At 41.9% G+C, this 57,237-nt stretch carries 58 protein-coding genes; 37 read left to right on the top strand and 21 right to left on the bottom strand.

What is annotated here, in order from left to right:
- Positions 1 to 114: 114 nt before the first annotated feature.
- The 7 genes from rlmF to rbsD all read right to left on the bottom strand — a co-directional run bounded on the left by rlmF (position 115) and on the right by rbsD (position 7,258).
- On the bottom strand, positions 115 to 1,215 hold the full coding sequence (rlmF, locus tag Vgang_RS14680) for a 23S rRNA (adenine(1618)-N(6))-methyltransferase RlmF (protein WP_105901584.1): 1,101 nt from the start codon (positions 1,213 to 1,215) through the stop codon (positions 115 to 117).
- Positions 1,216 to 1,264: 49 nt separating this feature from the next.
- The gene (locus Vgang_RS14675; protein ID WP_105901583.1) at positions 1,265 to 2,284 is read right to left on the bottom strand and encodes a substrate-binding domain-containing protein; all 1,020 of its coding nucleotides are present in this window, start codon (positions 2,282 to 2,284) and stop codon (positions 1,265 to 1,267) included.
- A gap of 26 nt (positions 2,285 to 2,310) precedes the next feature.
- The gene (gene rbsK, locus Vgang_RS14670; protein WP_105901582.1) at positions 2,311 to 3,231 is read right to left on the bottom strand and encodes a ribokinase; all 921 of its coding nucleotides are present in this window, start codon (positions 3,229 to 3,231) and stop codon (positions 2,311 to 2,313) included.
- A 137-nt stretch (positions 3,232 to 3,368) separates the two neighbouring features.
- The gene (rbsB, locus tag Vgang_RS14665) at positions 3,369 to 4,247 is read right to left on the bottom strand and encodes a ribose ABC transporter substrate-binding protein RbsB (RefSeq protein WP_105901809.1); all 879 of its coding nucleotides are present in this window, start codon (positions 4,245 to 4,247) and stop codon (positions 3,369 to 3,371) included.
- Positions 4,248 to 4,322: 75 nt separating this feature from the next.
- On the bottom strand, positions 4,323 to 5,309 hold the full coding sequence (rbsC, locus tag Vgang_RS14660) for a ribose ABC transporter permease (protein ID WP_245879878.1): 987 nt from the start codon (positions 5,307 to 5,309) through the stop codon (positions 4,323 to 4,325).
- Positions 5,306 to 6,811, bottom strand: a complete 1,506-nt coding sequence (gene rbsA, locus Vgang_RS14655) for a ribose ABC transporter ATP-binding protein RbsA (RefSeq protein WP_105901581.1) — start codon at positions 6,809 to 6,811, stop codon at positions 5,306 to 5,308. Before rbsA ends, rbsC begins: the two co-directional genes overlap by 4 nt.
- Positions 6,812 to 6,838: 27 nt before the next feature.
- Positions 6,839 to 7,258 carry a D-ribose pyranase gene (gene rbsD, locus Vgang_RS14650; RefSeq protein ID WP_105901580.1) on the bottom strand — a complete coding sequence of 140 codons (420 nt, stop codon included), beginning with the start codon at positions 7,256 to 7,258 and terminating at the stop codon, positions 6,839 to 6,841.
- 235 nt (positions 7,259 to 7,493) lie between these two features.
- Here rbsD and Vgang_RS14645 point away from each other — a divergent pair, with 235 nt between their 5' ends.
- Together Vgang_RS14645 and Vgang_RS14640 are read left to right on the top strand one after the other, a co-directional pair.
- Positions 7,494 to 8,000, top strand: coding sequence for an NUDIX domain-containing protein (locus tag Vgang_RS14645; protein WP_105901579.1), 507 nt, complete (start codon positions 7,494 to 7,496; stop codon positions 7,998 to 8,000).
- A 99-nt stretch (positions 8,001 to 8,099) separates the two neighbouring features.
- A complete protein-coding gene (locus tag Vgang_RS14640) occupies positions 8,100 to 9,263 on the top strand; it encodes a BamA/TamA family outer membrane protein (protein ID WP_170066820.1) in 1,164 nt (387 codons plus the stop codon).
- 24 nt (positions 9,264 to 9,287) lie between these two features.
- On the opposite strand, the gene Vgang_RS14635 is transcribed toward Vgang_RS14640, so the two are convergent.
- The 4 genes from Vgang_RS14635 to tesA form a co-directional block, all read right to left on the bottom strand.
- Complete coding sequence (locus Vgang_RS14635; protein ID WP_105901577.1) at positions 9,288 to 9,791, bottom strand: M48 metallopeptidase family protein; 504 nt, start codon at positions 9,789 to 9,791, stop codon at positions 9,288 to 9,290.
- A 110-nt stretch (positions 9,792 to 9,901) separates the two neighbouring features.
- Complete coding sequence (locus Vgang_RS14630; protein ID WP_105901576.1) at positions 9,902 to 11,551, bottom strand: ABC-ATPase domain-containing protein; 1,650 nt, start codon at positions 11,549 to 11,551, stop codon at positions 9,902 to 9,904.
- 232 nt (positions 11,552 to 11,783) lie between these two features.
- Positions 11,784 to 12,983 (bottom strand): enoyl-ACP reductase FabV, encoded by a 1,200-nt coding sequence (gene fabV / locus Vgang_RS14625; protein WP_105901575.1) that lies wholly within the window; start codon positions 12,981 to 12,983, stop codon positions 11,784 to 11,786.
- A 229-nt stretch (positions 12,984 to 13,212) separates the two neighbouring features.
- A complete protein-coding gene (tesA, locus tag Vgang_RS14620) occupies positions 13,213 to 13,851 on the bottom strand; it encodes a multifunctional acyl-CoA thioesterase I/protease I/lysophospholipase L1 (protein WP_105901574.1) in 639 nt (212 codons plus the stop codon).
- Between tesA and Vgang_RS14615 the strand changes: the two genes are divergently transcribed.
- The 3 genes from Vgang_RS14615 (at position 13,850) to Vgang_RS14605 (ending at position 18,932) form a co-directional block, all read left to right on the top strand.
- On the top strand, positions 13,850 to 14,572 hold the full coding sequence (locus tag Vgang_RS14615; protein ID WP_105901573.1) for an ABC transporter ATP-binding protein: 723 nt from the start codon (positions 13,850 to 13,852) through the stop codon (positions 14,570 to 14,572). The two genes, tesA and Vgang_RS14615, sit on opposite strands and share 2 nt — an antisense overlap.
- Positions 14,569 to 17,052: an ABC transporter permease gene (locus tag Vgang_RS14610; protein WP_105901572.1), complete on the top strand. Its 2,484-nt coding sequence runs from the start codon at positions 14,569 to 14,571 to the stop codon at positions 17,050 to 17,052. The genes Vgang_RS14615 and Vgang_RS14610 overlap by 4 nt, the downstream gene beginning before the upstream one ends.
- Positions 17,053 to 17,468: 416 nt before the next feature.
- On the top strand, positions 17,469 to 18,932 hold the full coding sequence (locus tag Vgang_RS14605) for an NAD(P)-binding protein (RefSeq protein ID WP_105901571.1): 1,464 nt from the start codon (positions 17,469 to 17,471) through the stop codon (positions 18,930 to 18,932).
- 95 nt (positions 18,933 to 19,027) lie between these two features.
- Here Vgang_RS14605 and Vgang_RS14600 read toward each other — a convergent pair whose 3' ends face one another.
- On the bottom strand, positions 19,028 to 19,924 hold the full coding sequence (locus Vgang_RS14600; protein ID WP_105901570.1) for an endonuclease/exonuclease/phosphatase family protein: 897 nt from the start codon (positions 19,922 to 19,924) through the stop codon (positions 19,028 to 19,030).
- 268 nt (positions 19,925 to 20,192) lie between these two features.
- On the opposite strand from Vgang_RS14600, the gene nrdD reads away from it, so the two are divergent.
- From nrdD to Vgang_RS14530, 14 genes are all read left to right on the top strand, one after another.
- Entirely contained in the window at positions 20,193 to 22,331 is a 2,139-nt protein-coding gene (gene nrdD, locus Vgang_RS14595; RefSeq protein ID WP_105901569.1) for an anaerobic ribonucleoside-triphosphate reductase, read from the top strand.
- 167 nt (positions 22,332 to 22,498) lie between these two features.
- On the top strand, positions 22,499 to 22,969 hold the full coding sequence (nrdG, locus tag Vgang_RS14590; protein WP_105901568.1) for an anaerobic ribonucleoside-triphosphate reductase-activating protein: 471 nt from the start codon (positions 22,499 to 22,501) through the stop codon (positions 22,967 to 22,969).
- Between the two features lie 205 nt (positions 22,970 to 23,174).
- A complete protein-coding gene (locus Vgang_RS14585; protein ID WP_105901567.1) occupies positions 23,175 to 24,362 on the top strand; it encodes an amino acid aminotransferase in 1,188 nt (395 codons plus the stop codon).
- Between the two features lie 65 nt (positions 24,363 to 24,427).
- On the top strand, positions 24,428 to 25,138 hold the full coding sequence (locus Vgang_RS14580; RefSeq protein ID WP_105901566.1) for an ATP-dependent zinc protease family protein: 711 nt from the start codon (positions 24,428 to 24,430) through the stop codon (positions 25,136 to 25,138).
- 96 nt (positions 25,139 to 25,234) lie between these two features.
- Positions 25,235 to 25,618 (top strand): SMU1112c/YaeR family gloxylase I-like metalloprotein, encoded by a 384-nt coding sequence (gloA2, locus tag Vgang_RS14575; protein WP_105901565.1) that lies wholly within the window; start codon positions 25,235 to 25,237, stop codon positions 25,616 to 25,618.
- Positions 25,619 to 25,663: 45 nt separating this feature from the next.
- Positions 25,664 to 27,190 (top strand): cobyric acid synthase, encoded by a 1,527-nt coding sequence (locus Vgang_RS14570; RefSeq protein ID WP_170066819.1) that lies wholly within the window; start codon positions 25,664 to 25,666, stop codon positions 27,188 to 27,190.
- Between the two features lie 7 nt (positions 27,191 to 27,197).
- The gene (locus Vgang_RS14565) at positions 27,198 to 27,980 is read left to right on the top strand and encodes a TOBE domain-containing protein (protein ID WP_105901564.1); all 783 of its coding nucleotides are present in this window, start codon (positions 27,198 to 27,200) and stop codon (positions 27,978 to 27,980) included.
- A gap of 110 nt (positions 27,981 to 28,090) precedes the next feature.
- Positions 28,091 to 28,855: a molybdate ABC transporter substrate-binding protein gene (gene modA / locus Vgang_RS14560; RefSeq protein ID WP_105901563.1), complete on the top strand. Its 765-nt coding sequence runs from the start codon at positions 28,091 to 28,093 to the stop codon at positions 28,853 to 28,855.
- 60 nt (positions 28,856 to 28,915) lie between these two features.
- Positions 28,916 to 29,608 carry a molybdate ABC transporter permease subunit gene (gene modB, locus Vgang_RS14555; RefSeq protein WP_245879897.1) on the top strand — a complete coding sequence of 231 codons (693 nt, stop codon included), beginning with the start codon at positions 28,916 to 28,918 and terminating at the stop codon, positions 29,606 to 29,608.
- Positions 29,605 to 30,711 (top strand): molybdenum ABC transporter ATP-binding protein ModC, encoded by a 1,107-nt coding sequence (modC, locus tag Vgang_RS14550; protein ID WP_245879877.1) that lies wholly within the window; start codon positions 29,605 to 29,607, stop codon positions 30,709 to 30,711. The genes modB and modC overlap by 4 nt, the downstream gene beginning before the upstream one ends.
- 423 nt (positions 30,712 to 31,134) lie before the next feature.
- Positions 31,135 to 31,293 carry a hypothetical protein gene (locus Vgang_RS14545; RefSeq protein WP_157946006.1) on the top strand — a complete coding sequence of 53 codons (159 nt, stop codon included), beginning with the start codon at positions 31,135 to 31,137 and terminating at the stop codon, positions 31,291 to 31,293.
- Positions 31,286 to 32,140, top strand: coding sequence for an HAD-IIB family hydrolase (locus Vgang_RS14540; protein WP_157946005.1), 855 nt, complete (start codon positions 31,286 to 31,288; stop codon positions 32,138 to 32,140). The genes Vgang_RS14545 and Vgang_RS14540 overlap by 8 nt, the downstream gene beginning before the upstream one ends.
- Before the next feature lie 57 nt (positions 32,141 to 32,197).
- Positions 32,198 to 33,421, top strand: a complete 1,224-nt coding sequence (locus Vgang_RS14535; protein WP_105901560.1) for a glycosyltransferase family protein — start codon at positions 32,198 to 32,200, stop codon at positions 33,419 to 33,421.
- A gap of 3 nt (positions 33,422 to 33,424) precedes the next feature.
- Positions 33,425 to 35,176 (top strand): sugar phosphorylase, encoded by a 1,752-nt coding sequence (locus Vgang_RS14530; RefSeq protein ID WP_105901559.1) that lies wholly within the window; start codon positions 33,425 to 33,427, stop codon positions 35,174 to 35,176.
- 74 nt (positions 35,177 to 35,250) lie between these two features.
- Here the strand turns inward: Vgang_RS14530 and Vgang_RS14525 are convergent, their stop codons facing one another.
- Together Vgang_RS14525 and Vgang_RS14520 are read right to left on the bottom strand one after the other, a co-directional pair.
- Entirely contained in the window at positions 35,251 to 35,550 is a 300-nt protein-coding gene (locus Vgang_RS14525) for a monooxygenase (protein WP_105901558.1), read from the bottom strand.
- Between the two features lie 66 nt (positions 35,551 to 35,616).
- Entirely contained in the window at positions 35,617 to 36,669 is a 1,053-nt protein-coding gene (locus tag Vgang_RS14520) for a helix-turn-helix transcriptional regulator (RefSeq protein ID WP_105901557.1), read from the bottom strand.
- A gap of 237 nt (positions 36,670 to 36,906) precedes the next feature.
- Here Vgang_RS14520 and Vgang_RS14515 point away from each other — a divergent pair, with 237 nt between their 5' ends.
- From Vgang_RS14515 to Vgang_RS14485, 7 genes are all read left to right on the top strand, one after another.
- Complete coding sequence (locus Vgang_RS14515; protein WP_105901805.1) at positions 36,907 to 38,844, top strand: TonB-dependent siderophore receptor; 1,938 nt, start codon at positions 36,907 to 36,909, stop codon at positions 38,842 to 38,844.
- A 144-nt stretch (positions 38,845 to 38,988) separates the two neighbouring features.
- The gene (locus Vgang_RS14510) at positions 38,989 to 39,273 is read left to right on the top strand and encodes a DUF2218 domain-containing protein (protein WP_105901556.1); all 285 of its coding nucleotides are present in this window, start codon (positions 38,989 to 38,991) and stop codon (positions 39,271 to 39,273) included.
- Between the two features lie 99 nt (positions 39,274 to 39,372).
- On the top strand, positions 39,373 to 39,906 hold the full coding sequence (gene mog, locus Vgang_RS14505; RefSeq protein WP_105901555.1) for a molybdopterin adenylyltransferase: 534 nt from the start codon (positions 39,373 to 39,375) through the stop codon (positions 39,904 to 39,906).
- 142 nt (positions 39,907 to 40,048) lie between these two features.
- A complete protein-coding gene (locus Vgang_RS14500; protein ID WP_105901554.1) occupies positions 40,049 to 40,345 on the top strand; it encodes a hypothetical protein in 297 nt (98 codons plus the stop codon).
- A 38-nt stretch (positions 40,346 to 40,383) separates the two neighbouring features.
- The gene (locus Vgang_RS14495) at positions 40,384 to 41,112 is read left to right on the top strand and encodes a class I SAM-dependent methyltransferase (RefSeq protein ID WP_105901553.1); all 729 of its coding nucleotides are present in this window, start codon (positions 40,384 to 40,386) and stop codon (positions 41,110 to 41,112) included.
- A gap of 92 nt (positions 41,113 to 41,204) precedes the next feature.
- Positions 41,205 to 41,801 carry a glutathione S-transferase family protein gene (locus Vgang_RS14490; RefSeq protein WP_105901552.1) on the top strand — a complete coding sequence of 199 codons (597 nt, stop codon included), beginning with the start codon at positions 41,205 to 41,207 and terminating at the stop codon, positions 41,799 to 41,801.
- Positions 41,802 to 41,821: 20 nt separating this feature from the next.
- Positions 41,822 to 42,517 (top strand): aspartate/glutamate racemase family protein, encoded by a 696-nt coding sequence (locus Vgang_RS14485; protein WP_105901551.1) that lies wholly within the window; start codon positions 41,822 to 41,824, stop codon positions 42,515 to 42,517.
- A gap of 303 nt (positions 42,518 to 42,820) precedes the next feature.
- Here Vgang_RS14485 and Vgang_RS14480 read toward each other — a convergent pair whose 3' ends face one another.
- Both Vgang_RS14480 and Vgang_RS14475 read right to left on the bottom strand, forming a co-directional pair.
- Complete coding sequence (locus Vgang_RS14480) at positions 42,821 to 43,132, bottom strand: LysR substrate-binding domain-containing protein (protein ID WP_105901550.1); 312 nt, start codon at positions 43,130 to 43,132, stop codon at positions 42,821 to 42,823.
- Positions 43,133 to 43,149: 17 nt separating this feature from the next.
- The gene (locus tag Vgang_RS14475) at positions 43,150 to 43,389 is read right to left on the bottom strand and encodes a LysR substrate-binding domain-containing protein (protein ID WP_157946004.1); all 240 of its coding nucleotides are present in this window, start codon (positions 43,387 to 43,389) and stop codon (positions 43,150 to 43,152) included.
- 71 nt (positions 43,390 to 43,460) lie between these two features.
- Here Vgang_RS14475 and Vgang_RS14470 point away from each other — a divergent pair, with 71 nt between their 5' ends.
- A complete protein-coding gene (locus Vgang_RS14470; protein ID WP_264923566.1) occupies positions 43,461 to 43,652 on the top strand; it encodes an aldo/keto reductase in 192 nt (63 codons plus the stop codon).
- Between the two features lie 32 nt (positions 43,653 to 43,684).
- Positions 43,685 to 44,080, top strand: a complete 396-nt coding sequence (locus tag Vgang_RS14465) for an aldo/keto reductase (protein ID WP_264923565.1) — start codon at positions 43,685 to 43,687, stop codon at positions 44,078 to 44,080.
- Between the two features lie 88 nt (positions 44,081 to 44,168).
- Here the strand turns inward: Vgang_RS14465 and Vgang_RS14460 are convergent, their stop codons facing one another.
- Together Vgang_RS14460 and Vgang_RS14455 are read right to left on the bottom strand one after the other, a co-directional pair.
- Positions 44,169 to 44,627 carry a DUF3069 domain-containing protein gene (locus tag Vgang_RS14460; protein ID WP_105901548.1) on the bottom strand — a complete coding sequence of 153 codons (459 nt, stop codon included), beginning with the start codon at positions 44,625 to 44,627 and terminating at the stop codon, positions 44,169 to 44,171.
- 118 nt (positions 44,628 to 44,745) lie between these two features.
- On the bottom strand, positions 44,746 to 46,197 hold the full coding sequence (locus Vgang_RS14455) for a protein adenylyltransferase SelO (RefSeq protein ID WP_105901547.1): 1,452 nt from the start codon (positions 46,195 to 46,197) through the stop codon (positions 44,746 to 44,748).
- 116 nt (positions 46,198 to 46,313) lie between these two features.
- Between Vgang_RS14455 and Vgang_RS14450 the strand changes: the two genes are divergently transcribed.
- The 8 genes from Vgang_RS14450 (at position 46,314) to Vgang_RS14415 (ending at position 54,296) form a co-directional block, all read left to right on the top strand.
- Positions 46,314 to 47,297, top strand: a complete 984-nt coding sequence (locus Vgang_RS14450; RefSeq protein ID WP_105901546.1) for a Solitary outer membrane autotransporter beta-barrel domain — start codon at positions 46,314 to 46,316, stop codon at positions 47,295 to 47,297.
- Between the two features lie 101 nt (positions 47,298 to 47,398).
- On the top strand, positions 47,399 to 47,674 hold the full coding sequence (locus Vgang_RS14445) for an HlyU family transcriptional regulator (protein WP_105901545.1): 276 nt from the start codon (positions 47,399 to 47,401) through the stop codon (positions 47,672 to 47,674).
- Positions 47,675 to 48,001: 327 nt separating this feature from the next.
- The gene (gene pntA / locus Vgang_RS14440) at positions 48,002 to 49,555 is read left to right on the top strand and encodes a Re/Si-specific NAD(P)(+) transhydrogenase subunit alpha (RefSeq protein ID WP_105901544.1); all 1,554 of its coding nucleotides are present in this window, start codon (positions 48,002 to 48,004) and stop codon (positions 49,553 to 49,555) included.
- Positions 49,556 to 49,564: 9 nt separating this feature from the next.
- A complete protein-coding gene (gene pntB, locus Vgang_RS14435; protein WP_105901543.1) occupies positions 49,565 to 50,950 on the top strand; it encodes a Re/Si-specific NAD(P)(+) transhydrogenase subunit beta in 1,386 nt (461 codons plus the stop codon).
- 244 nt (positions 50,951 to 51,194) lie between these two features.
- Positions 51,195 to 52,610, top strand: coding sequence for a sensor histidine kinase VxrA (vxrA, locus tag Vgang_RS14430; protein ID WP_105901542.1), 1,416 nt, complete (start codon positions 51,195 to 51,197; stop codon positions 52,608 to 52,610).
- Complete coding sequence (locus Vgang_RS14425; protein ID WP_105901541.1) at positions 52,585 to 53,241, top strand: response regulator transcription factor; 657 nt, start codon at positions 52,585 to 52,587, stop codon at positions 53,239 to 53,241. Before vxrA ends, Vgang_RS14425 begins: the two co-directional genes overlap by 26 nt.
- Positions 53,242 to 53,265: 24 nt before the next feature.
- A complete protein-coding gene (locus Vgang_RS14420) occupies positions 53,266 to 54,126 on the top strand; it encodes a DUF2861 family protein (protein WP_105901540.1) in 861 nt (286 codons plus the stop codon).
- Positions 54,127 to 54,140: 14 nt separating this feature from the next.
- Positions 54,141 to 54,296 carry a YoaH family protein gene (locus Vgang_RS14415; protein WP_105901539.1) on the top strand — a complete coding sequence of 52 codons (156 nt, stop codon included), beginning with the start codon at positions 54,141 to 54,143 and terminating at the stop codon, positions 54,294 to 54,296.
- Positions 54,297 to 54,379: 83 nt separating this feature from the next.
- Here Vgang_RS14415 and Vgang_RS14410 read toward each other — a convergent pair whose 3' ends face one another.
- Positions 54,380 to 54,556, bottom strand: a complete 177-nt coding sequence (locus tag Vgang_RS14410; protein WP_157946003.1) for a hypothetical protein — start codon at positions 54,554 to 54,556, stop codon at positions 54,380 to 54,382.
- Positions 54,557 to 54,657: 101 nt separating this feature from the next.
- Entirely contained in the window at positions 54,658 to 55,521 is an 864-nt protein-coding gene (gene hdfR, locus Vgang_RS14405) for an HTH-type transcriptional regulator HdfR (RefSeq protein ID WP_105901538.1), read from the bottom strand.
- A 173-nt stretch (positions 55,522 to 55,694) separates the two neighbouring features.
- Between hdfR and maoP the strand changes: the two genes are divergently transcribed.
- Positions 55,695 to 56,042 carry a DUF413 domain-containing protein gene (gene maoP / locus Vgang_RS14400; protein ID WP_105901537.1) on the top strand — a complete coding sequence of 116 codons (348 nt, stop codon included), beginning with the start codon at positions 55,695 to 55,697 and terminating at the stop codon, positions 56,040 to 56,042.
- Positions 56,043 to 56,428: 386 nt separating this feature from the next.
- On the opposite strand, the gene Vgang_RS14395 is transcribed toward maoP, so the two are convergent.
- Positions 56,429 to 57,190, bottom strand: a complete 762-nt coding sequence (locus Vgang_RS14395) for a DsbA family protein (protein WP_105901536.1) — start codon at positions 57,188 to 57,190, stop codon at positions 56,429 to 56,431.
- Positions 57,191 to 57,237: the final 47 nt, after the last annotated feature.

Here is a 57,237-nt window from a genome sequence, read left to right as displayed (position 1 = left end):
ATAAATTAAAACTTATTGAGTGAACAACGCCACTTAACCTTAGCTGCTTGAAAGCTAAAGATTAAGTGGCGTTTTTGTTGAAATCGGTTGCTATTTAAGCTGAATTCAGGTTATTTAATTAAAAAATACGCTTTGTTGCGCTGGCGTTAAAAATGTCCATGCCACAAATCGGCTGATTTTTTGGCCTTGCGCCATCGTAAATACCTGACACTCTTTCACTCCAAGTTTCTTCAGCAGTTGCTGCAGTAAAGGCACATTTTCTTTCTTTGACACTAAACTTGTAAACCAACACACCTGCTGAGAATAATCATTACTCTCGCTCGCCATCTGCTTCAAAAAGGCGATTTCACCACCTTTACAGCAAAGCTCATTGGCGGTGCCTGCAAAATTAAGAACCGGCTGGCTACGTTTGCTCAGTTGCGCTGTTTTCCCTTTGTTCAAGTTATTCACTTTCCTCAGGCTACCTTGGCGTGCTTTTTCAAGTGATTCATGAAAAGGGGGATTACACACAGTCGCAATAAACAGGTCATCGCTTTGAATGATGCTATGCAATATGTGGTTGGAGTGAGTCTGGTGTCGGACTTTGATTTTGCCTTTGAGTTTTTTGTTTGACTGAACCAATAATTGAGCGGTTTTGATCGAAACAGGATCGATATCTGAAGCGACAAAATTCCAATCGTAACTTGTGCTACCAAGGATCGGGTAGATGCAATTCGCGCCTGTACCGATATCCAGCAGCGAATGTTTATGATTTGACGAGCTATTGTTTTCTTGAACGGTATCTAATGCTTTCACTTTTCTTTCAGTGGAAGCGATTAAATCGGCTAAGTGGTGGATATAGTCCGCACGTCCGGGAATCGGTGGACATAAATAACCTTGCGGGATCTGCCAAAACTCTAACCCATAATAGGCTTTTAACAAGGCTTCATTTAAAGCCAGCACCGCTTGTGGATCGCTAAAATTAACCGACTTTTCACCGCGTGGATTGCGAATCACATACTGAGTCAGTTTTGGGCTAGCTTGTTCTAATTTAGCAAAATCATACCGCCCTTGATGCAGATTACGTGGGTGCAAGCCTGTTGGTTTAGACGTCGACTTTTTCGTTGTATTTGTTTTAGATTTACCGCGAGGCCCAACCGGTGGTTTAGCGTGTTGTCTTGACGTTTTGCCCGTTGAGCGAGAAGAAGATGATTTGGTTTTTGGCCCAACAGGCATAAATGGCTCCAGGATGATAAAGAAAACAAACGGGAGAATGATAGCGTATTTAATGGATTTTATATACTGACTGGCGCTCAACCAACGTTGGCTCTAATTGAATTATTTGTTGAGGCGAGTCCGGTTGCCGTAGTCGGTTTAGCAATGTATCTACGGCTACTTTACCGAGTTGATGCTTAGGTTGATGTATGGTGGTTAAAGAAGGGGTAATATATTTAGTCAAATGAATATCATCATATCCAATGATAGAAAGATCATTAGGAATAGTTAATCCATCTTGAATAGCAGCATTAATGAGACCCATAGCCATCATGTCATTACACACGAATAAGGCTGTAGGCAATTTAGTATGCTGTTTTAATGTGTTCTGCTTTAATGTTTGATAAGCGTGAAAACCGCCATCACATTCAAAATTTCCCTGCGTTATCCAGTTTTCATTCAGGGAAAGGTTGTTGTCTAGTAAAGCTTGTTTAAAACCTTCGAAACGTAATGAGGCTTGGCTACGATGCAATGGGCCGGTGATGCACCCTATGTTACGGTGTCCATTGTCGATTAAATATTGTGTGGCAAGATAGCCACCTTTAAAGGAGTTGTCTTGAATCTTGTCGCTGGCGTACTCCATTGGTCCCCAATCCATAACAACGACAGGTAATTCTGGGTAGCGTTCAAAAATTTCTATTTTCTCTCCTTCTAAGGTTGAACACATCAGCAATAAGCCATCGACACGTTTTTGTAGCAATGTCTCAATAGAAGCTTTCATGCGCTCACTGTCGCCTTCGGTATTGCATAAAATTAAGTTGTAACCTTTCTCATAGCAGCGTCGCTCAACCCCTTTCAACACTTCACCAAAAAAAGGGTTAGTCGAGGTAGTCACTAGCATGCCTAGCGTTTTGGTGCACTTCATTTTTAAGCTACGTGCCAAGGCAGAAGGGGCATAGTTTAATTCTTTAGCAGCTTGTTTGACGCGTTTCTCTATGTCATCGCTTACGAAACGCGTTTTGTTTAGCACATGGCTGACGGTAGAAGTTGAGACTTGAGCCAGTCGTGCAATGTCTTTCATTGTTGCCATGAGGGAAATCCTTTATTTTGATCTCGTTAGTGAGCCTGAAGAAATGACTCCACTTCTTGTCGAGTCGGTATGGAAGTTTGTGCACCAAAGCGAGTGACAGAAATCGCGGCAGCGGCATGAGCAAACCGAATAGCTTCTTGAATTTTCATGCCTTCGATTAATGCTGTGACTAATGCGCCATTAAATGTATCTCCAGCTGCGGTTGTGTCAATAGCTTGCACTTTAAAGCCTTGAATATTTGAACCTTTACCGCATTCACTTAGCCATACACCTTTAGATCCTAGAGTGATCATAACGGTCGAAACTCCTTTAGCATGTAGCGCATCAGCAGCTTGTTTTGCAGAGAGATTGTCAGTAACACAAATGCCAGTCAGGAGTTCAGCTTCGGTTTCGTTCGGTGTAATAATATCAATTTGTTTAAGTAGTGAGTCAGGCAGAGCTTTAGCAGGGGCAGGGTTGAGCACAACCTTTGTATTATTTTCTTTTTTAGCATGTTTCACTGCAGATTCGATGCCATCTAAAGGTGTTTCTAATTGTAATAATAAATATTCGGCTTGTTGAATAGCCGCTTCATAAAGTGACGTACAGGTTTGATTTAATGCGTTATTTGCTTCTGGTGATAGGCAAATACAGTTCTCACCATCATCAGATACTTGGATCATGGCGATCCCTGTTGGTATATTTGGCACAATGGTAATGAAATCAGTATTAATACCATCTTTTTTAAATGATTCGATTATATTCAAGCCGAATGGGTCATTGCCAACACAAGCAATAAAACCAATATCTGCACCGAGCCTAGCTGCTGCTACTGCTTGGTTCGCACCTTTTCCTCCTGCAATCACTTGGTAATTTCTACCAATTAAAGTTTCACCTGGGCGTGGAAATGTAGGAACTTGCAAAACATGATCGGCATTGACACTGCCTAAAACGACTAACTTATTCATGTGATATCCTATGCTTGGATCTTGAAGTACATATTGGTATTCGTGGGCTAAATTAGCATTGATACCAATGCGCACTTTAGGTTTTTAAAAAGATATATAAAAAAGGGATGAGAGCAGGTGCTCTCATCCAAGCCGGTTTATTGGTTAATAACTTTTAAAGGAACAGGAATATTCTTTTCGACGGATTCGCCTTTTAAAATTTTATCCGCAGTTTCTACACCCAATTCACCAATCAAAGCTGGTTGCTGTGCGATGGTTGCGCCTAACATTCCGCGCTTAACTGCGGCAATCCCATCATCTGTACCATCAAATCCAACAATTAATACCTCTTTACCTGAGGCCTGAACCGCACGTAAAGCGCCAAGGGCCATTTCATCATTTTGAGCAAATACGGCTTGAACATCTGGGTTAGCCGCTAAAAGATTTTCCATTACATTCAGCCCTTTGGTACGGTCAAAATCCGCAGGTTGGCTTGCTAGTAACTCAAGTCCAGAGCCTTTCACGGCATTCATGAAGCCTTCACCACGTTCACGTGCCGCAGAAGTACCTGCAATCCCTTCAAGTTGAATGACTTTTGCTTTTTCGCCTACTTTTTCAATGATGTATTTACCTGCCATTTCACCACCAGCAACGTTATCAGAAGCAATATGGCTAACTACGTCACCTCGGCTTGCTCCACGGTCAAGAGTTAATACTGGGATATTCGCACGATTAGCAATACGAATCGCATTAGAAACCGCATCTGAATCGGTTGGGTTAATCAATAATGCTTTCACTCCACGAACTGAGAGATCCTCTACGTTCGAGAGTTCTTTGCTCGGGTCATTTTGTGAATCAAGCACAATCAAATTATACCCAAGCGCTTCGGCTTTCGCTTCTGCACCATCTTTCATACTGACAAAAAATGGGTTATTTAAAGTAGAAAGTACAATAGCCATCGTGTCTTTTGCTTGAGCCGAGACAGACATAGTACTTGCTAATACAGCAGCAGAAATCAGTGTGGTGAGTTTGTTCATTTTCATGTTGTTATTCCTTTGTTGTAGGGAAGCCTATCATTGGCTTTTTCTTTGGTTATTATTTCGTTTTAAAGGTTATTTGTTTTTGTTATCGACCATGACTGCTAATAAAATCACAACTGCTTTGGCAATCATCTGGTAGTAAGAAGAGACATCGAGTAGGTTTAAGGCATTGTTCAAGAAGCCAATGATCAGCGCACCAATTAACGTACCCATAATGCGACCACGCCCACCCATCAAGCTAGTGCCACCAACAACAACAGCTGCAATAGCATCTAATTCGTAGCCAACACCGGCAGTAGGCTGCGCAGAAGAAAGACGAGAGGTGACGATAATGCCTGCTAACGCGGCTAATAAGCCACAAATGGAGTAAACACCTATTTTCACACGGTCAACATTAATTCCAGATAAGCGAGTTGCTGACTCATTACCACCTAGCGCGTAAATGTAGCGTCCGAAACGAGTGTGATTGAGCATGTACCAAGCGGCTGCAAATACTACGACCATGATCCAAACAGGGACCGGAATGCCAAGGGTGTAGCCAGTACCAAACCAAGCAAAGCTATCTGCCACATCAGTAAAGCCTGTTGAAATAGGGCGGCCATCGGTATAAACCATAGTGACACCACGTAATAACGTCATGGTTACTAAAGTAGCGATAAAGGCTTGTACTTTACCTTTGGCGATAATTAACCCGCTGATCCCACCAAGAATGGCACCTGCAAGTAAGGCTGTTGGAACGGCGACAATGACAGGAACTTCTAATGCAATTAAACTCGCAGCGAAAGCACCACATAACGCTAATACTGAGCCTACACTTAAATCAATACCTGCCGTTAGAATAACTAATGTCATACCCACCGCAATGATCGCGCTCACGGAGGTTTGTCGTAGGATGTTTAAAATATTATCAATGGTAAAAAAGTTCGGGTTTAAAAACGACACCACAACGATTAAGAAAATCAATGCAATGAGCGATTTTTGCTCGATCAACCATTCTTTACTTATTAATGCTTTTTTAGGTTTATCCGGTAAATTTGATTGGTTCATGGTTCTGCTCATGCTTCGTCCTTACTTACATTTTTACCGACTGCACAAGCCAGTAATAATTCTTGATTTGCATCTTTTGCGTTAAATTCGCCACTGATTTTGCCCTCATGCATAACCAAAATTCGGTCACTCATGCCCAATACTTCCGGCATTTCTGATGACACCAGAATGATGCTCATGCCTTCGGCTTTAAATTGGTTGATCAATTGGTAGATTTCTTTTTTAGCACCAACATCAACGCCACGAGTAGGCTCATCCAAAATCAACACATTAGGACGTGTCATTAGGCCTTTCGCAATGGCCACTTTCTGTTGGTTACCACCCGATAAATTTCCGATGATTTGATCGCGTGTAGGGGTTTTGATATTGAATAGTTCAATAAAGTCATCAACTGACATTACTTCACTTTTATGCTGAATTTGTATGCCTTTGCTAAAGTGTTTTAAAGCGGATAAGGTCATATTGTCTTTAACTGACAAGCCAAGGACTAAACCATCACCTTTCCGGTCTTCCGAGATATAAGCTATCCCACAAGCAAGCCCTTCTTGGGGAGATTTAGGTGCAATGGTGCTGCCCTCAAGTTGAATCGAACCTGTATGATAAGGGAGGGCACCGTAAATCATTTTCATTAGCTCAGTTCGTCCAGCGCCCATCAAACCTGAAATACCAAGGATTTCGCCGCGTTTAAGCTCAAAGCTGACGTTGTTAATACCTTTACCGTTTAAATCACTGACTTTAAGGCGAGTGCTACCTGACTTAACGGCAATGCGAGGGTATTGCTCCTCAAGTTTGCGGCCAACCATCATTTCAATAAGTGCATCTTCATTGGTGCTGTGAACGGTGCATTCGCCGATAAATTTGCCATCACGTAATACCGTAATGTCATCACAAATCTCAAAAATCTCTTTTAAGCGGTGAGAAATATAAACAATCCCACAGCCTTGCTCTCTGAGTTCGTTAATCACCTTAAAAAGGAATTCGGTTTCTTTATCTGTGAGCGCATCAGTCGGTTCATCCATAATGATGACTTTAGATTCAAACGACAGAGCTTTGGCGATTTCAACCATTTGTTGCTCACCAAGACTTAAATCACCTAGCAAGGTTTTTGGATCTCGTTTGACATTAAGGCGAGCCAGTAACTGTGCTGCTTTATCATGCATTTGATTCCATAAAATACGTCCAAAAGCATTGGTGATCTCACGGCCTAAGAAGATGTTTTCCGCAATACTAATTTCTGGAATTAAATTTAGCTCTTGGTGAATGATACTGATCCCAGCAAGTTGAGAATCCCTCGGGCCTTTAAAGGCAACCTGTTCACCTTGGTAATTAATGCTGCCACTATCTAAAGAATAAATGCCGGTAAGTACTTTCATTAGTGTGGATTTACCAGCGCCGTTTTCTCCCATTAATGCCATGACACGACCGGGGTACACGTTTAGGCTCGCCTTGTCGAGAGCTTTAACACCAGGAAAGGCTTTTTCAATTTGATTCAGTTCTAAAATGGCTTGTGACATAAGGTGCCTCGTTTAGAGCGTCGACAGTTAAAAAGTGACACCGGATTGGAAAATAACATTAGCGTATGGTGTGCATTCTCCTGTACGCACAACAGCACGGCTTTGATTCGCTCGAATCTTAAAAGCGTCATGGCTGATGTACTGAATGGAAATGTCTTTACCGGTTAACTCTCTTTCTTCTTCAATACGACGTAATAGGGATGCATGGTATTCAGGGCTGATAGTCTTAAATTCTTCTGCTAGGATGACGCCTTGAATTTGTGTTTCTTTGAGATAAACATCTACAGTTTGAGAAAAAGTAGGAATACCCAGTGTTAAAGCCAGATCAATGCGTGTTGTCTCATCTGAAATAGGCAAACCTGCATCGCAAATGGTGACTTCATCTGTGTGCCCTAAAGTCGCAATCAGATAAGACAATTCTGAGTTCAGGAGGGGGCTCTTTTTCATACTATTAACCTTTTACATTTTGTTTTAGACGGCTTGGCTAATATGTTTTTCATGTTTAGCGAAACGTTTCGATAGTGTTTAAGCTGAGAGATCTGGATCACGAAGTAAAGATTGCACAGAATTATGTGTCCACCTTGCGTACAATGAGTTGGTCAAATTGATAGGCTGAATGATTAAAGCAATAGTGCTGAGCACAAGGCATTACGAAAAAGTGAAGATAAGGAAATACGTCAATATGAATCGCGAAACACAGCACCGCATTCGTGCTGCTGGGATAATCATTGAAAATGAGCAGATTTTGCTGATTAAGGTGAAAGATGACTCAGGTGAATACTGGATCCCGCCGGGTGGTGGGTTAGAAGCGCAAGATCGGCATACGAAAGATTGTGTGAAACGAGAATGTTTAGAAGAAGCGGGGATTCATGTTCGGGTGGGTAAGTTGATTTGTGTGCGTGAATTCTTAGAAACAGCGGCTAATCGTTATAATGCAGAATTTTTCTATCATATTGAATATTTTGATGGGCAACCGCATACCAATAATTTAGCTGGTTTGAATGATGAAGAATTGATCCAAGCTGTGGAGTGGGTTCCGATCGCTAAATTAAGTCAGATTCGCACTTTTCCGACAGACTTATTTGCATTAGCTCAGACGGCGAACTCGGATAATGAAAGTCTTCATCTTGGTAGCTACGTGCAAGGTGAATATGAAACGCAAGATCAATTAAACCTACCGAAAATATAATTTGAGCGGTTTTGTGGAGATGATGGCGTATTTTTGTGTTTATAATTCACAAAATTACCCTCACTCAATTGCTTGAGATCACTTCATAAAGGATCTGTGATGTTGAAAATTAAATCGTGGCTGCTGGCTTCCGTTGTATTGCCGTCTCCTTTACTGGCCGCCTCGTTAACGGATCCTCTCGATGGTCAATTTGATATGAGTGAGGTGATCGCAGAAAATCCGTATGCCTTTTTGCCTGTGCCGATTATTTTGACTGAGCCAGCCATTGGTTATGGTGGTGGTTTCTTCGGTATGTTTTTGCATGAATCGAAGGAAGCACGTGATAAGCGAAAAAAATTGGCACTAGAGTCTGCAGAGGGTGGCGTAAGTTTGATCCCGCCAAACTTTACGATTGTTGGTGGTGCGGCGACGGAAAATGGCACTTGGTTTGCGGGGGCTGCACATCGCCACACATGGCTTAATGATCGTATTCGTTATTTTGGTGCAGCGGGTTATGCCAACATTAATATCGATATTTATCATGATTTTGCTAACTTGCCGATTGATAAAGACATCGGTTTTCAGAGTCAAACTGAAGGGTATGGAGGCATTCAAAAATTGCAGTTTAAGGTTGCAGATACCCATTTATATTTAGGGCTATCTCAAGTCTGGTTCCACTCTGAAATTGGAGCAAAAGAGCCTATGGTTGATGGTGTACTTAAGCGAATTCTTGGAGATTCGAGCACATCTTCTGGTTTAGGTGTCATCGCTCAATATGACTCTCGCAATAATTTATTTTATCCAACCAGTGGCGGCAGCGCGAAAATGGAATACCTTTGGTATCGTGATGGCATTGGTAGTGACTATGATTTCAATACACTTACGTTGGACGGTAAATACTTCTTCCCGATCGCAAAAAAATGGACACTGGGTGTTGCTGGTAACTATCAAACCTTAACCCATGCAGATCAAAATCTTCCACCATTGGCTCGTCCGTATATCAATATGCGCGGTATTTCTCGTTACCGTTATCAAGGCGATTATGTGCTAACAGCGCAAACTCAGTTAATGTGGCAAGTGAGTCCGCGTTGGTCTTTGCAAACATTTGTGGGGGCTGGCAGCGTGGCAGAAGAAGCGAATGATTTATACAACGATACCCAAGTGGCGTATGGGGCGGGTTTTCGTTATTTGATTGCACGTCGTTTTGGCTTAAATACCGGGATAGATCTTGCCTTTAGTGATGAAGATACCGCATTTTATTTTAATGTAGGCTCGGGGTTCTAGTTTCTATTTTGTCGATTGCGACTCTTAACTCGCCAGTTCTTTATAGGTAAGAAATAGTCGAGCATCAAATTCGAGTTGATGGTAATCCGGTTCCATGTGGCAACACAGCGCATAAAAGGCTTTGTTATGCTCTTTTTCTTTGATGTGCGCTAATTCATGAACCACTAGCATGCGAAGCAATGGCTCTGGCGCATCTTTAAAAATGGATGCGATGCGGATTTCATTTTTTGCTTTTAACTTGCCACCGTGATTACGTGAAACAAAACTGTGCAATCCTAAAGCATGGTTGACGACATGAATTTTGGGATCGTAAATCACTTTAGAAAGTGGCGATGATTTTTTTAGATAACGATTTTTAAGCGCTATGGTGTAGTCATATAGCGCCTTTTCAGTCTTGATGTTATGCATCTGTGGATACTTATTGTGTACCCATTTTTCCAGCTTTCCTTGTTGGATCAAATTCTCAACTTGAGTGAGTACAGATTCAGGGTAGCCTTGAAGATATTTCAATGTGTCAGAAGATTTCATTCTTACTTATCGCTGCTAAATTGCTGTATCTGAGCCTTTAAAAGAAGGAAGTGGATAAAAGTATGGCTCATCAAACAAAGAAAATTTGATGAACCATAAACATACTCCGTTTAGGCTTTGAACTGAGCTTTACGTAAACGATTTAATACTGCCATGACATCTAGTGTGCGGGGCTTTGCGAGATCACCGTTATTTGGCATGGTTTTGTGCCAATCTGAATGTAGTGCTTGTTCAAAGATCTTAGCGGGATCTTTAGTCCAACCCGGTTGTTGAGATAACTGGAACCATAACCAACCAATGGCATTGAGTTCGCTGGTGGATTCAATTTGTTCTAATGCCGATACATCCACATGCTCTTTACCAAAACGTAGAGTATGCGTGCCTTTGCCTTGGATGCGGAATTTGCCTTCCGCTAGAATCTTTTGCAAACACATAGTATTGAATGAGCGAGCCGGGTGAATGGCAAGCGTTGTCTCTGATTCTAGCTTACGTTGGCTTGGGTGCTGTTTGACCACTTGTTTTGCTTTTTCTGTCACATCAAGCACTTGATAATCATGCATTTGAATAACGGTATCGGCTACATCGAAATAATCACCTGATCCACCCATCACTATAATCGACGAAATATCTTGTTCATCACGTAATTGACCAATGCGATCAACGAGTGGTGTGATCGGTTCATCACCTTTACTGACTAATGCCTGCATACGTTCATCGCGAATCATAAAGTTGGTCGCCGAGGTATCTTCATCAATCAAGAGTGTGGTTGCGCCCGCTTCCAAAGATTCTTGTAACCACGCGGCTTGTGACGTTGAACCGGATGCATCTTGAGTTGAGAAATCGTGCGTATCTTTCCCCATAGGCAGATGATTGATGTAGTTAGATAAATTCAAATGATGCACGCTACGGCCATCTTCAGCACGAATTTTCATCGCCTGTGGATCGGTCACAATGTATTCACGCCCATCGCCAGGGATATGATCGTAAATAGAACGCTCAATAGCCGTTAATAGCGTAGATTTACCGTGGAAACCGCCACCGACAATAAGAGTGATACCTTTAGGAATGCCGAGACCACGAACTTGGCCTTTATGTGGGGTAGTTAAGGTCACCGCCAGTGATTCAGGAGCTGTCACCGTAATGGCATCTTTCATCGGTAAATCGCAATCACCGGAAACACGCGGTAATACGCTGCCATCAGCCACAAAGGCAACCAAATTGTTTTCTGCTAGCTGACTGCGTAACGCCACTTGATCTTCGACAGTTTCGCAGTGGCGCTTTAAAGCATCCAAATCCATCTCACGCGCGATGGTGGCTCGGCGAATAAATTTAGGCAGATGGAAGGTTAAAATATTAATCGCTTTCTTAGCGAGAATTTGACGTCCATCAGCCGGTAAGTTGACACGAAAACGCAGTTCAATCCCATCTTGGTCGAAAATCACTGCGGTATGATCGAGCACGCTTTGCCCGTTAAATGCCATATCGACAGTGGCTTCTGGCTGAGCGAGCACGGAAAAATAACGTGCAATGTAATCACGAGCAGCGCGTTGGTAATCTTCAGATTGTTCAAGCAACCATTGTAAATCGGTTAATGGCCACGCGCGGCGTGCACGTAAACGTGAAGCGGTAGCATGAAGATCGGCTTGAACGGTATCAATGAAAAGGTCGAAATCAGTAAAATCATACTGTCCTTTGATCTGTTGGTAAGCACGATAGTTTTGTTTTTCGATATTTTTCAGTTTGAAGATCAGCGTTTCCATAGAGTTCCAGGGTTGCTTATGATGAAGAATTAACAGCTTGGCATTATATACTGAATTGAAGGCTATAGGGGAAATGAGTTGAAATGAATAATAGGTAACCTGAGTTCAGGATCGCTAGAATGAAAAAACCTCCTTTGCACTGTTTATATTGCTCGTGCTAAGACGAAATAAAGTCGTGCGGCAAAGGAGGCTGAATTTCAAAGTTCGACTACAGACCGAATCGAGAGTAAATTTATGGCTCTAAAGTCGTAAGTTGTTCTAAAGTAATGTCTTGCTGATAGTCTACGCCATCGACATCAAATCCATTCAATTGCATGAACTCTTGCTTATAACCTTGGAAGTCGCCAATGTCTTTAAAATTGGTCGCATTCATTTGAGACATAAGTTCAGTAACACGTTGTTGGACATTTGGTTTCATTTCCCAATCATCCATGCGGATCAAGCGTTCTGCGTCGACAGGAATTGGTTCATGGTTATACAGTTTATCGCTGAATAAGCGCTGCATTTGTTCAATACAACCTTCATGTGTACCATCTTCTTTCATCGCACGGTAGAGCGCCATAATATAAGGCGTGAAAGTAGGAATGAAGACACTTGCTTTAGTTACTAAGGCTTTACACACAGTGGCGTGAGCAGAACCATTGAAGTTAGCCAATTTTAAGTTCAAAGAGTGGCTTGCTTGGTGTAAATCAACTTTTGCCCAACCTAGAGTACCGTTACGGTAAATCGGGTAATTAGCTTCTGACCCAATGTATGAGAATGCAATGGTTTTACAGCCTTCAGCAATGGATTCACTGTTGATTAAGGTATCTACCCAAGATTCCCAATCTGAACCACCCATTACTTTAATGGTTGCTTCAATCTCATCTTCCGTTGCTGCTTCAATGGTGGTTTCTTGCCATTCATCCGTATCCAGCATGACGGTAGCACCTGTGACGTTGTCACCAATTGGTTTGATGCTAGATACCCATTTTTCACCAGTCTCTGGATTAGGGCGAACACCAGTGGCTAGGCTGTAGATGATCAGATCCACTTCACCTTCAAAGTAGGTTTCAATCGCTTCAATTACTTGGTCGCGAGTATCTTGTGAAAAGGCATCACCAATGATGTTGATGGCTTTTCTACCTTCTTTTTCTGCTTCTTGTTTGAAGAAAATATTGTTGTACCAACCCGCTGTGCCAACGCCTTTATCTGAAGGGCCACGTTCGAACGACACACCGATGGTGTCTGCTTGGCTACCGCCAAAAGTGAGTGCAATACGTGCCGCTAAACCAAAACCAGACGATGCACCTAAGATTAATACACGTTTAGGTCCATTTTTTATTTGCGTCGCTTTCTTAGCGAATTGAATTTGGTTTTGGATTGATGCTTCACATCCGTATGGATGGGCACTACGGGCAACCACGCCCTTAATGATAGGTTCAATGACCATACGATATCCTTTATGAATTATTTTTAAGTAATGAATCATATTAGGATAAGTGCAGCTTTAATGAAAAATATTGAGCGAAAAGGGTATAAAGCGTGTTTTTATTGGGTAATCTGAGAAAAAATTGTTTCAGATCATGAATGATTGTAGGAAGAATAAACGATTTCAAGTCGGTGAAATCCAGCTAGACCGTATAAGCATTCAGCCACTGAAACAATAATGAGTAAAATATTTATAAGATAGATTCGAGCTCAGACGCCATAAACTGAGCGATCCACGGTTGAGCTTCTGGTTTAGGATGGAGTCCATCTTTCATCATCCATTCAGGTTTTACGATGACTTGTGCTAAGAAAAATGGCACAAGGGGAATGTCTTGCTGCTTGGCAACCTCTGGGTATACATTAGCAAAGGCTTGGGTGTAACGTTTACCGTAGTTAGGCGGCACCATGATTTGCATCAATGCCACTTGGCTACCCGCAGCCTGACTTTGTTGAATTAATTGCAGCAGGTTTTTCTTGATGGTCGCTGGTGGGAAACCGCGTAATCCATCATTAGCGCCAAGTTCAATCAGTACCCAATCTGGCTGATGTTGTTTCAATAATGCCGGAAGACGCTGTAAACCATTACCAGTGGTATCGCCAGAGATGCTGCCATTAATGACATTGGCTTCTATACCTTTTTGTTCAAGCTCTTTCGGCAGTAATGATGGCCAACTTTGCTCAATTGACATCTGATAGCCTGCACTTAGGCTGTCACCTAAAATTAAAATCGTCGTTTTTATTGCTGTTTGTGGAATCGTTGCCTGTGAAGTTGCAGCGTGTGAAATGGAAGAAAAGCACAAAATAAAGAATAAGGATAACAGTCTCATCATGTCTCAATTACCTAATCAAAGTTCATCCGCCGACAATATTGTTATTCAAGCACAATCTGTCACAAAATCAGTTTCTACTGAGAAAGAACATTTAACCATATTAAAACAGGTGAACCTAGCCATTTACGCCGGGGAAAGTGTAGCCATTGTTGGAACATCCGGTGCGGGTAAATCGACCTTGATGACCTTATTAGCGGGCTTAGATATTCCAACCGAAGGTGAAATTAGTTTGTTGGGTAAGCCATTATCAAGCCTTGATGATGAACAACGTGCCGCTTTACGCAGTGATTCAATTGGCTTTGTATTTCAAAGTTTCTTACTTATTCCAACCCTCACGGCGCTAGAAAATGTCACTTTGCCTTGTTTGCTTAAAGGTGAAAAAGAAGATGTTGAAAGGGCAATTCAACTGTTGACGGAGGTTGGGCTAAAAGAGCGTTTAAACCACACGCCTAGCCAACTTTCTGGTGGTGAACAGCAGCGTGTTGCTTTAGCGCGTGCCTTTATGATTAAGCCCACGATTTTGTTTGCTGATGAACCCACCGGTAATCTCGATCAAGTCACTGCAGGGAAAATCGTTGAGCAATTATTTGAATTGAATCGTGCTCACAAAACCACACTTTTCTTAGTGACGCATGATAATGATCTTGCCAAGCGTTGTGACCGTATTGTGCATATGCAAGCGGGTGAGTTAAAAGAACAGGTATTGGAGGAGCAAGTATGAGCGATGTGCTTGCCGCTTCAAGTGATAGGTTAAACGCGAATCAAGTTTTACCTAACAGAGCGTTATTGAAATGGAGTTGGCGCGAAATTCGTCATGGCCAGCTGTGGCCGATTGCGATTGCGTTAACGTTGATTATTGCTTGTGTGTTTGGCCTTGCTGCGCTAGCCGATCGAATGGATCAGGTCATTGATACACAGGGAAAGAATGCATTAACGGCGGATACCGTATTTCGTTCATCTAACCCGTTACCTGAGCAACTACTTGATCTAGCAACGCAGCAAAATGTAGAAACAGCAACGTTAACGCGTTTTGCTACGATGGCGTTTAGTGATGACAGTATGCAACTTGTCACTGTGAAAGCAGTAGACAGTGCTTATCCTTTGCGTGGGGAAATGCTGTTGCAATCTGGTAATACTCAGTCTTCCCATGTGAAAGACGGTGAGTTATGGCTGGAACCAAGAGTCATGCAACAGTTACAAGTTTCTATAGGTGACAATGTCACAATTGGTGATGCAGATTTCAAGGTCACAGGCGAAGTATTACAAGAGCCGGGCTTATCTTTTAATCCATTTCAACAAATGCCTAGTGTTTTTATCAATCAGTCGGATGTCGAGAAAACTGGTGCGGTTCAACTCGGTAGTCGAGTGAGCTTTCGTCTGTTCATTAATGGTGATGACGCACAAATAGAAACATTGAAACAAGCGGTTGAACTAACGCCAAGTGATCGCTGGGTGGATGAGGACTCGCAAAGTCGCACTGCGGAAGTGTTCAATAAAACCAAGCAATATTTGTCCTTAACGGTGGCGATTGTGGTTGTCATGGCTGCCATAACCTTGGTTCTGACTTGTCAGCATTATGTGTCAAGCCGCCGTCAGACCATTGCGATGCTAAAAAGCTTAGGGGCTCAACGAGCTTGGTTATCACGTTGGTTGAGCTTACAAATTGGCAGTTTGTTTGTGATTGGTATTGTATTTGGCTCCATTATTGGTGTGATTCTGGAAATCTTGCTGCGTATTCCATTAACTGATGTCTTGCCAGAACCATTACCTGGCTATGGCAGCACGCCATTTTTGTTATCGGTTGGTACGTGTTTGGCGATTGGTCTACCGGCATTAGGGATTCCATTAATCGGTCTTCTTAATACCTCAGCAGCATCGGTTATGCAGCCAAGCCAAGCGAATATTCCTCGAAAAGCATGGTTATTGATCTTATTACCATTTGGATTATTACTCGCCATGTATGGCAGTAATATGCTGGTGTGGATTGTACTGGCGAGCATTGTTGTTTTGTTCTTAGTGTTAGCAGGAGTGAGCTTAGGTTTAGTGCGTGCTATGCAATGGTTGCCGGCATCGCCTGCATTAAAATTAGCATTGAGCCGCATTAATCGTTCCTCGATTGCCAGCGGTATTCAATTTGGGTCATTAGCATTGTCACTGATGTTGATTGCCATTATTTGGTTAGTTCGCAGCGACCTATTGAGTGATTGGCAACAAACATTGCCGCCAGATGCGCCGAATGTCTTTGCCATTAATATCGCTCCGTATGAAAAAGATCAGTACATAGAGCGCATTGATGGGCAAAACTTGATTCGGTCTGAAGCCTATCCGATTATTCGTGGTCGATTAACGGAAATTAATGGGGTTGAAGCGAAAGACTACGCAGAGAATGGCGAAGAGAGCAGTGACTCTTTACGACGCGAGTTGAACTTCACATGGTCTGATCATTTACCTGAAACCAATGATCTTCTACAAGGTACGTGGGGAGAAGCGGGCAGTGTCTCTGTTGAATCAGATGTCGCAAATGATCTAGGGCTAAAAATTGGTGATGAACTGACCTTTGTGATCAGCAGTCAATCGGTTAAAGCCAAAATTAACACTATTCGTAAAGTACATTGGCGCGAAATGAAGCCAAATTTTTACTTCATCTTTACGCCAGATGTACTGCAAGATATTCCAGGAACTTGGCTCGTGAGTTTTAAAGCGCCGACGGGTGATGAACAGCAAGCCGATGCCTTTTTAAATCAGATGGCGAGAGATTTTCCTACTGTTAGTCTTATGGATTTAAGAACCATGGCAGGTAAAGTTCAAGTGTTATTGACTCAAATTGTATGGTCGATAACGTTACTGGCAGGGTTAGCGGTGATTGCCGGCATGTTGCTGATATTCACATTATTACGTTTAAGTTTATCCCAACGACAAGATGAAATTCGCTTGTACCGTACCTTAGGCGCGAGTAAAAAGCGCATTAGCAAAACGGTTTGGTATGAATATGGCATTATGGCTCTGATTGCTGGCCTTGTGGCGAGCTTCGGTGCTGAAGCCAGTGTGGCTAGCCTGATGAAATGGGGGTTCGAGCTTGATCCAACGCTGCATTATACCTTGTGGATTGCTTTGCCATTGCTGGCATTTGTGACTCTGGCACTGGTGTTAAAGACATTGATTAAGCAGTTACTTATCCCTGTGAATAAAGTGAATGGCTGACTTTTTCCAAGTTATCCACAAAATCAGTGGATAAATATCGGGATAACTTAATTGTAAAAACAGCTTGATTCGCTTGTAGGCCGCAACAGTATTTAGATAGCGAAATTTGTTTATTCACAACCGCTTTTTAGCGTGAAAGTGAATAGATTGAGTCAAGAATTTTTTGTCATTTTTTTTCGCTAAATTTGATTGAAAAATGCTCGAAACTTGAGTAGCGACCAAATTCTGATTGAGTTTAATTTTGACCGTACAATTGAGTGAATTTTTAGACACTTGAACCAAAAGGTTTCATTTTTTGCTCGAAATATTTGAGTAAAATGGTAGGGTATTAAGGTAAGACTTTAGTCGTAAGTCGTACTTTTAGGTATAACGATTACCTGTTTTGTTTATTTTGCAGTAGGAAATAGTAAGCACACATGAGTTCTCCCCATATTGGTATTATTGGCGGTGGTATTGCAGGCTCAACAGCAGCGCTGCATTTTGCTGAACTTGGTTTCCATGTATCCATCTTTGAACGTGGGCAAAGCCTGGTTGATGGTCCACCAATCTGTCATTTACATGCGGGTGGGAACTTGTACCGTGAGATTTCTCAGCAGCAGTGTGTGCAATTACTGAAAGAATCGATAGAAACGGTTAAGTTATACAAACACACCATGAATGTGCGTCCCACGGTGATAGCGGTACCGATTCAAGACAAGGGACAACCAGAAGAGTTATTGCCTCGTTTGCAAGTGATTCGCCAAACCTATTCTGATTTGGTTAAAGAAGATGCATCGAACCAAGTATTAGGGGAGCCTTCTCACTATTACAAGCTTTATTCTAAGTCAGATTTAGAGGCGCTAGCTTTACTTAATGAGCCAGAACCAAATACGTTAACAGAGCAAAGCCTCGATGAGTGGATGATCCCCTTTGCTCGTAATGTAGATTTGAACACCTTGAAGTTTCCCGTTGTTCTCGTGCAAGAATATGGGCTCAGTGTATTCCGCTTATCGGCTACGGTGAAATTAGCGCTGCAACAATTACCCAATTGTCAGGTTTACACACAAACTCAAGTTACCGGTGTGAATAAGAAAGGCCCGCAGTGGCAAATCGATTTCCAACCGTATGACGCTTCGAGCCTATCTGAAAACCAATCCAATTCATCAAGTATTGATGTTGACTATTTGATTAATGCCTCTGGTTATCAAACTGGAGTCGTTGATGATTGGGTTAATGCACCTCGTTCACGTTTAGTTGAATTTAAAGCGGCTTATGTAACTCATTGGTCACAAGGCAGTGCGTTGTGGCCAGAAGTAATTTTTCATGGTGAACGCGGAACGCCGCAGGGTATGGCGCAACTGACACCTTATCCAGATGGCTATTTTCAACTGCATGGCATGACAGAAGACATCACCTTATTTGAAGATGGCGTAGCAACGTCGACAGCAGAAAGCTCACAGCCCAAGCTACCTGATTATCTCGTCAATAAAATCATTCACGGGTGGACAGAGCAGCAGCAAGCAGACCGGACTCAGAAAGCCATTCAACACATGGCACAATTTATCCCAAGTTTTGCCTCTGCCTCTTTAGGTGGAAAACCATTATTTGGAGCGCAACAGATCCCAGGTACCGATATCACGTTACGTGCAGCTAGTGTTTCGTTTGCTGGTGATAATTATGCGCGTATGGAAATTGTTAAAGCCTCTTCAGCATTAGAAGCCGCAATACAAATTGAATCTGATTTGCGTGAAAAAGGCTGGCTTGAAGGTAGCAATGTCGAACCAAAATTTGTATCGGGTAATTTGGACTCCGAACAAATTGTACAAACGGCCTGTGAACTTGCTGAGCAAAGACAATACCCAATAGCTTTGGCGAAAGTAGGGGGCGTGAGCCGAGGTTAATTTTGTTAATCTTTGTCGGGTAACGAAATCAGGGTAACAAAAAGCATAGCGTACGAGATTCGAATCCGTTTATCGAAATGAATCTCGCCTGCGGATCACAATCTCACTTCTACCTGACTCACCACTGGACAATGATCGCTTAAGTGGTGATAAAGGGCTTCTTCACGCGTAAACAACACTTGTTTTGCTTCTTGGCCGCGGCTAGGTTTACTGATAATGATGTGATCAATCAGTTGCGGGTAACGGTATAAGCGATTTGGATCTCGATTCGATTTAACTTGGCAAAGTGCGGGCGTCGTTTCCGTGATCAGTTCTATCTTGTTTTCTATCCCTTGTTGTATCCGTCGCCATAGCCAATCATTATGGAATGATAAGTTATGATTAAAATCCCCCATCACAATAAAAGCCTGTTCATCAGCCACTCTTTGCTTCATCCACTGATTTAAAGCTTGACCTTGTTGTTCCAATTGGCGGCAAGAGCGTGAGCTTTTCTTCGCTGCAGCACATCCGTGTTTAAGGTGAACGGATAGTAAGTGGACATCGGGTTCGCCTGTTTTTTGCAAAATAATATAGCTAGCAAAACGCAACTTGGAATTCGGTGACAATTCAATATCACGAGGATCTTTAACTTGCCAGTCAGTCGATACCGCAAAACCTGTGTATTGATTAAGATCGTCAAATTGATGATCTCGGTTAGAAGCCTTAGAACGGTCAGATAAGTAAACGCGGTAAAATGGGCCTACGACTTTTTCTATCGCATCTTTAGAGCCGACTTCCTGAAACGCTAAGACATCAGGTGCGATTTGATGAAATTTGGCATTGAGTAAGCTGAAATCTTGGTTGCTGCGTTTACTTTCTTTAATAGAGTGAATTGGTGACGTGGTGAGCCATTCGATATTCCAGGTCGCAACTTTGATCGAATCAGCAAAAACAGGGGCGGATAATAAGCCTAAAAGGCACAAATAATGCCATATTTTCGAAGTCCTTTTCATTTGTGATACGTCCTCACAATTACGTAAATAATGTTTTTAAAGTCTACGCAAAATTTAACATAGCTAGATGATTGTGCGGTTTTATTTCACACATAACTTGCAAAATTGTGAGCGAAAATGCTTGCAAAAAAAGATCTTTTTACTCCTCTGGGATCTCTTGATTTAGATCAATATTGCATGGTGAAGAAAACCGATAATGGCACAATATGTAGTGTTAGTTACGTGTTTTTTGTCTATATCATGGATATTTTTTGGAGGCAAGGTTAGGATGAGTCAATTAATTGTTATGAAAAGGGATGGCTCAAAAGCCTTGTTTCAGCAAGATCGTATTGTTGCTGCGGTACTGAGTGCGGCGGAAACGGTTGATGAAAAGTTGAAAGAATATGCCCAACAATTAGCCGACTGTGTTGAACAACGTTTGACAGAGACTCAAACTGATTTTCCTGATGGTATTCATATCCAAGATATTCAGACGATGGTGGAAAACTATTTGATGCAAGGTGAGTACAAATCACTCGCTCGTCACTATATTGAATACCGCCATGATCGTGATATTGCTCGTGAGAAATCGAGCGCATTAACACGTGAAATTGAAGGCTTAATTGAACAAAACAACACGGATCTTCTTAATGAAAATGCCAATAAAGATGGCAAAGTGATCCCAACTCAGCGTGACTTACTTGCGGGTATCGTGGCTAAACATTATGCGAAACAACACATTTTGCCACGTGATATCGTACACGCTCATGAATCGGGTGATCTCCACTACCATGATTTAGATTACGCGCCATTTTTCCCAATGTTTAACTGCATGCTGATTGATTTAAAAGGCATGCTGACTCGTGGCTTTAAAATGGGCAATGCGGAAATCGACACCCCTAAGTCAATTTCAACGGCGACAGCGGTAACCGCACAAATCATTGCCCAAGTCGCGAGCCACATCTACGGCGGAACCACCATCAACCGCATTGATGAAATCCTAGAACCTTATGTACTTGCTAGCCACCAAAAGCAATTGAAATTGGCACAAGAGTGGGACATTCCCAACCCACAAGAATTTGCGCGTAAGCAAACTGAAAAAGAGTGTTATGACGCATTTCAGTCACTTGAATATGAAGTGAACACACTGCATACAGCGAATGGTCAAACCCCATTTGTGACCTTTGGTTTTGGTCTAGGTGAGTCTTGGGCGTGTAAGTTAATTCAAGAGTCTATCTTACGTAACCGTATTGCTGGTTTAGGTAAAAATCGTAAAACGGCGGTTTTCCCCAAATTGGTCTTCGCGATTCGTGATGGCTTAAACCATAAACCAAGCGATCCACATTACGACATTAAGCAGTTAGCACTTGAGTGTGCTTCAAAACGTATGTACCCAGATATTTTGAACTACGACAAGGTTGTGGAAGTGACGGGTTCATTCAAAACCCCAATGGGGTGCCGTAGCTTCTTGAATCCGTATGAAGAAAATGGTGAGCTGATCCACGATGGCCGTAACAACCTGGGTGTGGTGAGTCTGAATTTACCACGTGTGGCGATTGAAGCGCAGGGTGATGAAAACCGTTTCTACGAGATTTTAAAAGAGAAGCTGCATTTAGCTCGTCGTGCACTGGATACGCGTATTAACCGTTTAGAGAACGTGAAAGCGCGTGTTGCTCCAATTTTATATATGGAAGGTGCGTGTGGCGTTCGCTTAAAAGCAGATGACAATATTGCTGACATATTCAAACATGGCCGTGCTTCAATTTCGCTGGGTTACATTGGCATTCATGAGACCGTATGCGCATTATTCGGTACTGAAAAACATGTCTACGATGATGAAACCTTGCGTTTAAAAGCCATTAAGATCATTGATTTCATGAAAAAGCACGTTGAAGACTGGATGAAAGAAACAGGTTATGCGTTTAGTTTATACGGCACACCAAGTGAAAACCTATGTAATCGATTCTGCCGTTTAGATGCAAAACAATTTGGTGTGATTGAAGGCGTGACTGACAAAGGTTACTACACCAACAGTTTCCACCTTGATGTGCAAAAGAAAGTCACGCCATACGATAAAATCGACTTTGAAATGCCATATCCCGAAATTTCAAGCGGCGGCTTCATTTGTTACGGCGAGTTCCCGAACATGCAGCATAATATCGAAGCATTAGAAAACGTATGGGACTACAGTTACAGTCGCGTGCCATATTACGGTACCAATACCCCGATTGATGAATGTTACGAATGTGGTTACAACGGCGAGTTTGAATGTACCAGTAAAGGTTTTACATGCCCGAAATGTGGAAATCACGATTCAAGTAAAGTCTCGGTAACGCGCCGCGTATGTGGTTATTTAGGTAGCCCTGATGCGCGTCCATTTAATGATGGTAAGCAGGAAGAAGTGAAGCGTCGCGTAAAGCATTTATAACTATACCCGTCATACTTGAAGTTGTAGCTTCGTTGACTTCATTCACCCCTATTTCTTTTCAAAAAGAAGTTGTAGGCAAACTACACTCATGGGGTCTCATGAACTTGTCGCCTTGCTACAACTCCAATTATTTAGGGTATAGAAGTGTTATTTGGATTTGGAAGTAGATGAACATTTCTCAATATTATTCTGTTGATGTGATTAATGGTCCAGGCACACGTTGTACCTTGTTTGTGTCCGGTTGTGTGCATCAATGTAAAGGGTGCTATAACCAAAGCACTTGGTCTCCGAGTTCGGGCGTACTGTTTACCCAAGAACATGAAGACGCCATTATTCGAGATTTGCAAGACAGCAGAATTTTTCGACGTGGTTTGAGCTTATCTGGTGGCGATCCGCTTCATCCGCAAAATATTGAAGCGGTATTGAAGTTGGTAAAACGAGTGCGGCATGAATGCCCAACCAAAGATATCTGGATGTGGACGGGCTACAGGTTGGCCGAGCTCAATGCTGAGCAGCAAGAACTGGTGAGTTATATTGATGTACTCGTTGATGGAAAATTTGAAAAAGATCTAGCGGACCCAAGCCTCGAATGGCGAGGTAGTCGTAATCAAGTTGTGCATTATTTAAACGCACGCTGACGTTTTATTTAAATACAGGCTAAGGCTTTGTCGGATAGAGCAAACAAAATCGACATGATCCGGAGATCATGTCGATTTTTTTATGGAGCTTATTTAAGGATAATGATAATTTGAGTTTTTATTCACTCACGTCATGTTTCCTTACCACTCTTGTTTTTAAGTCGTAGTATCAACATGAAGTGACATCTCACAGGGTTGTGTATTCATGCTTTCTCATCTTTCTCCGCCAGTACAAGATCCTATCTTGTCTTTATCCGTTGCTTACCGAAATGATCCTCGTCCAGAAAAAGTCGATTTAGGCATTGGGGTTTATAAGAATAGCCAAGGTCAAACACCGATCATGGCAGCAATTAAACAAGCGCAACAGCAGCAAGCACAAGAACAAAGCACCAAAGCCTACGTTGGTTTAGCCGGTTGTGAAGAATTTAATCAGTGCATGGTGGATTTGCTACTAGAAGATACCTCTGCTTATTCACGTGTATCGGCTATCCAAACGCCGGGCGCGAGCGGTGCTTTAAGAATGTTGGGAGATTTGCTCAAGATTGCTGAGCCGGAAACAACGGTTTGGATCAGTAATCCTAGCTATGTTAATCACCGTCCAGTGATGGAAGCGGCAGGATTGAAAGTGAAATACTATCATTATTTTAATCCCGAAACTCGCCAAGTGGATTCAGGCAAAATGTTGGCTGATCTTTCGCAAGCTGGCCCTAAAGATGTGGTACTTCTGCATGGTTGTTGTCATAACCCAACTGGTGCGGATATTAGCTTTGATGATTGGAAAGCCATCACAGACTTGTCTCAACAAAAGGGCTTTATTCCATTTGTTGATATTGCCTACCAAGGGTTTGGTGATGGCTTAGAGAAAGATGTACTGGGCCTGAAACACATGGCCAATAATGTGGAAGAAATGTTGATCACCACATCTTGCTCAAAGAATTTTGGTTTATACCGTGAACGTACCGGTGCTGCGATTGTGGTGGGTAAGAATCAGCAAGAAGCGAACAATGCCAAAGGTAAATTGCTAACACTTGCTCGTTCCACTTACACCATGCCGCCAGATCATGGTGCAGCATTGGTGAAAACTGTACTGCAAAGCGAGTCTTTGACTCAGCAATGGAAGGCTGAATTGGTTGACATGCAGCAACGTTTAGTGGGTTTACGTCAATCTTTATGTCAAGAATTGGTCAATAGCTATAATAATGACCAATTTGAATTCATAAAGTCGCACAAAGGCATGTTCACTGTGTTAGGATTTTCTAGCGAAAAAATGACGCAATTACGTGAAGAATATGGCATTTATGGCGTTGGTGATGGTCGTATCAATATTGCAGGCTTGCAAGAAACAGACATACAATATGTCGCCAATGCCATTGATACTCTGTCAAGAGCATAAGATATTCAAGCATTAAGTCGACAATTACGTTGAGTACACAGATTCGAATGAAAAGGTTAGTTAACATGAAAAAATGGGGCTTTTTTCTTCCTGCTTTGATGTCCGTTGCCATTGTTGGTTGTTCTACCACACCAGAACAAACAGACAATAGTGGTGCGAGTCAGGCAGAAACAACGTCTTCGGCTACAAAAACAGAGCAGCCTAAGACTGAGACCAAACCAGATTCTGGTTTATCTCCAATGGAAAAACACCCAAATGTGAAGCCAAAGCCAATGCCTACGGTGAAGCCTGTTGCTAAACCAACAGACAATAGTGTGACCTCTGGACGTAAAAGCGCTGATGGTAAATTGATTTTAGGCCAAAAAGAATGGGTTCACATTGAAAGTTTGGATGTTAACGTCGTCGCTCGTATCGATACTGGTGCGACAACCTCGTCGGTGAGTGCCATCGATGTTGTGGCATTTGAACGTGATGGTAAAAAGTGGGTTAAATTCAAACTCGCTCATGGTGACCGTGAATCGAGAGAGCTTGAACTTCCGGTTGTTTCAACCAAATTTATTCGTCAGTCTAATTCAGATGAAACCTATGAGCGTTACGTCGTCGAAGGTTGGATTAAAGTTGGCGACTTGAAAGTGAAAACACCGTTTACTTTAGCAGACCGTACCCACATGGATTATGGCTTACTGTTAGGGCGCAGCTTCTTCCGTGATGTCGCCATTGTGGACGTGAGCCGCGAATTTGTTCAACCTAAAGTGGCACTGGATGCAACTAAGTAACCTCAGCTGAGGTTAAGTAAAGTTTGACAAATCAATTCAAGAATTAGCCTCCAATTTTGGGGGCTTTTTTCTATCAGAGCTGCAAAGGAAAGGTCAATGTTCAACCAAATTAACCATGTTGCCATTATCTGTTCAGATTATGCTGTTTCTAAACGATTTTATTGTGAGGTGCTGCAACTGAAAGTAATTAAAGAAACCTACCGTGAGCAAAGGGATTCTTATAAGCTCGACTTAGAAATTTCTCCTACCAGCCAAATAGAGCTGTTTTCATTTCCTAGCCCGCCCAAACGTGTTGACCGCCCAGAAGCATGTGGATTAAGACACTTAGCCTTTACAGTTGCTGACATAGATAAAGCTGTGCATTATTTAGCGCAGTATGGGGTGGAATGTGAAGCCATTCGTGTTGATGACATTACAGGGAAGCGATTTACTTTCTTTAAAGATCCAGATGGATTGCCATTGGAATTGTATCAGTCTTAAATTATCCCGAGTTTAAGTTAACGCAACAAATGAGAGACAAACTTCATGTTGAAACCCATTCAAGCACTTATGGTGCAAGGCACAACATCCGATGCTGGGAAAAGTGTCTTAGTGGCCGGTTTATGCAAAGTGCTGAGTCGCCGCGGGGTCAACGTTGCCCCGTTTAAGTCACAAAATATGGCACTGAATAGCGCGGTAACGAAAGACGGTGGAGAAATTGGGCGAGCGCAAGCACTGCAAGCTTTTGCCTGTGGTATTGAGCCAAGCGTGCATATGAACCCCATTTTGCTCAAGCCTAATACGGATATGAAAGCTCAAGTCATTGTGCAGGGCAAAGCGTTACCGCAACAAGCCACTTTGGGAAATTCGACATATAAAGAATATACCATGCCGTATGTACTGGATTCCTTTGCTCAGTTACAAGCGCAGTATGATTGCATCATGATTGAAGGTGCAGGCAGCCCTGCAGAAATTAATCTGCGTGAAAACGATATTGCTAATATGGGGTTTGCAGAAGAGGCAAACGTACCGGTGATCATCGTTGCTGATATTGACCGAGGCGGTGTCTTTGCACATTTATATGGCACGCTGGCTTTGCTTTCTCAATCAGAGCAAGACCGCGTAATTGGCTTTGTGATCAATCGCTTCCGTGGTGATATTGAATTACTTAAACCTGGTTTAACATGGCTTGAAGCGAAAACAGGTAAGCCAGTTATTGGCGTGTTGCCTTACTTGCATGATTTGCAACTGGATGCTGAAGATGCCGTGGATGGCCAGCAAAATAGAAATGAACAGGTTAAATTTACGGTGTTCGTTCCTGTGCTACCACGCATGAGCAATCACACTGATTTCGATGCTTTACGTGCTCACCCAGAAATCGACTTTCAATATCGTTACCAAGGGCAAAGTCTTGCCGGTGCTGATTTGATTATTGTACCGGGTAGTAAATCCGTACGTGCGGATTTGGACTTTTTACGCCAGCAACATTGGGAGCAAGATATTCAACGTCATCTGCGTTATGGCGGTAAGGTGATGGGGATATGCGGTGGATATCAAATGCTCGGCTATTCGATTTCCGATCCAAATGGCATTGAAAGCGAAGCGGGCCATTCGCCAGGTTTGGGGCTACTGAATATTCAAACCGAAATCACCACGCAAAAGGCGCTCACACAAGTGATTGGGCGTATGTCGTTAATCCCAGATCAAAGCGTGGATATAAAAGGCTACGAAATACATGCTGGGGTATCGCTGGTGGAAGAACTTCAACCTATTCAATTGCAGACTCAAGTGGCACCACATAGAGAAGATAGTGCTCCTATTCATGCTGGTGAGCTTTTGGCTGAAGGGGCTTTGTCATCCGATGGTCAAGTATTTGGCACGTATTGCCATGGTATTTTTGATCAACCAGCGGCATTTGAGCATATTCTGCACTGGGCGGGTTTGGAGGAGATAGCTCCTACGCAAAGTCGTGAGCAGCAACAAAACCAGTCATTAGAACGTTTGGCCGATGTCATAGAAAGTGAACTGAATTTACAACTATTATGGCCACAACTTTATTCTTCTAAATCGTAGGTTATCAATGGAATTTGAAGCATTACTGACGCTAAACACGAATCAGAAGCTATTTGCTAACCCTAAACGCATCGCTTTACTTGAGCAGATTGGAGCGTCAGGTTCGATTTCGCAAGGAGCGAAACTAGCAGGGTTGAGCTATCGCGCGGCATGGAATGCGATTAATGATATGAATCAGGTGTCACCGTATCCTGTTATCGCCAGCGAAACTGGTGGCAAAGGTGGTGGTGGAGCCAAGTTAACCGAATTCGGTACCCGCTTGATTAAAGTTTACAGCCTGATGAACCAAATGCAGACCATGGTCATGCAAGCGCTGATGGATACCAATGTCACCACGGAAAGTTTGTTGGATGTCATGAGCCATTTCACCTTGAAAACCAGTGCTCGCAACCAACTGAAAGGCAAAGTCATTCGAATTGAATCGCAAGATGTAAAAGATAAAGTTGTCGTACAACTAGAAAGTGGCAGTGAGATCTCTGCTGTGATCACCCATGTCAGTACGTTGCAATTAAACTTAGCCATTGAGAAAGAGGTTTTACTGCTATTTAAAGCGCCATCGGTGATGATTTCGGAAACGGCTAAGCCAACAACGGACTACAACCAGCTTCAGGGGCAACTGGTGCATTTGACTCAAGGTGTAGAAAGCAGTGAAGTCTTTTTAGATATTGGCGCGGGTACATTGTTGTATGCTTCGGTGATTCACGATTCTCTACAAAACGTTAATTTACAATTAGATAAGTTTTATTTCGCTAGTTTCGATCCCAACCAAATTTTAGTGACCTGTATTTGATCATTGAATTTATGATGAGTTCGCGTATTATCACGTAAAACGTTATGCACTCATGTATATAGCGATGTATCTGGCTACTGCCTAAACGCTTATTAACCTTTGAGGATGTTATGAAAAAATTGCTACTTTCTACACTCGGCCTTGCTGCACTTTGTTCGACATTTACCGTTTTTGCAGAAGACATCAATGTATATGCGGCTTCATCAATGACGGATGTGATGAAAGAGCTAGGCGATAAATATAAAGCGGAAACAGGAGATAGCATCGTGCCTGTTTATGCTGGTTCTTCTACTTTGGCTCGTCAAATTGAGCAAGGCGCACCTGCCGATATTTTCATCTCAGCCAACCCTAATTGGATGACGTACCTTGTCAATAAAGGCATGACAACACAAGATCAAGTGAGCGATCTTGTTGGTAATAGCTTGGTATTAATTGGCTCGGATGAGCAAAAAGAGGCCGATATTGACCCTGGTACGTTCAAGCAATTGCCGACATTGCTAGGTGAGCACAGACTCGCGATTGGTGAACCGCAAAGCGTTCCAGCGGGTATGTATGCGAAAGAAAGCCTCACTAACCTTGGTTTGTGGGAGGTGTTATCAAGTAAAACCGCGCCAAGTAATAATGTGCGTTTAACTTTATCGTTAGTGGAGCGCGGTGAAGCACCATTTGGCATCGTATATAAAACCGATGCATTAATGAGCAAGAAAGTGTCGATTGTGCAAACGTTCCCTGAAAGTACGCACTCTCCAATTGTCTACCCAGCTGTCGCGTTAAATTCAAAGCCAACTAGCCAACAGTTTTTTGAATTTTTAAAAGGCAAAGAGGCAAGCGATACTTTCGTTAAATACGGTTTTACGCCGCTTATTGCTCAATAACGGTTATTTCATACATCAACCTGTAGCAAGGAAAAGCGTGTGATCTTATCCGATTACGAAATGAGTGCCTTATTACTCAGTTTAACAGTTTCCTCTACCGCAGTGCTTTGGCTCCTGCCGGTAGGGGTTTTCTTGTCTTGGCTTCTGGTCAAAAAAGAGTTTTGGGGTAAAAAAGTTTTAGACAGCATTATTCATTTACCCTTGGTGTTGCCACCGGTGGTGATTGGTTATTTATTGTTACTCACGATGGGTCGTAAAGGTGTTATTGGTGAGTGGCTTTTTAATCACTTTGGATTAGTGTTTAGCTTTAACTGGAAAGGTGCGGCTCTGGCTTCTGCGGTCGTGGCGCTGCCATTAATGGTGCGATCGATTCGACTCAGCTTGATGAATGTGGATCCAAAACTTGAACAAGCGGCACGAACGCTTGGTGCTTCACCATTGAAAGTGTTTATGACCATCACGTTGCCTTTAGTTTTGCCGGGCGTGATCACCGGAGCCATGTTGTCCTTTGCGCGTAGTCTTGGCGAATTTGGCGCTACGATAAGCTTTGTGGCGAACATTCCTAATCAAACTCAAACCTTACCTTTGGCTATGTATAACTTCATTCAAACTCCCGGTGCAGAAATGCAAGCAGGGCGTTTATGTGTTATTTCGATCGTTGTGGCTTTGCTGTCTTTACTGGCCTCTGAATGGCTGACTCAAAAGACTCAAAAACGCTTAGGTGTCAGCACAGAGAGTGGAGTGCGAAAATGATTGAATTGCATTTTAAGCAGCACTTTTCAGCCTTTGAATTGGATATCAATGCTACCTTGCCTGCGAGTGGGATCACCGCCATATTTGGTCGTTCAGGCGCAGGAAAAACCAGCATTATCAATGCCATCAGTGGGCTAAAAAATCCAGACAGTGGCAATATTTCTATCAATGAACAAGTTCTATTTAATTCAGAGCGTGGCGTGAATTTAGCGATAGAAAAGCGTGATATCGGCTATGTATTTCAAGAGTCGAGATTATTTCCCCACTATAAAGTAAAAGGCAATTTACTGTATGGCTATACTGGTGTAGGGTTACCGGGTAACTTTTATCAAGTCGTTGAATTGTTAGGATTAGATCATCTTCTCAATCGTTATCCTGCTGACTTGTCAGGGGGAGAAAAACAACGTTGTGCCATTGCTCGTGCTTTATTATCAGAGCCCAAAATATTACTGATGGATGAGCCTTTGGCTTCACTGGATTTACCAAGAAAACAAGAAGTGATGCCGTTCTTAGAAAAGCTGGCTAAAGAAATCCAGATCCCGATTTTATACGTTACACATAGCCTCGACGAAGTCCTTCATTTAGCCGATCACATGCTGTTAATGGAAGAAGGTCGGATTATTGAATCGGGTGACATTGAAACGGTCTGGAGTAGCGAAGCGTTTCAACCTTGGCACCGTCACAGTGAATTAAGCAGTCTATTCAAAGCTACCATTAAGCAGCATCACCCTAAATACGCCTTAACCTATGCAGAAATTGCGCCTGATATAGGGGTTTGGATGAGTAATATTGATGCGCAAACCAACGAACAAATTCGAATTCGTGTCCATGCTGTTGATGTTTCGATTACCTTGTCCAAGGCCAATGATACATCGATCAGAAATATTTTCCCTGTTACGATCAGCGATGTTGCGCCGATCAAAGACATTACTCAGCCTGTTGCGCTGCGCTTACGTATTGGGGAAAAAGACTCTGAGCTGTATTTATGGGCCAGTATCACGGCTTGGGCGTACGAAGATCTTAATCTTGAAATCGGCCAGCATGTTTTTGCTCAAATAAAAGGGGTTAAGATGACTAACCAAGATATGGGGCGTATGGGTTAACCTGAATTCTGATTAAATTAGAATTTATCGATTTATTAAAGGCTTAAGTTTTATTTCTTAAGTCTTTTTTATGTTTGTGAGATTACTAGGGCCTGTTGTTCTTTTGTGATTGTTTTTGCAGCGAATTGTTGGGCATTTGAACAAGGCAGAGGCTCCGTGGTGTAGCTAGTCTACACAAGGAGCTGATAACGCAGTACAAATGACCAACAAACGCTGCCCGAAGGGGTCGGCTAAAAGCGTTTTATGCTGCGTTAAGTCTCATTTACTTAGAATAACTAGGCTACAATCGACTTGCCTTGCCTTGCCTAAAACGCTTTTATCTCGAACAAAATTTAATCACAAAAGAACAACAGGCCCTACTAAACACATGGCATGTTTTTTGTATTCTATTTGTAAAGAAATCCAGCAAAAGGAGTGATTGCTATGTGGTTATCTATATTTTTCCCATCATTGAATGAAATCAGCGACAACAAAACGGCATTTTTTAGTGCAAGCCCATACGGAATGCCGATCATATTGCACCAAGTTGATGCAAGCAAGGCTGAGCAAGCGGGGCCACAAACTGAGCAGTTTTATGCTTAAACCTTGGTCAAAACCGCTTATCTTTACCGACTTTGACGGCACACTATTGGATCATGATGATTACAACTTTGATGCCGTCACCCCTTTGCTGCAGCAGCTTACGCAGCGGAACATCCCCGTGATTCCCAATACCAGCAAAACTTTCGCTGAACTGAAAGATTTGATGGCGAAATTATCCCTGCTATCGCCATTCATTGTTGAAAATGGTGCTGCGGTCTATTTGCCCAAATCCATTTTTTTACAGCAGCCTGAGCATACTGAAAGCGTACAGGAATATTGGTGTCGAACCTTTGCTTTGCCCAGATCTCATTGGCAATCAGCGCTTATGAAGGCTAAACAAGAGTTTGCTGATTTGTTCGTTCCAATGAGTGAAATGACGGATGCGTATTTGGCGGATATGACAGGGCTAACCTTAAATGAGGCGAAATTGGCCAATCAGCGTGAATTTGGTGAACCTATTCAATGGCTTGGAAGTGAATCAAAGCAAGCTGACTTTATCGACTACATGGTTAAGCAAGGGGCAACGGTTGTGAAAGGCGGTCGTTTTATTCATATCGGCAGTGACGCAAACAAAGGTCATGCTATGCAATGGGTTGTGAATATGTCTCAACAGACTTTTCTTTCAAATCATGATGAATGTAAGAATTGGTATAGCATCGCATTAGGTGACAGCGATAACGATATCAGCATGCTGGAAAAAGCCGATGTTGCGGTGCGTATTCGCTCTAAACATCATCCTTTCCCAGCTCTCGACCGCGATAACGATATAGTGGACAGTCAACAATATGGCCCAAGTGGTTGGGTGGAATGTATAGAACACATCTTAGAAGGGCACTTAGCGCAATAGCGATGATCAGTAAAAACCGAACAATAAAATAAAAACGCATGACATGCAGGAGGCATCATGGCTGACTTTTATCAAAATGGCATCGTAACAACATTACATAATTTATCGGAAAGACCAATTGAAGAGCTTGAAGCCGACTTAGTTTCTTTTTCCAATAAACGTTCTATGGGGTTAATTTTACCATCGTTATTTTCTGAACTGGAAGGTGAGGCACTTCCCAATATTGTTCAAGAGCTTAAAAGTGTCCCTTATCTTTCTCAAATTGTGATTGGCTTAGATAGAGCCGATCAAGCTCAATATCAACACGCCATTTCCTTTTTTAAAGAACTGCCACAGCACCATAGAATTTTATGGAATGACGGCCCACGTTTACAGGCTTTAGATAAAGAACTGGCAGAGCTCGGACTTGCACCGAAAGAACTTGGGAAAGGGCGCAACGTCTGGTACTGCATGGGATATGTTTTAGCAACAGGAAAAGCGGAGTCTGTAGCGCTACATGACTGTGACATTGTCACTTATGAGCGTGATTTACTCGCACGTTTGATTTACCCCGTCGCCAACCCACGTTTTAATTATGAATTTTGCAAAGGTTATTATGCACGGGTGGCAAACGGCAAGATGAATGGTCGAGTTGCGCGTTTACTGGTGACGCCACTACTTAAAGCCTTGAAACGAGTTACTGGGCCAAGTGTGTATTTAGACTATATGGACAGTTTTAAATATTCGCTGGCCGGAGAGTTTTCATTCCGTCGTGATGTCCTCAGCGATATTCGTATCCCAAGCGATTGGGGTTTAGAAATTGGCGTACTATCCGAAATGCACCGTAACTATGCCAGCAATCGCTTATGTCAGGTGGATATTGCAAAGACGTATGATCATAAACATCAGGATTTATCTCTCGATTCAACCGATGGCGGTTTATCTAAAATGTCGATTGATATTACTAAGTCCTTGTTTAGAAAACTGGCTACACAAGGTGAAACCTTCAATACCGAGCGTTTTCGTTCATTGAAAGCCACTTACTACCGCATTGCCCTCGATTTTGTCGAAGCCTATCACAATGATGCCTTAATGAATGGTTTGACACTGGATGTGCACATGGAAGAAAAAGCGGTGGAAATGTTTGCTCAGAATATCATGAAAGCAGGTCAAAGTTTCTTAGATAACCCGATGGAAACGCCATTCATTCCAAGTTGGAACCGTGTGGTGAGTGCGATGCCTGATGTTATGGAGCGCTTGAAAGAAGCCGTAGAATTAGACTACCAAGAATTTGGAGGGTAATAGATGACGACATCAAATTTACTCAGCGAGAAGGTTTGTCATCACCTTGATGTCATCTACAAAGGCATTGATCTTGAGGTGAAACATGAATGGCTCGCGAACGAACTGCTTGGGATCATGCGTTTATCGCCCAATCTAGATACCTCGATTCCCATGGCGGTTTCTCAAGAGTTATGGAGCGAAAAAGACACCATTTTGATCACTTATGGCGATAGCTTGCATCAAGATGGAGAAACGCCACTGCAAACGTTAAAATCTTTTCTCCATCAATATTGCATGCCACACATCAATGGTGTGCATATTTTGCCATTTTTTCCCTATAGTTCGGACGATGGTTTTTCGGTCATCGATTATTCTAGCGTCAATGAAGGGCTAGGTGATTGGGATGATATTGAATCCATTGCCAACCAGTTTAATTTGATGTCAGATTTGGTCATCAACCATTGTTCAGCGCGAAGTGCATGGTTCCAAAATTTCATTAAATCTGACGGTATTGGTTATGATTATTTTTATACAACTCAGCCTGATGTTGATACGTCAATGGTGACCAGACCAAGAACTTCACCATTGCTAAAAGAAGTCGAGACCGCAGAAGGGACGAAATACGTATGGTGTACTTTCAGCCATGATCAGGTCGATTTTGATTTCCGTAATCCCGAAGTATTAAAAGCCTTTGTTACGATCATTCGACAATATTTGGATCATGGTATAAGAACCTTTCGACTCGATGCCGTGGCATTTCTATGGAAAGAGTTAGGAACAAACTGTATTAATTTGCCACAAACCCATGAAGTGATTCGCTTGTTACGGAGTTTGATTGAACAAGCGTGCCCGCAGGCCATCATTATCACTGAAACCAACATCCCAAATCATGAGAACCTCACGTACTTTGGTAACGCCAATGAGGCACACGCGATTTATAATTTTTCTTTACCGCCGTTATTAGTCAACACTTTGATTACCGGTAATGGAGAGCATCTAAAGCGTTGGATGATGGGGATGCCACCCGCACAGCAAGGAACGACTTACTTTAACTTTATTGCTTCTCATGATGGTATTGGTTTACGTCCGGCAGAAGGTCTATTGAATGAAAAAGAAATCAATACTTTAGTCAATACCATGCAATCATTTGGTGGGCTAGTGTCTTGGCGTGCAACAGAAAACGGCGACCGTAAACCTTATGAGATTAATATTGCGCTATTTGATGCTTTGCAGGGAACGGAAAAAGGGCCAGATAAATATGGTATTGACCGCTTTATTTGCGCCCATGCGATCATGTTTGCGATGGAAGGGATCCCTGGCTTATATATTCATAGTTTATTGGGAACGAGTAACGATTATGACAAAGTCGAAAATACCAATCAAAACCGTTCTATCAACCGCCATCGTTGGGATTATCCGCAGCTTGAAAATTTACTCGGGCAAGATCATAGCCAGCATCACCAAGTGCTACAACGCATGACTGAACTGATTGAAATTCGTACTGAACAACCCGCATTTCACCCTAATGCGGTGCAGTTTACCTTGCATTTGAGTGGTGAGTTATTTGGTTTTTGGCGGCAGAGTATTGATAGACGCCAGAGTATATTTTGTGTGAGTAATATCAGCCTTGAGCCACAGACTTTAAATGTCGGTGATATGAACCTGATTCAAACCGACAAATGGAAAGATCTTTTGAGTGGGCAAGAAATTACCGAGTCATTGGCATCGATTGAACTCAAACCATATCAAACCGTTTGGATTAGTAATCGGTAAAACCCATTCATGCAATGAATAAAGCCGCAGTCATTAGTTGTACAGCGGGTTTTGTATTGATCACATTAGTTGACTTATAGACCGTGATTAATTTTGGATAATGCCTCGTTCACTTCAAAGAACTTGGCATGAACTTGTTCAACGCCAAATTGTTTCAATCTTGCCGAATGCATCTCTAAATACGCTTTTGCTGACGCTTGATCTTCAAATAGGTAAATGCCACCCGCTTCTTTTTGCTCTTGGCTTTCTGTCCAAATCTTGCTGATAAACCCCGGCTCTTGATTAATCGATTCTGCCAATCCTTGTAGTGCTTCGGCCATTTCTTTGCCAAATGGGCCTTCAAACGCAAAATGTACTTGCAGTAGTGTGGTCATCGCCTTAACCCTTAATATGTATATATTTCTAGCATTAATATCAGGGTTTTGAAAGGAAATCCATCTTTATAAGTGCTTACTAGCGGCTCCGTTACGTGTTTTTTCTAACCATTGATTTGGTGTCATTCCAAAGGCTTTTTTAAAAGCAATCGTAAAATTGCCGGGGTGGTGATATTGAGCATCATAAGCAGCTTGAGTCACCGTACAATCGGTAAATTGAAGTTGTTTCTTTGCAAATTCTAGACGCTTTTGGCGCACATAGTTTAATACTGTCATCCCCAGTTGTTGCTTAAATTTCGTTTGAAGACTACTGACGCTTAACGCGCAATGTTTGGCAATCTGATCTAATGAAAGCTCGTCATTGAGGTGGCGATTGATGTATTGCAATATCGCCTTCATTTCATCTTGAAAACGATGGGCTGCAAGACATTGATAATTGCCGTCAGTCGGTTTACTCAGTTGAGGGAGTAATATTTCAAACAACTGATGAATCAAGGTTTGTGCTTGCAAGTCGAATAGTTGAGCTCCTAAAAAATCCTCCGGCGGCGGGGTTGAAATTAATTGCTGAGCGGCATTGAGGATATCGTGGTTTAAGGAAAAAGACTGGTGCGCTAAATGTTGGTTTAAAAAATGGCTTAATCGGGAATCGTCATCACTATGCTCTTGTGGTTTATAAGCCCGTTGCTTAAACCATTTAGGGTCAATAATGATATTTAACTTTTCGATGTGATTGTGTTCACTTATCTGACGATGAAAAGTTGATTCTTGTTTTAAATTCACAGCTAAGCCAATGCCTGTTGGGTTGAACTTTGGTTGAGCTGAAAGCGTAAATGCTTGATCATCATAGCCAAACTCTAATTTCCCGTCTAAAAGTAAAGTGAAAATTACCCCCGCCGGCGCGTTTGATATGGTATTCATTTTAATACATTCATCAGTTTTTCCACCATGTAGAACAAAGCCTGTAGGTGAGCGATAGGATAAGAACTTTCCGGTCACTAAAGGGCGCGAATGGCGTTCGCAGATAACGGCATCTTGGCCGTGTTTGGTGACTAATTGAGTAAAAACCACATGGCTTGGCTGCACTAATTGTGGGCAAGGGCGAGTTCTATGCACAGCCATGGTATGAATCCTTCATAATATGTCTTCCTCATAAATCAAATACGATTTCGCATAAGTGTATTTTATTTAATTTATCAGCAGTCACTATATCATCCTTGCGAATGATTATCATTTGATTATTTTCTCTATGAAGGAATTTTAAACATGGAAACCAAATTCAAACTCAAGGCAACAACATTGAGTTTAGGCATCACCTCCCTTGGATTCAGCATCATTTACGGCGCTCAGGCCGCAGAGATGAAAGAAGTTGATTCACAGTCTCAAACCCATTTTGAAGAAGTCACGGTGTGGGGTGCAAAAGTCTCGAGTAGTAGTCAGCAGTTAGCCTCGGATGATCTTTCGCTAAAACAAGCGGATCACCTTTCTGATTTATTGCGTGATATACCAGGAGTCGATGTTGGCGGGACGCACTCAGTGAACCAACGTATCAACATCCGTGGTTTAAATGAGTCCGATTTGGATATTCGTTTGGATGGTGCATCGCAGCACGCCAATATGTTCCACCATATCGGTAATCTCACCATTAACCCTGACATCATTAAATCGGCTGATATCCAAGTTGGTGCTAACTCGGTCACTTCTGGTGGTTTAGGCGGCTCGGTGTATTTTGAAACCAAAGATGCCAAAGACTTACTACGTCCAGGAGAGCAATATGGAGCTAGGATCTTTGGCGGATATGGAAGTAATGCTTATTCACAAGGGTCTTTAACCGTTTATGGATTGCTGAGTGATCACCTTGATGGGATGGTCTATGTCTATGGTATTGATCGCGACAACTTTGAAGATGGTAATGGTGTCGAGACCATCGGTTCAGACGGCACTATTGGTAATATGTTGGCCAAAATTGGTTGGGATATTAACGATAGCAACCGATTAGAGTTGAGTTACGATTACTACCGAGATAAAGGCGATTATAGCCCGCGTCCAGATATGTCCGGCTCGGCCAACCAAGGATTATCAGAGCAAACCTTATTGCCTACCAAATATACGCGTAATACCTATACATTAGGCTATCAAACCAATAATGGTCATGGTTTCAAGCTAGATTCCACCTTGTATTACAACCAAACGGAAATTAATCGTGATGAATCCAATATTGCCGTGAATTGGCCTTCAGACCGTTTAACGGATAATACTGCAACCAACACCAATACCGGTGCCAATATGAAAGCACAATCGGACTTTGTATTGTTGGGTATGCAAAACCAATTGACTTATGGCGGCGAATACAATCAACAAAAAAGTGAAAGTGAATATGGCAGCAGCTATAGCATGAGCGAAAAGATGACCACTTCGGCGGTCTATATCGAAGAAAAGTTGTATTTAGTGCCAAGCTTTTCAGTAACAGCAGGGGTACGTTATGACTATAGCCAACGAGATGCGCTCACCGGCGATGATTCATTCGATAAACTAGGCTGGGGATTAGGCGCGGAATGGGCAGTGACAGAACACTGGACCTTATTTGCCTCTTCTCGAAGCTTATATGAAGCGCCTGAATTACTTGAAACCTTTGTAAAATACCAAGATGTCACGACCTTAGATGACAATGTTAAGCCGCAAACAGGAATTAACACGCAAGGTGGCTTTAAGTTCCATTATCAAGCTGGTAAACATTTTGTTGGATCTAACTTTACGGTCTTTAAAACTCAATTAGATGATTACTTGGTGCAAGAATATCAAGCATCGACGGGAGGCTACTTAATTACCAATGATGGTGATGCTGAAATCACAGGTTTTGAAGCGAGTGTCAATTATGGTTATGACATGTTCAATTCAAAATTATCCTATTCGAAGTCTGATAATAAAAATAAAACCAATGATACCCCAATCCTATTTAATGGACGTAGTTCTGATATGGGCGACAGCATTGCGCTTAATTTAGACTACCTAGCAGTGGATATTGATACTTTGTTTGGATGGACTTCACAATGGGTACTGGATGAAGACAACGTGTTAGACGGTGAACCAATTAAAGATGGTTACGATGTTCATAATATCTATGCGCAATGGGTTCCTAACTATATTGATGGGTTAACCATTACGGTGGGGATCGATAATCTCTTCAATGAAGAATATGCCTCTCATGCGTCTCGGACTGGATACGCACGAGGCATTGATTTAACCGACTATGAACCTGGGCGTAATTATAAAATTTCAGCGGCTTATCAATTTTAAAGCACGGTTATTGTGAACATTCGTTATCGCGAACATAAAAGATGGCGAACAATAACTAACGTCAAAAGGTAATAAATTGAAAGCCAAGAGGTAACGAGAGATTTCGTTACCTCTTTATTTATCATAATAACAGAGAAAAGAACTATGAAGCTGGTGGCAACGGTTGAGACAACCAAAGCGGAAAAATATCAAACGGTAATGGCAAGACACTTTCAACGTAAGGTGGAAGTGAGTTGGAGTGAAAATGAAGCGTGTGTATATTTTCCAACTGGAATGGGGTATTTAGCGGTGACAACTCATCATCTGCAACTTCGTTGTGAAGGGGAGACTGCTGAAAAACTTGCAAAGGTACAAGCAGTATTAGAGAGTCATTTTTATCAATTTACTCATCGTGAAAATTTAACTTTAGAATGGCAGCAGTTACCATGATGCCTTTCATCAAATTCAGCGGTAACTATGTTCATTTAATGAGTGAACAGGTATCTTAGCGCCTAGAAATTGATTTTTAGATAAAAGAGGTTTGTTGGAATGAGTAAAGCTAAAATCGGTATTGTGACTGTCAGCGATCGTGCGAGCCAAGGGGTGTATGAGGATCTTTCCGGGCAAGCGATCATCGATACTTTAAATGAGTATCTGATTTCTGAATGGGAACCGGTTTACCAAATTATTCCAGATGAACAAGATCAAATCGAAGCTATGCTGAAAAAAATGGTGGACGAAGACGGCTGTAGCCTGGTTGTTACTACGGGAGGTACGGGCCCTGCTAAACGTGATGTCACACCTGAAGCCACAGAAGCGGTATGTGATCGCATGATGCCGGGTTTTGGCGAGTTAATGCGTGCTGAGTCGCTGAAGTTTGTTCCAACCGCTATTTTATCGCGTCAAACCGCAGGACTACGTGGTAGTAGCTTAATTGTTAACTTACCGGGTAAACCAAAATCAATTCGTGAATGTTTAGATGCTGTTTTTCCCGCGATTCCTTACTGCATTGATTTGATGGAAGGGCCATTCCTGGAATGTGATGAAAGTGTGATTAAACCATTTCGTCCTAAGGCAAAATAAAAACAGTACAGTTTGTTGCTCCTTAAAGAGTAATACACTTAGTAAAACCAATAACATTAACGCCAGTAGTGCATCATGCCGTGCTGGTGTTTTTTATTTTTAGCGTTAAGGTATTGGAACACGAACACTAAGAGAGTCAATCATGGGGTTAGAAGCATTAGCTTTTATTGTCGATGGGTTAGTGACAGCTTGCTGTATGTATATCGCATCTCGTCTGTCTTTTTTAACCATAGATTTTACCTCGTTACTCGTGATTACTTTGCTGGTGGCGTTGGTTTCTTTAATACCGACAATCGGTTGGATACTTGGCCTGATTGTCTGGTTTTATTTACTTAAGACGGTTGCGAATGCCGATTTTAAAGATTGCCTTTGGGTGATCGTCACGACAAAGGCGATTTCGGTTGGTGTATTAGCGTTAATGGCAGCAATGATTCATTAAGAATTTAAGTCGTTGCAGATAAATTATGAGTAAATGATATGAAACAAAATAAATACGATGATCCTGATTTTTTCGATGCTTATGCCCAGATGCCTCGCTCAACAGATGGGTTGGCATCGGCCGGTGAGTGGGAAGTGTTTCGTTCACACCTACCTGAATTAAAAGAGAAAACGATCTTAGATTTAGGGTGTGGTTATGGTTGGCATTGCCAATTTGCTGCCGAACAAGGTGCGACGCAAGTGATCGGTATCGATCTATCAGAGAAAATGCTAGCCAAAGCAAAAGCACTGACTACAGCAAACAATGTCGAATATCAACAGTGTGCCATTGAGGATTTTACAGCAGAACCCGGATCGCTAGACGTCATTTTTAGCTCTCTTGCTTTGCATTATGTGGAAGACTTAGCCTCGGTATTTCGTAAGTCAGCTGAGTTATTAAAAACAGGTGGCGTATTGTGTTATTCGGTAGAACATCCGATTTTCACCTCCAACGCTTCACAAGATTGGCATTATCAAGACGGTCAAATTCAGCATTGGCCACTGGATAATTATTTTCATGAAGGGTTACGCAAAACCTCATTTTTAGGCAGTGAAGTCGTCAAATATCACCGTACGATGGAAAGCCATATCACTTTATTGTTAGATTCAGGCTTTGACATTCAAGCGGTTGTAGAGCCTAAACCATCAGATAAATTAGTAGAAGAAATGGGGTGGCATGATGAGTTACGTCGCCCGATGATGTTAATCATCGAAGCGATGAAAAAATAGCGACGCGATAAAAATACTGAGGTGATAAACAATACTGAGTCGATAGTCGTCTCGCTGTCAATACAAAGTGATTTTATGGAAGGAATGCAAGGATGAAAGTATACGGAGATACATTGTCGGGTAATTGCTACAAGGTGAAATTAGTGCTGTCGCTGTTAGGGATTGAACATGAATGGCAGCATGTGGATATTTTAAAAGGTGAGGCGAAAACCCCAACGTTTTTGGCGATAAATCCCAATGGCAAAGTGCCAACGGTGCTGCTTGATGATGGTCGGGTTCTCTCTGAATCGAATGCCATTATTGGCTATTTCGCCGATGGTACGGATTTGATCCCCCAAGATCGTTTCTTAAAAGCGAAAGCCTATCAATGGCTTTTCTTTGAACAATATAGTCATGAGCCTTTTATCGCCGTGGCTCGGTTTATTCAAAAATATCAAGGCATGCCTGCAGAACGACTGGACGAATATCATTCGCTTCAACCTGGTGGTCATAAAGCGCTAACCATCATGGAGCAAGCATTACGAGAGTCTGATTATTTGGTGGGAGAGACGCTGACCATCGCTGATATTGCCTTGTATGGATACACTCATGTTGCACATGAAGGTGGGTTCGATTTGTCTCAATACCCTGCGATTCAAGCTTGGTGTCAACGTATTTGCGAGCATGATGGTTATGTTGAAATGATCTAAGCATCAAAAAAAGATAAGAAATGAAAACGATTGGGTTGCTCGGTGGCATGAGTTGGGAGTCTACACTTAATTATTATAAAGCCATCAATCAAGGCATTAAGCAGGCTTTAGGTGGTTTGCATTCATCCAAGCTGTGTCTATACAGTGTCGATTTTGATGAAATTGAAAAGCTGCAGAATCTTGGGCAATGGGATCAAACCGTAAAAATACTGAGTCAAGCAGCCCAATCGGTGGAAGCGGGTGGTGCGGACTTCTTATTGATTTGTACTAACACTATGCACAAAGTAGCCGATGAGATTCAGTCCGGTATTTCTATTCCAATTGTGCACATCGCCGATGCGACCGCGAAGCAATTACAGGCCGATGGTATAAAACGTGTTGGGTTACTGGGTACCCAATTCACCATGGAACAACCGTTTTATAAGCAACGTCTCATTGATAATTTTGGCGTAGATGTCATTGTGCCGAATGCTGAAGATCAATCGATCGTCCATCAAGTGATTTACTCTGAGCTTTGTTTAGGCAAAATTGAAGAAAAGTCACGTAATCAATATTTGCGCATCATCGATAAACTGCATCAAGAAGGGGCAGAGGCAGTCATACTTGGCTGTACAGAGATTGCATTATTGGTTGAGCAGCGACATACAACAATATCCTTGTATGACACTACGGAAATTCACGCAGCGGAAGCGGTTCGCATGGTACTATCCGAGTAATGTTGTCTTTACGGATAGGGTTAACAGATCCTAAGGCCTGTTGATCTTTCGTGATGATTTTTGCAGCGAATTGTTGGGTATTTGAACAAGGCAGAGGGTCAGTGGTGTAGCTAGTCTACACGAGGAGCCGATAACGCAGTGCAAATGACCAACAAACGCTGCCCGAAGGGTTCGGCTAAAAGCATTTTATGCTTCGTTAAGTCTCATTTACTTAGAATAACTAGGCTACAATCGACTTGCCTTACCTAAAATGCTTTTATCTCGAACAAAATTTAACCACGAAAGGTCAACAGGCCCTAGTATTTAAGCCTCATATTTCAGTTCATCGAGCAATAATTGAAAGGCCATACGGTGTTGTCGTCGGTTCGGGTAATACAAATACAGCCCCGGACTTGGCGGACACCAATCCTTCAAAACGGCCACTAACTCACCACTGTTCAGTTGATCTTGCAGTAGATCTTCAGGTAAATAAGCGAAGCCAAACCCAGCTAGAGCTGCTTGTAAAATCTGAGTCGACGAATTAAAAGCAAACTGTCCATTTACTTTCAGTCGAAGTTGTTCGGTTTCATTTTCTAATTCCCACGCGTAAATGGTTCCACTGGCATTTAGCCTCATATTGATGCACTGGTGTTCTAGGAGATCTTGAGGTTTTTGTGGTGTGATTTTCCGAGTAAATACTCTTTAGAACAAACCACAAGAAATCGGATATCTGGTGAAATACGTACGGCAATCATGTCTTTTGCGATTTGATCGCCCGTTCTGACACCAGCATCAAATCGTTCATTGACCACATCCGTTAAGCGATTTTCTATATTGATTTCGATTTCAATTTGAGGGTACTTCTTGGCAAATTCTTTGAGTTTTGGCCACAAAACAGTTTGAGTAGCATGGTCTGTGTACGCGTGAAGAATTATTCATCACGTCAAAGTTATGGATTCAGGACATGGCCAATACCGAAATGGCGTCTGCGGCGATTGATGCCTCATTGGAGAAGATGGGCTTAGAGTATTTGGATCTTTATCTGCTTCATCAGGCAATGGGCGACTATTTCAGCGCTTGGCGTGCATTGGAAGCTGCTTACGAAAAGGGTAAATTGAAAGCAATTGGTGTATCAACTTCTATGCGCATGTATTAACCAACTTCTGTGAAACAGTGAAGATCAAACCTATGGTGAATCAGGTTGAGTTACATCCTTATTTTGCACAGCCAGACGCCTTGGAAACCATGAAGTATTATAATGTACAACCCGAAGCGTGGGCCCCTTTAGGCGGTGGTCGTTACAACCCGTTTGAAAATGAAATGCTGCAAAACATTGCGGCTGCTCATGGTAAGACGATTGCGCAAGTGATTTTACGCTGGAACGTTCAACGTGGCGTAACGGTCATTCCAAAATCGATTCATAAACATCGTATTGAAGAAAACTTCGCGATTTGGGATTTCAATTTGAACGATGAAGAAATGGCGCAAATTGGTTCATTGGATCTGGGTTATGTTGGTGAAGCGGTGAAACACTTTAACCCTGAGTTTGTGCGCGGTTGTTTAGGCATGAAGATCCACGATTAATTCAATCATTTAAACTAATTGGAATAAAAATGCCGCGTTCTGGTGGTTATCAAAACGCGGCATTGCTGTATCTAATTTAATCCACGGATTACTTTTCAGCAAAAATTTCCATGAAGTCACGTTTTAAGATAGGGTCACGGCGTGCTTTTTTCAGCTGCTTGATCATATCTTTAATGCAGTTCTGTAGCACTTTATCTAATAGGCTTGCACGGTATTCCTGTTGGGCTTCTTCATCCATGCCGGCTGGCATTTGAAGGGTTTCAAACTCTTGCATGAAATCAATAGCTGCGAAAGTTTGACCGACAGAAATCAACGCATGGAACTGTTCAAAGTTATCCAGAATATTTTGCGCACTGGCCGGTAATTCATCCCATACATCACGTACGGCTTCTTCCGACACGTCGTGAATGGAAGTGACCATTGGAATGGCTTGCTCAGGCACTTGTTCAAATTCGATCAAGTGACGCAGTTCTGGTGAATATGTGCTTAAATCAACCGCTTCCATTGATTCTTCTTCTACTGCATTTGTTTCTAGTTGTTCTGACATATAAGGAAACCTCAATTAATTCGGGCACACTATTTTGTAATATTGTTTTGGTCAATGTACAAATTATGCAAAAGCATTACATATTGGTGTAATACAGCCTGCATTATGGATAAGCTTTTTATGAAGAGCAACTGATCTCAAGCTCATGTGCCCAAGAAGGCGGCAAATTGGCATAATGATCCAACTCTGGCTGCTCATCATAGGGGGTTTGTAGTAAAGAAAATAATCTTTCTACTTCTGTGTAATCGCCATTCTCTGCCTTATCTATGGCAATTTGAGCAAGATGATTACGCAAAATGTACTTAGGATTGCAGCGACGCATTGCCTGGCAGCGTTGTTCATCCGATTCTGTTTCTAAAGTGAGTCGCTGTAGGTATTTGTCTAGCCATTCCTGCGCCGCTTCCCGGTCGAGAATTAAATCAATAACTGGTTGTATTCCTTGCTTATCGAGCATGGAAAGTTGTCTGAAAAAGCGGGTGTAATCGACTTTATTTTTGGCCAATAAGCTGAACATTTCACCAAATAATACCGAATCATTTTCATGATGGCTGATTAACCCGGTTTTTTGACGCATTAAGCGGCTAAATTCTTGGTTTAACTCAGGCTCATACAAACTTAAAGCCGCATCAAGATCGGCTCTTTCTATATAAGGGGATAAGGCGTGGGCGAGAGCGGTTAAATTCCACAATCCAATATTAGGCTGGTTTGCAAATGAGTAGCGGCCTTGGTAATCAGAGTGGTTACAGATAAAACTCGGGTTGTAATTATCGAGGAAGCCAAAGGGTCCAAAGTCGAAGGTTTGACCCAATATCGACATATTATCGGTATTGAGTACACCATGAGCGAAGCCAAATGCATTCCACTTAGCAAATAGCTGCGCAGTACGAATGACAACCTGTTCTAACATCGCCACGTAAGGCTTTTCTTGATTTTGGCAATCAGGATAGTGATTGAGCAAAGTGTAATCGAGTAGCTCTTGGAGTTGTTCATGTTGGCCGGTATAAAAGCAATGTTCAAAATGACCAAAGCGAATGTGGCTCTCTGCCAAGCGAATACAAATAGCACCGGTTTCTGTTTTTTCACGATATACCGGCGTGGTGCTGTTAATTAAACCTAAAGCGCGAGTGGTGGGAATACCTAAATGGAATAGCGCTTCAGAGCATAAATATTCGCGAATACTGGAACGCAGCACCGCACGGCCATCGCCTTGTCGAGAAAAAGGGGTAAGCCCTGCGCCTTTAATATGAATGTCATAGCGCAACCCTTGTTTGGAGTGAATTTCAGCTAACAGTAATCCTCGGCCATCCCCAAGGTCAGGGTTGTAATACCCAAATTGATGACCGGCATACTTCATGGCTATTGGGCGAAATACATCAGGTTGCGACTGACCTGAGAAGGCGGTTAATAAGTCAGTTTCAGGATCACTTGGTAGAGATAACGCTTGTGCTAATTCACTATTCCAATGTACCCAATGTGGCTGGTCTAAAGACGTGGGGGATACCGCTTGATAAAACCCAGCGGATAAACCATGAAAATGATAACTAAACTGTGCGCTCGACCATGATGACATAATGAAAGCCTCTTTCTTTTAATGTTATAAATTAGCATACTTACAGGCACGCAAATACCGACCAATATTAAGGCTACTGGTTGGGGACAAATTATAAAGCGAATAGAGGGAAATAAATGGCATCTCCGATAACGACAAATCTTGCCGTTACTGTGCTTCTCTTATCATCCATTCCGGCGGCTATGGCTGCTAAAAAAGCGCCATCTCGAGCGCAAGAAAGTTTTTCAACCGCGATTGTATTAACTGACAGCGATGCGATTACTTTTGGTATCCAAGATTTTAATCCTAACTCATTTCACTTATTCGAAGATGGTGATATGGGGGATGATGCCTCATTAGATTTACGCAATAGGGTATCTGTGACTACATTGCCTTACTCTTGGGTGGTGGATAGCCCCAGTCCCTATTTTCAGCATGAATTTGCCGTTCGTGGTGGGTATGTTTACTTTGAAAATGAAATCAGCCTTGATGACCGCCCTGACTTGCCGCCTGACAATGATGAGAATGAAGTTTTTGATGCCTTTTTCCAATATCGGCTGATTTGGAATATTACGGATACCTGGAACATTAAATATGGTCTTGGGAACCATTTGATGTATTTCAAAAATGATCACAGCTATAACAGTGCTGAAAGCCAAACGCTTCAACCGCAACTCGATGGTTACGTATATAATGTTTCAAGTCGAGCTTACGTCGCAGAACCCAATATTGAACTCAACTATGAGTTGTACCGTAAGTGGGGCTATTGGAAATACACCTCTTCATTTAACTATTTTTACGGAAAAGTATGGGACCAAAATAGAGAGTATGAATTTGGTAATCCCAAAGGTTGGTATATGGTTAACGGATTAAAAGCTAACTACAATCTTGTAAATTGGTCTGGCTATATTCCATCAGCCTATACCAGTTTTAAACGTATTGATTTAAGTGGGGATCCAGTTAACTCGCTTGGTACTGATAATTATTATGAACTCTCTATCGGCTTGCTGCTAACGCCGCCTATTTTGAGAGACTATGTCGATAACGTCGGTATCGGAATTAATATGAACTATGGCAGCGCATTAAAAGGTGGAAGTTTGGTTTTATTCTTTAATGAGTAACGGGTGAGAAGGTTACCAAACTTGCACCTTCGTAAGACGTCGGTATAAATGAAGTCACTTGAGTATATGAATTTATCAAATTGGACAAAGAGGGAATAAGTTTGGGATTTTTTTCAAAACTGTTTGGCGGTAGCAAGCCAGACGCAAAAAAAGAAATAGAACCAGTGGAATATAATGGATTTTTGATTTACCCCGATCCTATTTCAGAAGGTGGTCAGTTCCGAATTGCAGGGACAATTACAAAAGAAGTGGATGGCGAAATCCAATCTCACCGTTTTATCCGTTCTGATGTTGTGTCATCGCAAGGTGATGCATGTGAACTGATGATCACAAAATCTAAGATGTTTATTGATCAATCATCAGGAAAGATCTTCTAACTTGATTTATGTTTAAACGGCTGAATTTTTTCTAAATACAGCGTATATGACGTCATTTGTGCATCATTTCATCAATAATGAATCTCATGCATATCAGGTATGACCTGTTTTCACTCTCAATGTGTTGTTTTTTTACGTCATAAGGGTGAGAATCACCTTACTTAGAGTTATATGTCATACAAAAATGTTTTTTTATTACGTACAACTTACGGTTACTATCAGGTTTGTTTCATTTCTGTGATGTGGATCTTTATGATGATGCATTGCAGAAACAAACTGACATGATGTAAACGACGAATTTATTGTGCCAATGTTCAAGGAATAGCTATGCAGATTGGTGTACCAAGAGAAATACTTGCGGGTGAAACGCGAGTTGCTGCCACGCCGAAAACGGTAGAACAGCTTTTAAAACTAGGCTTTACGGTCGCAATTGAGTCAGGAGCGGGTGCTCTTGCCAGTTTCGATGATGCCGCCTACGAAGCCGCGGGCGCTTCAGTTGTCAATACAGAAGAAGTATGGAAATCAGAGCTGATTTTGAAAGTTAATGCACCTCGCATTAATGACGAAACAGGTGTTGATGAATTTGACCTTATTCAAGATGGTGCGAGCCTTGTTAGCTTTATTTGGCCTGCACAAAATGAAGAGCTTCTTAATAAACTAGCGACTAAAAATATCAACGTGATGGCGATGGACTCTGTCCCACGTATTTCTCGTGCACAGTCGCTGGATGCATTAAGCTCAATGGCTAACATTGCTGGTTACCGTGCAGTAGTAGAGGCAGCGCATGAATTTGGCCGTTTCTTTACCGGTCAAATTACCGCTGCAGGTAAAGTGCCGCCAGCAAAAGTTTTAGTTGCGGGTGCAGGTGTTGCGGGTCTTGCTGCAATCGGTGCTGCTGGTAGCCTTGGTGCGATTGTTCGTGCATTTGATGTTCGTCCGGAAGTAAAAGAGCAAGTTCAATCGATGGGCGCAGAATTCTTAGAAGTAGACTTCCAAGAAGATACTGGTGCTGGCGATGGTTACGCGAAAGAAATGTCGGATGAATTCAACAAAAAAGCAGAAGAGTTGTATGCGGCTCAAGCCAAAGATGTTGATATCATTATTACCACTGCGTTAATTCCAGGACGCCCAGCACCGAAGCTTATCACCAAAGAAATGGTGGATAGCATGAAAGCGGGCAGTGTGATTGTTGATCTTGCTGCGGCAAACGGTGGTAACTGTGCGTACACAGAAGCCGATAAAGTGATCACAACGCCAAATGGTGTGACGGTTATTGGCTACACGGATATGGTTGGTCGTCTACCCACGCAATCTTCTCAGTTGTACGGTACAAACCTTGTTAACCTTCTAAAACTCCTGTGCAAAGAAAAAGACGGCAACATCAATATTGATTTTGAAGATGTCGTTTTGCGTGGTGTTACCGTGGTTAAAGAAGGTGAAATCACCTGGCCTGCGCCACCAATTAAAGTGTCGGCTCAACCTCAAGCAGCACCAAAAGCGCAAGTAAAACAAGAGCCAAAAGTGGAAGAACCGAAATCACCGACGAAGAAAATTATCGGTATGGTTGTTGCTGCTGGTGCATTTGCTTGGGTGGCGAGTGTGGCTCCTGCTGCATTCTTATCGCATTTTACAGTATTTGTACTTGCCTGTGTGGTGGGCTACTACGTGGTTTGGAACGTATCACACTCATTACATACTCCGTTAATGTCAGTAACGAATGCGATTTCTGGCATCATCGTTGTTGGGGCATTACTTCAAATTGGGCAAGGTAATGGCGTCGTTTCATTCTTGTCTTTCATCGCAGTATTAATTGCAAGCATTAACATTTTTGGCGGCTTTACTGTTACCAAACGTATGCTTGAAATGTTCCGTAAGAAATAGGAGTAACACATGTCTGCAGGATTAGTACAAGCGGCATACATTGTTGCTGCTGTTCTTTTTATCATGAGCCTTGCGGGTCTTTCTAAGCAAGATTCAGCTCGTGCGGGTAACTACTACGGTATTGCTGGTATGGCAATCGCGTTGATAGCTACGATCTTTGGACCAGAAACAAGCGGTCTGGTATGGATCATTCTTGCGATGGCGATCGGTGGTGCAATCGGTATTTTCTACGCTAAGAAAGTAGAAATGACTGAAATGCCTGAGTTAGTTGCTATTCTACATAGCTTTGTTGGTATGGCTGCGGTTCTAGTTGGCTATAACAGCTACTTAGATATGGGTACATTAGTACTTAACCATGCTGAACACGTGATCCACTTAGTTGAAGTATTCCTAGGTGTGTTCATTGGTGCAGTAACGTTCAGTGGTTCTATTGTGGCGTTCTGTAAGTTGCGTGGCTTAGTGTCATCATCTGCGATGAATATCCCACATAAGCATAAGTGGAATTTACTGGCGATTGTTGCTTCTACATTATTGATGATTTATTTCGTTAATAATGATGGCAGCATGCTAGCACTATTAGTCATGACTGCTATCGCTCTAGTATTTGGTTATCACTTAGTTTCTTCGATTGGTGGCGCAGATATGCCAGTGGTTGTTTCTATGCTGAACTCTTATTCAGGTTGGGCAGCAGCGGCCGCAGGTTTCATGCTAGCGAATGACTTATTGATTGTAACAGGTGCTTTAGTTGGTTCATCAGGTGCGATTCTGTCTTACATTATGTGTAAAGCCATGAACCGTTCTTTCATTAGTGTTATTGCAGGTGGCTTTGGTAATGACACAACGAGCGCTTCAAGTTCTGATGAAGAACAAGGTGAGCACCGTGAAACGACCGCAGAAGAAGTGGCAGAAATGTTGAAAGACTCTAAGTCAGTCATCATTACTCCAGGATACGGTATGGCGGTAGCACAAGCTCAATATCCAGTTTACGAAATCACAGAAAAACTTCGTGCCCAAGGTGTAGAAGTTCGATTCGGTATTCACCCAGTAGCAGGTCGTTTACCAGGTCACATGAACGTACTATTAGCAGAAGCAAAAGTACCTTACGACATCGTATTAGAAATGGATGAGATCAATGATGATTTCTCTGAAACTGATACCGTACTGGTTATTGGTGCGAATGACACGGTAAACCCAGCTGCGCAAGAAGATCCAAATAGCCCAATTGCAGGTATGCCTGTATTGGAGGTTTGGAATGCGAAAAACGTGATTGTATTTAAACGTTCAATGAGTACCGGCTATGCTGGTGTACAAAACCCATTGTTCTTTAAAGAAAACACACAAATGCTTTTCGGTGATGCTAAAGCCAGTGTGGATGCCATTGCAAAAGCACTATAATTTGTAGTGTTAGAATAATAAAAACCAGTCATGTTTATGGCTGGTTTTTTTTATTTTTGACATTTGGAAAAGCGTGACTTATTTAACAAATCGCTTTGCGTAAAAGTTACACAAACGTTAATAATGACTTAAAAATGACATGAAGAGGGGATTTAAGTTGAAATAAATGTAGTATGATACGCTGCATAAATAGAATGACTAGGATGGTTAACCTTTGAAATTTACAAGATTTTTTATCTTATCGATGAGCTTAGTGGCTTGTGCGGCGACTGCTGCAACATTGCCAGAGCGTATCGATCAATTTAAAAAATCATTTGAAGATTCCAAAGCAATAGCAACCTATGATCTCCGTGTTATTCAAACTGATTTTCCAACCAGCCTTTTATCACCAGACTCATTACTTCCTCAAACGGACAAATATCCACTGCAAGATATGCAAAGGTTATATACCTTAGCGACGACCTGTAAAGGGAAGTATCCATTAAGCCCTACAGTAACGGAACCATTAGTCTTTTCACGAGCTATGTGTAAAGGCACAAATTTACCAATCAAGTGGTTTATTCGTTCGGGGCTTATCCATCCTGGCGGTGGGACATATGCAGCACGTTACGCGGAAAGCCATCCAGAGCAATATAAGCAGCTATTGCCATTTATGCATATTAAAGAACGCCCAATGGCAGATCCTGATAGCTTGCTCGGTCGTTTACAAGTCATGCCATACGATTCGATTGCAGCGCTTATCTCTGGTTCAGAAACCATCATAGCGGGAAATGAGTTTTGGCTTAGACGTGGGACACAATATTATGTGTTTGATCAAAAAACATTAGATAATAAGTTAACTAGCGTTGAATTGCTTGCAACGCCTGCCGCTCAAAGTGAGCATTGTTATGTCAAAAGTGGCAATGTATGCTGGGACATTAAAAATAATTCAGATGTATTATTCTATAGCATCTTAGCGCTGGGTATTGTAAACGTAATACTTATTTTCGCTTGGGGCTATTCTCGCTGGTTAAATAAAAGAAAAGAATTGCGTAGCCGCATGTTGGTGTTACAAATTCTTACTCACGAATTAAGAACACCAATTGCAAGTTTATCACTGACAGTAGAAGGTTTTCGTAGAGAATTCGAACATTTACCTGATAGTGTATATGATGAATTTAGACGTCTATGTGAAGATACAAGACGATTAAGACAATTAGCGGAAGCGAGCAAAGATTACCTCCAATCAGATACTCAAACATTGGCAACGGAATGGATTCCATCCGTCGATGAATGGTTGGAATATCGTTACACACAAGGCGAGTTCAATATTAATATTGAGCTTAACCAAGATCTTGCTGTCAAAGTCAATATCTACTGGTTAGGGACGTGTGTCGATAATTTAGTAAGGAATGCATGTAAATATGGTGTTGATCCAGTCAAGTTAAAAGCAACAACTTATTCAAATAAGCTAGTACTTGAAGTGATTGATCAAGGCCAACTAACTAAAAAGGACTGGGCTAAATTGCGCAAACCATTCGTAAGTAAAAGCGGATTAGGGCTTGGCTTAACTATTGTTGAATCAATGGTGGCGCGAATGGGTGGCACAATGAGTTTGAGTGGCCCACCGACAACATTTAAATTGGAGATTCCCTGTGAAACAGACACTGCTACTCGTTGAAGATGATCGCAATCTTGCTGATGGTTTACTTGTGAGCCTAGAGCAAGCTGGTTATGAGTGTTTGCATGTTGAACGTGCAGCTGATGTTGCAGCCGTATGGGGTAAAGCGGACTTAGTTATTCTCGACCGACAATTACCTGATGGCGATTCGGTAACATTTTTAAATGAATGGAGAAATATCAAATCGGTACCAGTCATTTTATTAACTGCATTGGTATCAGTAAAAGATAAAGTTTCGGGACTAGATGCTGGTGCAAATGATTATTTGACTAAGCCATTTGCTGAAGCAGAATTATTCGCCCGTATTCGTGCGCAACTACGTACGCCAGATGCGGAAGAAGATGGAAATAGCATTATTGTGGGTGATATATCGATTGATAAAACCACACGCGAAGTGAAATACCATGATGATGTGATTGTTATGACTCGTACCGAGTTTGACCTGTTGGTTTTCTTAGCCAGCAATCTTGGGCGTGTATTTACGCGTGATGAGTTACTTGATCACGTTTGGGGCTATAATCATTTCCCAACGACGAGAACAGTAGATACTCATATTTTGCAGTTGAGACAAAAAATTCCAACGATCAAGATTGAAACTCTGCGTGGTGTCGGCTACAAAATGAAAGCCTGATAACGTACTGAGAGCTAATTACTTTTGAAATTTAAAATTATTTTAGTTACCGCGTCACTGTTCGCTGCTCCTTCTTGGGCGGCGAACAATTGGTTCTATGAACAGACAGCTTTGACTAATGCACATAAATTTCTACTAGAAGGCCAATTAAGACAAAGCTTTGATTCTATGGTTCAGGTTTGGCAAAAAGAACCCGAAGCTCATATCAAAACTCATCTTGATCAGTTGTTACTCAAATCCTTGGATAAGGATTGCGGGCGTTCATTTGACAGTACAAAACTGCCTGATTGGCTAAGTAAGTTGTCAATACAGCGACAGGTCATTCAAAGCCCTGGTAGAGTCAATTATCGCCTCAAAATAGATGCCCAAGCTGAAACTGAACTCACTCAATTTGAGTTTATTAAATGGCCTGATCATATATTGATGGCAAGCACAAACACGATATCCAACGGTGATGATAGTGTTTGGGAATATAGTCAACGCGTAGATTTGAATTCACAGCTTGAAAGTGGGCTGTATAAGATCAAAATTACGACCGATGGTGGCCAAGCGTGGGAAAGTTGGATTTTGCTGGCGCATCCTAATCATCGACAAACAGTTCGTTGGAGCTCAAAGGATTCATGGGTTGTTGAGAAGACTGCGCTGTTAAATCGATTTTGTCCATTGCCTGTTATGGATGTTGCCTTATATGGCAATGTCGATGGTGCCTATAAAGAAGTATGGAATCAAAGCTATGAGTCTGATTATCCAAACGTGGTTCCAGCAACTAAATTACCTTCAAGCCGGTATCTATTGGGTGTATCTATTACACACAAGCGCTGGCAAGGAGAAATAACGATTGAAGATAAGCAAATATTAAATAAAGCTTATGATATTTCAGATTAGATAATGAGAAAAATATGTTTGATGATTTACCCACTCTGTCGCATGCTGAACAGCAAGAAGCGGTAGAAGAAATCCAAAAGTTGATGCAACAAGGCATCAGCACTGCTGAAGCGATAAAAATTGTGGCAGAGAAAATTCGAAAAGAAAAAAATGAACAAGCCTCGGACTAGAGGCTTTTGTTTTCTTACACTAAAGCACTATAACTAAACATATTCGTTACAAAAAGAGGGCAGTTAAGCCCTCAATCTTGGTATTAGTACAAACGGTCTTCAAAATCCTCAGATCGTGGATGATGTTTGTCTCTATGAGACTTGCGTTTTGATTTGCTTTTTTCAATCAACTCGCCATCATAATCATCGAAATCTCGTCTGTGTTTTTTACCAGACAAACGAGAGTTATCATTCTTTAACCACTTATCCCAGTTACTCATTTTCCTATCCAAACGTCTTAATTGTTATGAGACAAGACCAAGATTATGTAATAACAATGTGACAGTAAAACGAAGATTTTTTTATGTAAGGATTAAAGTTTTTAATCGTCAGATGCGGTACTGAGCTCAAAAGGAACAGAGGCTAACTGATTAATACTATCGATTTTTTCGTTGTCTTCATTCCAACATAAGTAAAGTGATTGCTCCATAACAGGGGCATCGTCGACTAAAAATAACTTACCAGAATCAATGTGTTGAGAAACTACTGGCTCAGGTAGATAAGCCATTCCCGTATTGTGAGATAAGAAGTTCACGACTACGTTACTTGATGAAGCGTGAAGTAAAGGTGTGCGCTGTAATTCGGTGATTCGAGCGTGCTCAATGGAAAAACGAGTACTCCAATCTAGGTAAGCAAGTGGGATTGCCGCTAGCTCCCGAAAACTGATACCTGGTTGAGTCGCGATCAATTTAAACTCAAAATTAGCCACTTGTTTTAGCTTAAAGCCTTCAACCTTTGGTGGATCGCCTAAAATTGCAAGATCGATGCTTTTTTCTAATAAAGCACGTACGATGTCTTGCCGGCTGACAGACTCCATACGAAAAGCAATTTCAGGCAGAGTTTGGTGGCTGGCATTAATCCACTCGGAAATGCCACTTAGCTCCCAAACACTCGATGATGCACCAAGTGCAATTTGTTCCATGTAATTTTCGCTAAGAGAAACATCTTGACGAGCGCGGCCCCAAGTCTGAAGAATAGATTCCGCATAAGGAAGTAAGCGTTCTCCGGCTGGTGTGAGATGAACATTACCACGTTGTCGAGAGAATAGAGGGCTGCCCAGTTGAGATTCTAACTGTCTGATACGAAAGCTAACTGCTGACTGCGTTAGGTATAAACTTTCCGCTGCACGCCCAAAGTGACGAGTCTTGCCAACTTCCAAAAATGTCCTTAATAGTTCAGTATCCAAAGTTCACCTCAAATGAGTTGATATTGTTTTCATTCTTTGACTAAGATGAATGTAATCATACTCTAAAATGATAAAAAGTTTTTATTAAAATAAACAAAATCTTTTGTTGTACAGAGAGACAATAAACACCTATTTTCCCAGAAATACAAGTAACACATTGAAAGAGTTGAAACATGAGAAATCTAGGAAAGTTTTTTGATAATAAACACTTCGCCCGCGGTTTTAACCGTTCTGGTGAATTTACTATTAACGAAGCACAAGTACTTGAGAATTACGGCAAGACAATGCAGGCGCTTTTTGAAGGCAAAATCACACCTGAAGATGAAGATGAATCAAACTTCATCGCCGCCTTTCAAGAAGGAGGAGAGGGTATCGTGAGTAAATATGCCCAGTGTTGGAAAAAATATTTGAGCAAGACGCAAAGAAAACGAACTTATACATTATGCAGTACTGTCAAATCTGGTGCTTCATCTTATGAAGATGATGATTCCGACTCAGATGATCTTCTTTTAGAAGATTAATATTTCTTGGATTACCCGAAGCCCGTCATAGTGACGGGCTTTTTTTTTGCTCAAAATATCATCTAAAAAGAAAGGCACGGTAACAAACTGGATAAATGTAACATTGAGATATAAGCAACTGGAATCAATCACTTATACTGTGGTTGAGTGGGAGGGGCTGAATGTTAAGCAATGCAAAAAAAAGATACACACAACTTATCAACAAAATGAAGTGAAATGACAGCCTTAAATTATCTAAAAATTTCGGTGTGTAGTTTTATTACAGCGTTGTCTTGCGCTATTTATTTGTATATGCAAGCTCTTAAGTAGGTTACGCTGTCACATAATCAGTTCGAAAAAATAGCCACCGAGTGGTAGCTATAAATAAAAAAAAACTAGATAGGGCGCTATTTAGACAACGTTTTGATGGCATTAGTTAGGCTAGCAACATCGGCACCGTTAATGACGTATGTATTGTTAGTATTAGCACCTTGAGTTGGCATGACGACTAAAGCTGGCGTGCCTTTAAACCCGAGCTGAGAGAATAGTTGTAGGTTATGTTGATAGTTTTCTGTCGGTTTGAATTTACTCAAATCGACACCGGCTTTTTTCGCTTGTGACTCAACGACTTCTTTCGTTAACTTTCCTTCGTTCAAGCCTGATGCGTATACACCATTATGATATTGCTCATAGCCTTTAGAGCCTTTTTGAGCAAAGGTTTCTATACCTATTTGTGCTGCATATTTAGATGGTTCCCAGCGGCTACCAAAAATTGGTGTCTCCTTAAAAATAAAGCGAACGTTAGGGTATTGTTTTTGAAGTGACTCAATAGTTGAAGAGATACGATAGCAATATATACATTGATAGTCGAAAAATTCGATTACATTAACTTTGGCATCTTTAGGGCCGGTATAGGGTGTTGCTTTATCATTTAGTAATGCATTTTGATTCGCAATAACTGCCGCTTTTTGAGCATTAGCTTGTTCTTGTAATTGTTTTTCTTGGAGCTTCTGGCTTGCTTTGATTAAAAACTCTGGGTGCTCAACTAGGTACTGGGCTGCAATTTCGCCAATTTGGGCCTCTTGCTCTAGTGTGAACGTGACATTGTCACCCGCAAAGGCGTGGCCTGCTGATGCACTTAGTGCAATGGTTAAAAGTGTTTTTTTCATAAAAATCCCAGTATATTTTTCTATTAAAGCAATAAGATAATTAATTG

This window comes from Vibrio gangliei (genome assembly GCF_026001925.1).
In the GTDB taxonomy this organism is placed as follows: Bacteria; Pseudomonadota; Gammaproteobacteria; order Enterobacterales; family Vibrionaceae; genus Vibrio; species Vibrio gangliei.
The sequence above is the reverse complement of the archived record's forward strand: the minus strand, read 5'-3'. Positions and strand labels throughout refer to the sequence as shown.

What these genes read in the sequence shown, in the direction of transcription:
- rlmF (WP_105901584.1), bottom strand. Translation starts at nt 1,215, where the DNA reads ATGCCTGTTGGGCCAAAAACCAAATCATCTTCTTCTCGCTCAACGGGC.
- Vgang_RS14675 (WP_105901583.1), bottom strand. Translation starts at nt 2,284, where the DNA reads ATGGCAACAATGAAAGACATTGCACGACTGGCTCAAGTCTCAACTTCT.
- rbsK (WP_105901582.1), bottom strand. Translation starts at nt 3,231, where the DNA reads ATGAATAAGTTAGTCGTTTTAGGCAGTGTCAATGCCGATCATGTTTTG.
- rbsB (WP_105901809.1), bottom strand. Translation starts at nt 4,247, where the DNA reads ATGAACAAACTCACCACACTGATTTCTGCTGCTGTATTAGCAAGTACT.
- rbsC (WP_245879878.1), bottom strand. Translation starts at nt 5,309, where the DNA reads ATGAGCAGAACCATGAACCAATCAAATTTACCGGATAAACCTAAAAAA.
- rbsA (WP_105901581.1), bottom strand. Translation starts at nt 6,811, where the DNA reads ATGTCACAAGCCATTTTAGAACTGAATCAAATTGAAAAAGCCTTTCCT.
- rbsD (WP_105901580.1), bottom strand. Translation starts at nt 7,258, where the DNA reads ATGAAAAAGAGCCCCCTCCTGAACTCAGAATTGTCTTATCTGATTGCG.
- Vgang_RS14645 (WP_105901579.1), top strand. Translation starts at nt 7,494, where the DNA reads ATGAATCGCGAAACACAGCACCGCATTCGTGCTGCTGGGATAATCATT.
- Vgang_RS14640 (WP_170066820.1), top strand. Translation starts at nt 8,100, where the DNA reads ATGTTGAAAATTAAATCGTGGCTGCTGGCTTCCGTTGTATTGCCGTCT.
- Vgang_RS14635 (WP_105901577.1), bottom strand. Translation starts at nt 9,791, where the DNA reads ATGAAATCTTCTGACACATTGAAATATCTTCAAGGCTACCCTGAATCT.
- Vgang_RS14630 (WP_105901576.1), bottom strand. Translation starts at nt 11,551, where the DNA reads ATGGAAACGCTGATCTTCAAACTGAAAAATATCGAAAAACAAAACTAT.
- fabV (WP_105901575.1), bottom strand. Translation starts at nt 12,983, where the DNA reads ATGGTCATTGAACCTATCATTAAGGGCGTGGTTGCCCGTAGTGCCCAT.
- Vgang_RS14615 (WP_105901573.1), top strand. Translation starts at nt 13,850, where the DNA reads ATGTCTCAATTACCTAATCAAAGTTCATCCGCCGACAATATTGTTATT.
- tesA (WP_105901574.1), bottom strand. Translation starts at nt 13,851, where the DNA reads ATGATGAGACTGTTATCCTTATTCTTTATTTTGTGCTTTTCTTCCATT.
- Vgang_RS14610 (WP_105901572.1), top strand. Translation starts at nt 14,569, where the DNA reads ATGAGCGATGTGCTTGCCGCTTCAAGTGATAGGTTAAACGCGAATCAA.
- Vgang_RS14605 (WP_105901571.1), top strand. Translation starts at nt 17,469, where the DNA reads ATGAGTTCTCCCCATATTGGTATTATTGGCGGTGGTATTGCAGGCTCA.
- Vgang_RS14600 (WP_105901570.1), bottom strand. Translation starts at nt 19,924, where the DNA reads ATGAAAAGGACTTCGAAAATATGGCATTATTTGTGCCTTTTAGGCTTA.
- nrdD (WP_105901569.1), top strand. Translation starts at nt 20,193, where the DNA reads ATGAGTCAATTAATTGTTATGAAAAGGGATGGCTCAAAAGCCTTGTTT.
- nrdG (WP_105901568.1), top strand. Translation starts at nt 22,499, where the DNA reads ATGAACATTTCTCAATATTATTCTGTTGATGTGATTAATGGTCCAGGC.
- Vgang_RS14585 (WP_105901567.1), top strand. Translation starts at nt 23,175, where the DNA reads ATGCTTTCTCATCTTTCTCCGCCAGTACAAGATCCTATCTTGTCTTTA.
- Vgang_RS14580 (WP_105901566.1), top strand. Translation starts at nt 24,428, where the DNA reads ATGAAAAAATGGGGCTTTTTTCTTCCTGCTTTGATGTCCGTTGCCATT.
- gloA2 (WP_105901565.1), top strand. Translation starts at nt 25,235, where the DNA reads ATGTTCAACCAAATTAACCATGTTGCCATTATCTGTTCAGATTATGCT.
- Vgang_RS14570 (WP_170066819.1), top strand. Translation starts at nt 25,664, where the DNA reads ATGTTGAAACCCATTCAAGCACTTATGGTGCAAGGCACAACATCCGAT.
- Vgang_RS14565 (WP_105901564.1), top strand. Translation starts at nt 27,198, where the DNA reads ATGGAATTTGAAGCATTACTGACGCTAAACACGAATCAGAAGCTATTT.
- modA (WP_105901563.1), top strand. Translation starts at nt 28,091, where the DNA reads ATGAAAAAATTGCTACTTTCTACACTCGGCCTTGCTGCACTTTGTTCG.
- modB (WP_245879897.1), top strand. Translation starts at nt 28,916, where the DNA reads ATGAGTGCCTTATTACTCAGTTTAACAGTTTCCTCTACCGCAGTGCTT.
- modC (WP_245879877.1), top strand. Translation starts at nt 29,605, where the DNA reads ATGATTGAATTGCATTTTAAGCAGCACTTTTCAGCCTTTGAATTGGAT.
- Vgang_RS14545 (WP_157946006.1), top strand. Translation starts at nt 31,135, where the DNA reads ATGTGGTTATCTATATTTTTCCCATCATTGAATGAAATCAGCGACAAC.
- Vgang_RS14540 (WP_157946005.1), top strand. Translation starts at nt 31,286, where the DNA reads ATGCTTAAACCTTGGTCAAAACCGCTTATCTTTACCGACTTTGACGGC.
- Vgang_RS14535 (WP_105901560.1), top strand. Translation starts at nt 32,198, where the DNA reads ATGGCTGACTTTTATCAAAATGGCATCGTAACAACATTACATAATTTA.
- Vgang_RS14530 (WP_105901559.1), top strand. Translation starts at nt 33,425, where the DNA reads ATGACGACATCAAATTTACTCAGCGAGAAGGTTTGTCATCACCTTGAT.
- Vgang_RS14525 (WP_105901558.1), bottom strand. Translation starts at nt 35,550, where the DNA reads ATGACCACACTACTGCAAGTACATTTTGCGTTTGAAGGCCCATTTGGC.
- Vgang_RS14520 (WP_105901557.1), bottom strand. Translation starts at nt 36,669, where the DNA reads ATGGCTGTGCATAGAACTCGCCCTTGCCCACAATTAGTGCAGCCAAGC.
- Vgang_RS14515 (WP_105901805.1), top strand. Translation starts at nt 36,907, where the DNA reads ATGAAAGAAGTTGATTCACAGTCTCAAACCCATTTTGAAGAAGTCACG.
- Vgang_RS14510 (WP_105901556.1), top strand. Translation starts at nt 38,989, where the DNA reads ATGAAGCTGGTGGCAACGGTTGAGACAACCAAAGCGGAAAAATATCAA.
- mog (WP_105901555.1), top strand. Translation starts at nt 39,373, where the DNA reads ATGAGTAAAGCTAAAATCGGTATTGTGACTGTCAGCGATCGTGCGAGC.
- Vgang_RS14500 (WP_105901554.1), top strand. Translation starts at nt 40,049, where the DNA reads ATGGGGTTAGAAGCATTAGCTTTTATTGTCGATGGGTTAGTGACAGCT.
- Vgang_RS14495 (WP_105901553.1), top strand. Translation starts at nt 40,384, where the DNA reads ATGAAACAAAATAAATACGATGATCCTGATTTTTTCGATGCTTATGCC.
- Vgang_RS14490 (WP_105901552.1), top strand. Translation starts at nt 41,205, where the DNA reads ATGAAAGTATACGGAGATACATTGTCGGGTAATTGCTACAAGGTGAAA.
- Vgang_RS14485 (WP_105901551.1), top strand. Translation starts at nt 41,822, where the DNA reads ATGAAAACGATTGGGTTGCTCGGTGGCATGAGTTGGGAGTCTACACTT.
- Vgang_RS14480 (WP_105901550.1), bottom strand. Translation starts at nt 43,132, where the DNA reads ATGAGGCTAAATGCCAGTGGAACCATTTACGCGTGGGAATTAGAAAAT.
- Vgang_RS14470 (WP_264923566.1), top strand. Translation starts at nt 43,461, where the DNA reads ATGGCCAATACCGAAATGGCGTCTGCGGCGATTGATGCCTCATTGGAG.
- Vgang_RS14465 (WP_264923565.1), top strand. Translation starts at nt 43,685, where the DNA reads ATGGTGAATCAGGTTGAGTTACATCCTTATTTTGCACAGCCAGACGCC.
- Vgang_RS14460 (WP_105901548.1), bottom strand. Translation starts at nt 44,627, where the DNA reads ATGTCAGAACAACTAGAAACAAATGCAGTAGAAGAAGAATCAATGGAA.
- Vgang_RS14455 (WP_105901547.1), bottom strand. Translation starts at nt 46,197, where the DNA reads ATGTCATCATGGTCGAGCGCACAGTTTAGTTATCATTTTCATGGTTTA.
- Vgang_RS14450 (WP_105901546.1), top strand. Translation starts at nt 46,314, where the DNA reads ATGGCATCTCCGATAACGACAAATCTTGCCGTTACTGTGCTTCTCTTA.
- pntA (WP_105901544.1), top strand. Translation starts at nt 48,002, where the DNA reads ATGCAGATTGGTGTACCAAGAGAAATACTTGCGGGTGAAACGCGAGTT.
- pntB (WP_105901543.1), top strand. Translation starts at nt 49,565, where the DNA reads ATGTCTGCAGGATTAGTACAAGCGGCATACATTGTTGCTGCTGTTCTT.
- vxrA (WP_105901542.1), top strand. Translation starts at nt 51,195, where the DNA reads ATGAGCTTAGTGGCTTGTGCGGCGACTGCTGCAACATTGCCAGAGCGT.
- Vgang_RS14415 (WP_105901539.1), top strand. Translation starts at nt 54,141, where the DNA reads ATGTTTGATGATTTACCCACTCTGTCGCATGCTGAACAGCAAGAAGCG.
- Vgang_RS14410 (WP_157946003.1), bottom strand. Translation starts at nt 54,556, where the DNA reads ATGAGTAACTGGGATAAGTGGTTAAAGAATGATAACTCTCGTTTGTCT.
- maoP (WP_105901537.1), top strand. Translation starts at nt 55,695, where the DNA reads ATGAGAAATCTAGGAAAGTTTTTTGATAATAAACACTTCGCCCGCGGT.
- Vgang_RS14395 (WP_105901536.1), bottom strand. Translation starts at nt 57,190, where the DNA reads ATGAAAAAAACACTTTTAACCATTGCACTAAGTGCATCAGCAGGCCAC.